The following is a 57,671-nucleotide window of genomic DNA, read 5'->3' on the forward strand; positions in this document are numbered from 1 at the left end:
CGTACATATAGGCCAAGTCACGGCGCACCGCGGGCGCAGCGCAGCGCGGCGCGAACGCGGGCGCACCGCGGCGCACTGCGGGCGCGGCGCGGCCGCACCGCGGTCGCTCGACGGAGAGGCGCCTACTCGACAGTGACGGACTTGGCGAGGTTGCGCGGCTGGTCGACGTCGAGGCCCTTGGCGGTCGCCAGGCCCATCGCGAAGATGTGCAGCGGCACGACGGCGAGGAGCGGCTCGAAGAAGGGGCCCGCGAGCGGGATGCGCAGCACCTCGTCGGCCTTGGGCAGGACCGCGGCGTCGCCCTCTTCGGCGATCGCGATGACGCGGGCGCCGCGGGCGCGGATCTCCTCGATGCTCGAGATCACCTTCTTGTGCATCTCAGCCGACTTGCGGGGCGAGGGCACGATCACGAACACGGGCTGACCGGGCTCGATGAGGGCGATGGGTCCGTGCTTCAGCTCGCCGGCGGCGAAGCCCTCGGCGTGGATGTACGCGAGCTCCTTGAGCTTGAGCGCGCCTTCGAGGGCGATCGGATAGCCGACGTGGCGGCCGAGGAACAGCACCGAGCGGGTGTCGGCCATCCAGTGCGCGAACTGTTCGATGCGGGGCTGCTCCCGCTCGAGGATCTGGGAGATCTTGCCGGGGATGGCCTCGAGCTCGCGCACGTGGTCGGCGGCATCCGTCGCGGTGATCGACCCGCGGACGCGGCCGATGTGCAGACCCATCAGGTACAGCGCGGTGATCTGCGCCACGAACGCCTTGGTCGAGGCGACCGCGACCTCGGGGCCTGCGTGCGTGTAGACGATCGCATCGGACTCGCGCGGGATGGTGGCGCCCTGCGTGTTGCAGATCGACAGCGTCTTCGCGCCGCGCTCGCGGGCGTACTTCACGGCCATGAGCGTGTCCATGGTCTCGCCCGACTGGCTGATCGACACCACGAGGGTGTCGGGCCCGATCACCGGGTCGCGGTAGCGGAACTCGTGCGCGAGCTCGACATCGACCGGGATGCGGGTCCACTGCTCGATCGCGTACTTGCCGACCTGGCCGGCGTAGGCGGCGGTGCCGCAGGCGATCACGATGATGCGCGAGATGCCGGCGAACAGGTCGTCGAGGCCGTCCAGCTCCGGAATGACGACCTGGCCGTCGCGGACGCGGCCGCGCAGCGTGTTGGCCACGGCATCCGGCTCTTCCGAGACCTCCTTGGCCATGAACGACGACCAGCCGCCCTTCTCGGCGGCCGCGGCATCCCACGTCACCTCGAACGGTTCGACCTCCACCGCGTTGCCCGCGAAGTCGGTGACCTCGACGCCCGCGGGCGTGATCGCGACGATCTGGTCCTGGCCGATGGCGAGGGCGTTGCGGGTGTGCTCGACGAAGGCGGCGACGTCCGAGCCGAGGAAGTTCTCACCCTCGCCCAGCCCGATGACGAGGGGCGAGTTGCGGCGCGCGCCGACGACGAGCCCGGGCTGGTCCTGGTGCATCGCGAGCAGTGTGAAGGCGCCCTCGAGGCGCGCGACGACGGCGCGGAAGGCTTCGACGAGATCCCCGGTGCGGTCGTACTCGCGGCCGAGCAGCACGGCCGCGACCTCGGTGTCGGTCTCGCTGCGGAAGGTGAAACCGTCGGCGAGGAGCTCTTCCTTGAGCTCGGAGAAATTCTCGATGATGCCGTTGTGGATGACCGCGAGCTTGTCGTCGTCGGCGAGGTGCGGATGCGCGTTGCCGTCGGTGGGGCCGCCGTGGGTCGCCCACCGGGTGTGGCCGATGCCGGTGGTGCCGTCGGCGAGCGGTCGGGCGGCGAGATCGTCGCGCAGCACCTGCAGCTTGCCGGCACGCTTGCGCATGCCCAGACCTCCGTCGCCGTCGATCACGGCGATGCCGGCGGAGTCGTAGCCGCGGTATTCGAGCCGCGAGAGCCCCGAGATCAGCACGGCCTGGCTCTGCCGCGGTCCCACGTATCCGACGATTCCACACATGCCGTCCATGGTAGGCGGCGGGTTTTGCGCGGCTCCCTTACGAATACCGGATGCCGGGAGCCCGGCCGTTCGGAGAGCCGAGGTCGCAACGACACGCTTCGTCTCGCTGGCGCTCGCTCAGCGACCGGGAGCCCAGGTACCCGGGAGACACGCTTCGTCTCGCTGGCGCTCGCTCAGCGACCGGGACCCAGCTACCCGCGGAGACACGTTTCGCGATGGGAACCGGGGCTGCGGTGCCGTCAGCTGGGTCGGCCCCGGTCGCTGAGCGAGGGAGGAACGACCGAGACGAAGCGCCACTTCGGACCCGGTCGCTGAGCGAGGGAGGAACGACCGAGACGAAGCGCCACTTCGGACCCGGTCGCTGAGCGAGGCAGGAACGACCGAGACGAAGCGCCACTTCGGACCCGGTCGCTGAGCGAGGGAGGAACGACCGAGACGAAGCGCCACCCGAGCGGGCGCTACAGCTTGCGCAGCAGGACCGTCTCCACCTTGTGGTCGGCGGCCTTCTGCAGCACGAGGTTGGCTCGGTGGCGCGTCGGCAGCACGTTCTCCTCGAGGTTGGGGAGGTTGATCGTGTTCCAGTAGCCGAGCGCCCGCTCCACGGCCTCTTCGTCCGAGAGCTGCGCGAAGACGTTGAAAAACGAGTTCGGGTTGCTGAACGCGGCCCGGCGCAGGGCGAGGAAGCGGTCCACGTACCACTGGGCGATGTGCGCGGCATCCGCGTCGACGAAGATCGAGAAGTCGAAGAGGTCGCTGACCGCCACGTCGTTGGGGGTGGGCGGCGGCTGCAGCACGTTGAGGCCCTCGACGATGACGATGTCGGGGCGGCGCACCGTCACGACGGCGTCGGGCACGATGTCGTAGCGCATGTGCGAGTAGAAGGGCGCGCGCACCTCGGGTGCGCCGCTCTTCACCTCGGTGAGGAACGACACCAGCGCCCGGCGGTCGTACGACTCGGGAAAGCCCTTGCGATCCATGAGGCCGCGCCGCTCGAGCTCGGCGTTCGGGTAAAGGAAACCGTCGGTCGTGACCAGCTCGACGCGCGGCGTCCCGGGCCAGCGCGAGGTGAGTTCGCGGAGCAGGCGCGCGATGGTCGACTTGCCGACCGCGACCGACCCCGCCACTCCGACGATGAACGGCGTCGTCGAGTCCGCCTCGCCGAGGAACCCGGACTCCTCGGCACCGAGCCGCTTCGTGGACTCGGCGTACAGCGACAGCAGCCGCGACAGCGGCACGTACACCTGCGCGACCTCGGCCATGTCGAGCCGATCGCCGAGACCGCGGATCTGGACGATCTCGGTCTCGCTCAGGGGCTGCGTCAGCCCGGCGGCCAGACGCGCCCAGTCGGCGCGATCGATCTCGCGGTACAGCGAGAGGACTGGGGTGATCGCACCTGTCTCGTAGGTGGTCGCTTCGTCGGCGGACATCGCGCCCATCGTAGCCGCTACGGCGGAGATGACGGATGCCGCGGCCGCCGGCATCCGTCGCCCCGCCGTTCCTCGCCCTGCCGCTACTCTGAACGCGTGCGCCTCGGAGTCCTCGATATCGGCTCGAACACCGTCCATCTGCTCGTCGCCGACGTCAGCCCCGGTGGCCGGCCGCTCGCGACGACGAGCCAGCGCACCGTGCTGCGCCTGATGCGCTATCTCGCGCCCGACGGCTCGATCACGGAAGAAGGAGTGGCCGCGCTCGTCGCAGCGGTCACCGAGGCGCGCGCGGTCGCGGCGGCCGAGCACGTCGACGAGCTGCTCGCGACGGCGACCTCGGCCGTCCGCGAAGCGACGAACGGCCACGAGGTCATCGCGCTGATCGAGGCGGCGCTCGGCGAGCCGCTCCAGGTGCTGGGCGGCGAGACGGAGGCGCGGTACACGTTCCTCGCGGTGCGCCGCTGGTTCGGCTGGGCGGCCGGGCAGATCCTGCTGTTCGACATCGGCGGGGGCTCGCTCGAGATCGCGGCCGGGCCCGACGAGCTGCCCGAGGCCGCGGCATCCGTCCCCCTCGGTGCCGGCCGCATGACGATCCAGTTCCTCCCCGACGACCCGCCCGGCGAGGCGGCGGTCGAGAAGCTCCGTGAGCATGCGCGCGCGACGCTCGCACCCGTGGCCGCGTCGTTCGGCACCCTCGCCCGACCGGATCACGTCGTCGGCTCTTCGAAGGCGATCCGCTCGCTCGCGAAGCTGGTCGGCTATCCGGTGCCGGGCTGGTCGGGGATCGAACGGATGCTGCTGCCCCGCGCTTCGCTCAGCTCGTGGATTCCGCGCCTCGCGCGCATCCCCGCGTCGGCGCGACAGGAACTGCCCGGCATCACGCCCGACCGGACGTTCCAGATCGTCGCCGGCGCCGTCGTGCTGCACGAGGCGATGCGTGCGCTCGACGTGGACGAGCTCGAGGTCTCGCCGTGGGCGCTGCGCGAGGGCGTGCTGCTGCGCTATATCGAGTCGCTCAGCTGGAGCGCCCCGGCCGCCTGATCCACGCCCGCGACCGCCGGTCTATGCCGCGATGCGCTCGGTGAAAGCCGTGTGGATGCCGGAGATCGCGATCCCGGCCAGGTGCCATTCCCGCGCGCCTTCCACGCCCAGGGCGACCGTGCGAGGACCGTCGATGAGTTCGGGGTTGATCCGCCGGTGGTCGCCCATGCCGTCGATCGTGGCCATGACGGCGACCGCGAGATCGCGCTCGCTCACCCCGGCCCTCATGCGCAGCCCGAAGGCGGCGTTGAGTACACGGTAGAGCTCGGCCATCCGGTCCAGGTACCGGCCGACGATCTCGGACAGCAGAGCGCGGATCTCCTCGCCGCCCGGCACGGCGTCCCCGCTCGAGAGCGCCGCAGACATCGTGCGGTACACGCGCCAGGCGACGGTGTCCTCGACGGCGGCCATGTTGTGCGCGACTGCCGCACGCAGGACCTCGCGAAGGGCCGCCTCCTGCTGCTCGGGCGAGCCACCGGCGGCGGCGCTGCCGGTCAGGGCCTGCTCGATGAAGCCGAGCGTCTCGTCGTCGAAGCCGGTCTCGAACCCGGGATCGGCCTCGAACAGGGCACGCACCAGATCGGCGACGAACGCGGCGCGGTCGGGCCAGATGCGGAAGACCGTGGAGCGCGGCACGCCCGCGGCGCGGATCAGGTCTTCCAGTTCGATGTTCGCGTAGTCGAGCTGCAGCCCTTCGGCCTTGACCCGCTCGACGGCGACCTCGAGCATGAGGGCACGCGTCTGACCGGCGGGTCGGCGCGATCGAGGTCCTGGGTCCGGCATCCTCCGATTATCCCGCGGGATTCCGGCGATTGCCTCCGGGCGCCGAACCGGGGGCGAGATCCGGTGCCGGGTCCCCAGAACCCGGCACCGACCTGGTCCTCCGCACGACGGCATGGGGCCGTCGGCCGATCGCCGTGCTCGCCCCCCAGGTTCGAGCACCCTCGTCACTCTAGAGACTGGGAGTCTCAGGTCTCAACTCCGAGTCAGTCGCTGAGCACGATCTGGTCGACCATCAGATGCCCCCATTCGCCCGTCGCATCGTCGAGCAACTGGATCTGCGCCGTCCGGCCGGCGAACTCTCTCACATCCCACTCGACCGGGCGGAGCCCTGCCGAATCCTCACCTGTCGCGCTGCGAACAGGCTGACCGTCGACGAGCAGCTGCACGGACGTGGCCGGCTCCATGCCCAGCGGATGGTCGCCGCCGCCGACCAGAAGGTGAAGGAAGTTCCGGTCGATCGTGAAGGCCGGTGATGTGATCGTGCCGGTCGCCGAGTCTCCCCCACCCGCGAAGGTGTCGGCGGTCTGGGCTCCGACCTGACCGACCAGGCTCGCGGAGCTGGGACCGGCGGCGGCGAAGTTCCCCGTCGCCGTCCATCCCTCTCCCCACGAGGTGTCCTCGAAGTCGCCGATGATCTTCGCGGGCCGCTGCACGACACTGCCGAACTCCGTGATCGTCAGGTCGCGGAACGTCGCCGGACCACCCGTCGAGTACAGCGCGATGCCGTCGTCGCCCGGGGGCGCGAACACCTGACTCGAATGCACATAGCGGCCGTCGTCGAGGAACACCTCGATCGTGGTCCGGTCGACGAGTATCCGCAGGTGCACGCGGCCGTCGTCAGCCGAGAAGGGCGTGCGGCTCTCGGACTTCCAGGTGCCGGCCGGGTACCCGGTCTGGCCGCGGTTGAGGTACGCGTATGTCTCCGTCACACCGACGTCGGCGTGACGCGTCCCCTCGGCGGATCGTCGCAGCTGCAACCCGATGTTGGATGCGGTCTGCCAGGTCACGTCCGCCTCCACCTGGTAAGCGTCCCCCTCATATGCGAGGGGGACGAACCCGTCCACGTCGACGTCGCCGAGCTCGGTGCGCGTCGTGACGATGCCCGACAGCGCGGCGACCGGCTGGGAGACGAGGCTGAAGGTCGACCCGTAGCGCTTGAGCCGGATCTCGCGCGTGATGGAGTCGGTCCCGTTGAACCCGTCGGACTCCCACGTCGGCGTCGAGTGCGCGTAGTCCCAGTTGTTCATCCAGCCGACGGCGTACCGCCGATCGAGCGGCGCCGCCGGATCCTCCCACGTCACTGCGCCGTACCAGTCGAATCCGTGATCCAGCCACTGCGGGGCATCCTGGTCGAACGCGAAAGACGTGCCGTCGAACGAGCCGGTCCAGTACGCGAAGGTCGCCGGCTCGTTCGTCGCGTACCCGTTCGCGCTGACGCCGAACACCCAGGTGAGGGAGCCGTCGTCGGCCCGGATCCGGAACAGGTCCGGGCACTCGATGGTGCCGATGCCCGGGTTCACATACTCCCAGACGCGTGACCAGGTCTTCAGATCCGGCGAGGTGTAGAAGCTCACGCGATCGCGCTCGGCGATCAGCGCGACCCAGCGACCACGCTCGGCGTCCCAGACGACCTTCGGATCGCGGAAGTCCGCCCGCCCCCCGTTGGGGATGACGGGCGCCTCGCCGTACGGCCGGAAGTTCCGGCCGCCGTCCGTCGAATACCAGAGGAACTGCGCCTGCGGTCCGGACGCGTTCGCCTGCTGCGCAAGGGTCGGATGATCCATCTGCGTGACGAGCATCACCACCGCGCCCGCTCCGAAGCCGGCGGTGTTCGCGTGATCGACGACGGCCGACCCCGACCAGAGGTCGTAGTCGGCGTTGGTCTTCTTGGGCGCGGCAACGCCTTGATCGGCGAAGACGACGCCGTCGTACGAGGTCGCCAGCCGCCACTCCGTCCCGAAGTTCGCGGTCGGATCGGCGTCGTAGTCTCCGTTGTAGAGGTAGTAGTAGTGGAACTTGCCGTCGACGAAGACCGGCCGCTGCGGGTCGTTCTTCCAGTGGTCCGGAACCGTGAAATGGTACTGCGCACGGTACCCGTCGTCGGGGTCGGCGGCTCGGGCGGCACTCCCCTGTGCGCCGCCCATCAGCGACCCGGCCACACTGACACCCATCACGGCGAGTGCACCGGCGGCCAGCCGCACCCGCCTGCGTCCTGCATCTGACACCATCGTCATCCCTTCTCCGTGCGGGCTTCGTACCCGCAGCCGCGGGCTGGGCCGGCACCCGCCCGCGGGGTGCCGGCCCGACCGTGTCAGGCGCTCGCCACCGCCTCGGTGGCGCGCTGAACGAGCCGCCCTCCTCGCCACTCCACGAGCATCGGATCGGTGACGCCTCCGACGAACGCCCCGTCGTCACCCGCGTTGCGGAAGGCGAAGAGGAGCCACTGACCGTCCGAGCGACGACGCAGCAGACGGCCGACGTAGAGCCGCTCGTCCGTCAACGGGTACGCGGCGTCCACGTCGAACGGGCCGAGCAGACTCTCCGCCGGCACCGCCCAGGTGCCTCCTCCGCCGTCTCGCCGCGCCTCGGTGGCGTGTTCGGCGAGGCACGAGAAGATCAGCACCGGCCGCCCGTCGACGACCTCGGCCTGCAGAACCTCCAGCTGTCCGAACCCGAGCTCGCTCGGCACGGTCAGCGGCGCGCGCAGCTCCCACGTGCGCAGGTCGGGCGACCAGGCGTGGCCCACGACGCCGCGGCCGGCGACGGGCCCCTCGGGCGCGCGGGCGGTGAGCAGCATGTGCCACCCGTCACCGTCCGGATCTGCGAACACCCAGGGGTCACGGAAGGCCTCATCGTGCCAGGCGCCGCTCGCGAGCTTCTCGTACCAGGGCTCGCGTGCTTCGAGCACCGGTCCGTCCGCCTTGGTCCAGACGAGGAGGTCGGGCGAGGTGGCATACCCGATCCGCTGCACATTGCGGCCGTCGGCGGAGAGCGAGGCGCCCGTGTAGAACATGAACCACGTCCCGTCCGGATGCCGCACCACCGACCCCGTCCAGGTCGCGAGCTCGTCGAAGGCCGGCGCATCGCTGTGCACGAGCGCGTCGGCGACCTGCGTCCACTCGACGAGGTCGGTCGAGACCGCGTGGCCGATCGCTGCGCGGTGGTGGCGGGCATCCGGATCATGGAGCGCGCGCGAGGCGTAGAGGAAGAACAGGTGGTAGCGGTCGCCGTCGTCGGCGAACCAGAAGTCCCATACCCAGGAGCCGGGGAGGTCGAACAAGGGAGAAGCCTTTCGAGTGGGGCGCGACACGGCGCGCCGGTGAGGTGGTCGGCTGGACAGCCGAAAAGTAGCGATGCCGCCGCAGCAAGGGGCTGCGGTCCGCGTCATGCGATCCGCGCGAGCAGTTCCTCCCGCCGCGGCGGGTCGGCGCCCGGGCGCGACACGGTGATCGCGGCAGCTTCGGCAGCGCGGCGCAGGAGCGCCTCGAGTTCATCGGGACGGATGCCGCCACCCCGCGTCCGCGCGCCGAGGCCCGCCGCGCGAGCGAGAATGCCGTCGATGAGCGCGCCCATGAAGGTGTCGCCGGCACCGACCGTGTCGACGACATCGGTCGACACGGCGGGGACCGCGACCTCGGCGCCAGCAGTCACCGCGACCGCCCCGTCCGCACCGCGCGTCACCACGACCAGCGTCGGACCGCCGGCCACCCACTGCCGCGCGATCTCGATCGCGTCCCGAGAGGGGTCCACCCACCGGAGGTCCTCGTCGCTCGCCTTGACGACATCGGCGAGTCGGACGAGCTCATCCACGCGCGCGCGGACCGCCTCCGGGTCGGCGACGAGCGACGGGCGGATGTTGGGGTCGTACGTGATGATCCCGCGCCCGCGCACCGCGCGCACGAGTGCGGCGACCTGGCCGGCCCCGGGCTCGAGGAACGCGCCGACCGAGCCGAGGTGCACGAGGTCGGCAGAGGCGAACACGTCGCCCGCGAGGCGCTCGATGTCGTCGCCGAGGTCCCACTCGAGGTCGAACGTGTACGTCGCGGCTCCCCCCGCATCCAGCAGCGCGGTGGCGGTCGACGTCCGCGACGCGGCGACCGCGTCGACCGTGACTGCGGAGTGCTCGAGCCAGCGGCGCACGCGACGCCCTCTGTCGTCGTCGGCGAGCCGCGTGACGAGGATCGGCGCGCGGTCGAGGCGCCCGAGTGCCAGTGCGACGTTCGCGGGACTGCCGCCGGGCGCCTCATCGACCGCCCCGCCGGCGCGGTGCACGATGTCCACGAGCGACTCGCCGACCACGACGACGTGCGGCGCGGCATCCGTGCTCATCCCTTCACCCCGCTCGCTGCGATGCTGCTCACGAACGCCCGCTGGAAGATCAGGAACACGATCAGCACCGGAATCGTGATGAGCGACGTGTACGCCATCACCTCGCCCCACGCGGTGTTCAGCTGGAAGAAGTACTGCATGCCGACCATGACGGGTCGCAGCTCCTCCTTCTGCACCACCATGAGCGGCCACAGGTACTGGTTCCACGCCGGCAGGAAGGTGAGGATCGCGACCGTCGCGAACGCCGGCCCGGACAGCGGCACGAGGATGCGGCGGTAGATCGTGAACCAGCTGGCTCCGTCGATCCGCGCCGCTTCGTCGAGCGACTTCGGGATCGTCGAGAAGTACTGCGTGAACAGGAAGATCGAGAACGCGTTCGCGATGAACGGCACGATCTGCACCTCGTAGGTGTTCAGCCAGCCGAAGTCGTACTTGAGCACGCCGCCCTCGATCACAAGCGTCGGCAGCTGTGCGACCCAGTAGACCATCGGCACCGCGATCGTCTCGAACGGCACGATCAGCGTGGCGATCACGAGCGCGAGGACGACGATGCGCCCCTTCCACTGCAGTCGCGACAGCGCGAAGCCCGCCATCGAGTTCACGATGAGACCCAGTCCGACGGTGAGGACGGTGACGAACACGGAGTTGAAGAGGAACTGCGCGACCGGCACCCGATCGAAGACGCCGAAGTAGTTGTCGAGGCTGATGTCGCCGACCGGCAGGAACGCCATCGGCGAGTCGATGTCCTGCAGGATCTGGCTGTCGGGCTTGAGGCTCGACACGAACATGAAGACCAGGGGGAACAGGAAGATGATCCCGAAGATCGACATCGCGACGTAGAGGAAGATCTTCCCGCGGAGTCGGTGCTTCTTCTCGCTGCGGGCGGGCGGTACGGGCGGCGACGAGCGCCGCGACGCAGGCGCCGTGGTGAGCGTTCTGGTGGCGGACACGTTCAGTCCTTCTCTCGTGTGAGCCGGCGCTGGATGAGCGCGATGGCGAGCACCGCGACGAAGAAGATCAGCGAGATCGCCGCGGCATAGCCGATCTCCTGCTGCTCGTAGCCCTTGCGCACGGCGTGGAAGACGATCGTCGACGTCGAGTTGACGGGGCCGCCCTGGGTCATGACGTCCACCTGGACGAACAGCCCGAGCGCGGCGATCGTGATGGTCACGAGGACGAAGACCATCGTGGGTCGCAGGCCCGGCCAGGTGACGTTGGTGAACTGGCGCCACGGGCTGGCGCCGTCCATCTTCGCGGCCTCGTAGAGCTCCTCGGGGATCGTCTGCAGTCCCGACAGCCAGATGATCATGTGGAAGCCGACGGCCTGCCAGATGGACAGCACGATGATGGCGCCCAGGGCGGTGTTCGGGTCGTTGAGCCAGTCGACGCCCGACCACGCCCCGAAGGTCAGGGCATCGATCATCGAGTTGATCAGGCCGTCCTTCTGGTACATGAACTTCCACAGGATCGACACCACGACGATGGAGGTGACGACCGGGATGAAGAAGATCACGCGGAAGGCGGTGACCCCGCGCATGCGCCGGTTCACGAGCACCGCCAGCAGCAGGCCGAGACCCGCCTGCACCGGCACGACCACCAGCGCGAACACCGCGGTGTTGCCGACGGACTGCACGAACACCGGGTCGGCGGTGAACGCGCGGATGAAGTTGTCGAAGCCCACGAACCGCGGCGGGTTCGGCGAGATCAGCCGTGCGTTGGTGAACGACAGCGTGAAGGCGAGGATCACGGGGATGATGAGGAACAGGACGAGGAGGATGCCGGCGGGGGCGATCATGCCCAGTCCGGCCCAGGTCTCGCGTCCCTTGATGGAGCGGAAGCGACGGTAGGCGCGCCGAGGTTCTTCGGCGGCGACCGTCGGAGGAGTGACAGTCATGGCGGGTCTCTCTGAGGATGCGCCGGCGAGGGCTTCACGCCCTCGCCGGCGCGGGGATCACTGGAAGCCGTACCCGTCGTTCGACGCGATGTTCGCGTCGATCTCCGACACGGCGCGATCGAGCGTCTCCTGCACGTCCGCGCCGTTCATGATGTCCTTCGCGGCGGTCTCGAACGTCGTCGAGATCACGGCGTAGGCGGGCGTCTCGGGGCGCAGCACCGCGTACTCCTTCGAGAACTCGACGAACGGACGCAGCACACCGTCGTCGCCGAAGTACTCCGACGCCTGCGCGGCGGCATCCGTCGCCGGGATCACGACCTGCTTGTCGGCGAACTCGGTGATGTACTTGTCCTGGAAGCTGAATTCGAGGTACTCGCGAGCGCCGTCGGCGTCGTTGCACTCGGACGAGATCGCCCACTGCCACGAGCCGCCGCCGATCTTGGGACCGGTGCCGAGGTCCGGCGGGGGCAGGATCAGCAGGTCGTCGCCGACCGCGTCCAGAGCCGTGACGGCGTTCCAGACACCGGTGTAGCTCAGCGCCACCTCGTCGTCGACGAACTCCTGGTTGCCGAGGGTGCCGCTGTTGCCGGCGTACCCGTCGGCGAAGAGACCGGCGAACCACTCGCCCCAGGCGGTGGCCTCGGGGCCGTTGAGGACGCCGTCGGCCGAGAGCATCGTCGAACGGTCGATGAGGTCACCACCGAAGCTCTGCAGGAACGGCGAGTAGGCGTAGGGCCACCACTCGCCGGTGTCTTCGGCGCCGATGTCGATCGGCGTCTCGTAGCCGGCCGCCTTCAGCGTGGCCAGCGCATCGTCGAATTCATCCTTCGTCCACGGCTCGTCGACCGTCGGGATGCGGATGCCGTTGCCTTCGAGCACCGAGGCGCGGGCGAAGATGGCCAGCGCCGCATCCCAGTACCCGGCGGAGTAGATCTCGCCGTCCCACTTGCCCACCGCGGTGGGCAACAGCGAGTCGGTGAGCTCGGTGGGCAGCTCCAGCGGCTGCAGGTAGCCGGCCCACGCCCAGTTGGGCATGATCGGCCCGTCGAGGTCGAGAAGGCAGGGAAGATCTCCGGATGCCGCGGCAGCGACGATCGCGTCGTTGTAGGCGCCCTGCGGGAACGACTCGTGAACGACCTCGTACTCGTCCTGCGAGTCGTTGAAGTCGGAGATGATCTGCTCATAGACCTCGAGCTCGGCGGGATTGCCCGCCGAGTGGGTCCACATCGTCAGCTCCGTGCGGCCGTCGGCAGTCGTGGCGTCTCCTTGGCCGGCCTGCCCGCAGCCGGTCAGGGCGACGGCCATGACCAGACCTGCGGACACGAGGATCGGGGTCCTTGTGCGCATTGTTGTGGTTTCCTTTTCTTGGTGACTCACGCCCGCGTGGGTCACCGATCGGTGGCCGCCTCCGGCGGCCTCTCGGTGTGTGAAGCCCGTCGCCGGTTCGGTTTGGCGACTTGCGCCGGCGGCGGGCCTACGGAGTCTCGTCGGATGACGGGACACTCCATGAGGTGCGTGGCGTCCTCATCCCCCTCTGCGCGGACGCCGAGCGCGACCTCCATCGCCCAGCGCCCCATGGCGTAATGGGGCAGGGCGATGGTGGTGAGGGGGGGATCCTGTTCCGCGGCGATCAGCTGCTGGTCGTCGTAGCCGACGACCGAGAGATCACGCGGGATGTCGAGGCCGCGGCGGTGCGCGGCGATGTACACGCCGGCCGCCATGCGGTCGTTGAAGCAGAAGACGGCGGTGGGACGTCGCTCGTCCGGCAGGTCGAGCAGGATGTCAGCCGCGGCCCGACCGCCCAGTGCTGACGTCTCGCCCCGGACGTGGAGGGCGGGATCGACCGGGATGCCGGTCTCGGCGAGCACCTCGAGGTAGCCCTCATGACGCAGAGCCGAGGCGATCGGCGTCTCCTCGGTGTCGATGTAGGCGATGCGGCGGTGCCCGGCCGCGACGAGTTCACGAACCGCGGCCGCGCCTCCGGCGCGGTCGTCGGGCACGACGCTGCGGTAGCCGCCCGCCGCGGGCCGACAGTCGAGGAACACGGCCTGTGCGGGAAGTCCCTGCGGCACATCGACCACCCGGTGCCACATGCATGCGTAGATCAGGGCGTCGACCTGCTGCGCAGTGAGCGCATGGATCGCATCGCGCTCGATGGTCTCGTCGCCGCCGGTGTCCAGCAGGTAGACGAGGTACCCGTTCTCGCGGGCGGCATCCTGCGCGCCGGCGAGCATGCGGCCGGCGAAGGGCGTGGTCGCGATCTGGTCGGAGATCAGCCCCACCGTGCGCGTCTGCTGAGTCCGCAGTCCCCTGGCGACAGAGCTGGGGGCGTAGCCCACCGTGCGGGCAGCCTCGCGCACGCGCTGCCGGGTCTCGTCCGAGATGCGGGACTCCACATCGTTCATCACGAGCGAGACGGTGGTCACCGAGACGCCGGCGGCCGCCGCCACGTCTGAGATCCGGACCCTCGCCATGATGAAACACTCCGTTGTGATAAATCGATTTATCGGACGGGTCGATTATGAACCGACGGGTGACGCCGCGTCAAGCGGCGTGTCTTCGAAGGCGTTGTCCCCCGAACGGCCGACATGCGCGATCTGCCGCTCCGTGTCACTATGGATATGCAATGCAAATCGATTTGCATTGCTTCATCTCGAAGGAGCCTCCAGAAATGAACACTCCCCCGAAGCGCGTCAGGCGCCTCCTGACCGGCGCCGTCACCGCGGCCGCTGTCGCAGCGTCGGCACTGGTCGGCCTGCCCGCCGCTGCCGCGGTCGGCCCGGTCACCGCTGCCGCTGTGCCCGACCTCCAGGACGGCCCCGAACCCACCGTCCACACCCAGCAGGCGTACGCCCCCGAGGACGACTTCACCGCCAAGTGGACCCGGGCCGACGCGCGCCAGCTCAAGCGCCTATCGGACCCGACCGCCGGCTCGAAGCAGAACTCGATGCCCGCCGAGCTCACGATGCCTGCGGTCCCGCAGGACTTCCCCGACATGAGCAACGACGAGGTCTGGGTCTGGGACTCGTGGCCCCTGACCGATGAGGACGCCAACCAGTACAGCGTCAACGGCCAGGAGATCATCTTCTCGCTCGTGGCCGACCGCGACCTCGTCTTCGACGAGCGGCACGTGTTCGCGAAGATCGGCTACTTCTACCGCCCGGCCGGCGTCCCCGCCGACGAGCGGCCCGAGAACGGCGGCTGGACCTACGGCGGCCTCGTCTTCGACGAGGGCGTGACCGGCCAGATCTTCCCCGACCAGTCGTACAGCCACCAGACCCAGTGGTCGGGTTCGGCGCGCATCTCGAAGGGCGGCGAGATCAAGCTGTTCTTCACGGATGTCGCGTTCTACCGCAACGAGGACGGCAGCAACCGCAAGCCGTACGACCCGCGCATCGCGCTGAGTGTCGGCAAGGTGCACGCCAACAAGAACGGCGTCACCTTCACGGGCTTCGACAAGGTGACCGACCTGCTCCAGGCCGACGGCACCTACTACCAGACCGGTGCGCAGAACGAGTTCTTCAACTTCCGCGACCCGTTCACCTTCGAGGACCCGGCTCACCCCGGTGAGACCTTCATGGTCTTCGAGGGCAACTCCGCCATGCCGCGCGAGAGCGCGACCTGCGACGCCGAGGACCTCGGCTACCGCGAGGGCGACCCCTTCGCTGAGACGGTCGAGCAGGTGAACGCCTCGGGCGCGACGTACCAGATCGGCAACGTGGGCCTCGCGAAGGCGAAGAACAAGGAGCTCACCGAGTGGGAGTTCCTCCCGCCCATCCTGTCGGCGAACTGCGTCACCGATCAGACCGAGCGTCCGCAGATCTACATGAAGGACGGCAAGTACTACCTCTTCACCATCAGCCACCGCGGCACGTTCGCGAACGGCATCGACGGTCCTGAGGGCGTCTACGGCTTCGTCGGCGACGGCATCCGCAGCGACTACCAGCCGATGAACGCCGGCTCCGGCCTCGCGCTCGGCAACCCGACGAACCTGAACTTCGCGGGCGGCCAGCCGTTCGCCCCGGACTTCAACCAGCCGATCGGGCACTTCCAGGCCTACTCGCACTACGTGATGCCCGGTGGCCTGGTGCAGTCCTTCATCGACACGGTCGGCACGGAGGGGGACTTCCGCCGCGGCGGCACTCTCGCCCCGACCGTCAAGATCGACATCGACGGTGCCTCCTCGGCGGTCGACTACTCGTACGGGAACGGCGGGCTCGGCGGCTACGCCGACATCCCGGCGAACATCAACGTCAATCCCGGCGGCAACGAGAAGCCGCTCCGCTGACCGCGACGGCGAAATGACGGATGCCTCGGCACGGCCCCGTGCCGAGGCATCCGTCCCGCGCATTCCCCGACACACGATCTGCAACGGAAGGATCCGTCATGCCCCGAGACGACATCCCCCTCACGCCCCGCCGTCGACGCTCCCTCGTGATCAGCATCGCGGCGGCGCTCGCGGTGCTGGCCGTGGCGGTGGTCGCGGTGCTCGCCGCCGGCCTTCCGCGGGACGAGGACGCGCAGACGGCTCCCTCGCCGCCCGCACCGTCGCCCGGTGCGTCCGAACGACCGGCGGACTGGTCGCCGCATCGGCCGGGGATCCACATCACGCCCGGCGAGAACTGGATGAACGACCCCCAGAAGCCGTTCCTCCTCGACGGCGTGTGGCACTACTACTACCTCTACAACGCCGACTATCCCGACGGGAACGGCACAGCCTGGTACCACGCGACCTCGACCGACCTGGTGCACTGGCACGACGAAGGCGTGGCGATCGAGAAGTACGCCAACGGCCTGGGCGACATCTGGACCGGCACCGCCGTCGTCGATGAGAAGGGCACCGCGGGCTTCGGCGCCGGCGCGGTGATCGCCCTGGTCACACAGCAGGTCGACGGCGTGCAGCGGCAGTCGCTGTTCTTCTCGCGCGACGGCGGGTACCGCTTCGAGTCCTACGACGGCAATCCCGTGATGGACAATCCGGGCGTCGCGGACTGGCGGGACCCGCGGGTGATCTGGGACGAGTCGGCGGGGCACTGGTTGATGGCGCTGGCCGAGCATGACCGGATCGGCTTCTACACGTCGCCGAACCTGCGCGAGTGGACCTACACGTCCGACTTCGTCACCGCCGGGCTGGGCGTGCTCGAGTGCCCCGACCTCTTCCCGATGTCGGTCGAGGGGGATCCCGACGACGTGCGGTGGGTGCTCGTCGCGGGTGCCAACGGTGCGGCGGAGGACATGACGACCGGGACGGCCTACTGGGTCGGCACATGGGACGGCGAGCGCTTCGTCGCCGATGGCGCCGGCCACCAGTGGCTCGATCACGGACCCGACTACTACGCGGCCGTCACGTGGGACGACCCGCGACTCGGCGAGGAGGAGCGCCTCACGACGCGCTACGGCATCGGATGGATGAACAACTGGGCGTATGCGGGTCGGTTCCCGACCGAGGAGTGGCAGGGCGGCTCCGACTCGATCGTCCGCACGATCACGCTCGGCTCCGGGGGGGGGCGAGCCACGCTGCGCTCCCGCCCCGCGCCCGAGCTCGACGCCCTCGAGGGGGAGCCGCAGCCTATCGACGACGTGCGGCTGGCTGCCGAGAAGACCGTGGCGGTGGATGTGCCGGCTTCCGGCGCGTACCGGCTGCAGCTGAAGGCCTCGAGCGAGGTGGGCGAGCTGCGCGTCAAGGTCGAGACCGGTGACGGCAGCTTCGCAACGGTCGGGTACGACTTCGATCGCCGCGTCGCGTTCGTGACGCGGGACGCCGACGCGGTAGCCGGCAACATGCCCGACGCGTACCGGCAGGTGCGCACGGCACCCGTGGCGCCGACGGACGGGCGGATCGAACTCGACATCATCGTGGACGCCGCCTCCATCGAGGTGTTCGCCGGCGACGGGGACGCCGCGCTCACCATGGCGACGTTCGGGACCGCGGGCGGGCGCGGCCTGCGGATCGAGGGTGCGCGGGGCGAGGTCGTCGTGTCGGACGCGACTCTCACCCCGCTGCGGGTCGCGCCCGTCACGCGGACGCCTCGACGCGAGTAGCCGGGTCAGCGGGCGGCCGGCGCAGCGACCGACTCACGCTCGACGAGCCACCCGCGGACCAGGTGGATGCCGGCGCCCAGGGGTGGCGCCGTGCCGTCGATCCGGTCGAGCAGGCGGGTCATCCCCCACCGGCCCATCCCGTCGTGCGGCAGGGCGATCGTGGTCAGTCCGGGGTCGAGCGCGTCGGCCACCGGATGCAGATCGTCGATGCCCACGACGGAGAGTCCGGCCGGAACGGCGATGCCTCGCCGCGCCGCCGCCTGCATCACTCCCATCGCGATCTGGTCGTTGAAGCAGATGACGGCCGTCGGCGGCACAGGCTGATCGAGCAGCCGGCCGCCCGCCTCCCGTCCGCCCGCGGCATCCGAGGTGCAGAGCTCGAGTCGGCCCTCACCCAAGGCAATGCCCGCGTCCCCCAGAGCTGAGCGCACGCCGATCAGGCGTCCTCGGGCCGCGCGGGACTCGTCGGTCGTGCCGACGTACGCGATCTCGCGATGCCCCACGCTCATGAGCCGCTCACACGCGAGGGTGGCGATCTGCGCCTCGTCGGGCACCACCGCGTCGACCTCCCACCCGGGCTCCGGCGCGGCGTCGACGAGAACGACGGGGATGTCGTCGGGGACCGGCGGACGATCGACGCGCTGATGGTACATGCGCGCGATCAGCAGCCCGTCGACCCGCTGCGCGAGAAAGCGCGCGACGAGGTCTCGTTCCACCTCCGGGTCGCCGCCGCTCTCGGCCACCATGAGGAGCACGTCCCGCTCGAGGCCCGCACGCCGGGCTCCTTCGATGATGCGCCCGGCGAAGGGTGTGGCGGCCAGGTCGTCGCCGATCAGCCCGACCACGCCGGTACGCCGCCGGCGCAGACCGCTCGCGACCCGGTCGGGGACGTAGCCCAGCTCGCGTGCCACCGCCAGGATCCGTTCGCGGGTCTCGGCATTGACGGCCCGCGCGCCGCTCAGCGCGTGCGAGACGGTCGTCGGTGAAACGCCGGCCGCTGCGGCGACATCGCTGACCCGCGCGCGTCCGCTCCCGGGAGTCGCAGCTGTGGGCATGCATTCAGCCTATGGGTGCCGCTCGCCCGCGCAGCCGAGCGGAGAGTCACGCCCGATGGATGCCGCCGCCGATGTCAGCCGGAGAACGGCACCGCGCTGCCGAACAGGTGCAGCTCGGCGACGCCGAGGATCTGTCCGTTCGCGATGCGGATGTACCGGTAGGCGGTGTCACCCGCCACCGCCCAGCGCTGCCAGTCCAGCGTCTTGGCGGGCGCTGCGGGCGTCAGCCGCATCCAGGAGACCAGGTCGTTGGATCCCTCCAGCCGCATGTCGGCGATCCGCGACGTGCCGTAGCCGTCCTGCCGGACGAGCAGCTCGGCGCCGGTGAGCGTCACGCGGGTGCCGGCGCCGAAGTCCCAGATGTTGCCGTACGTGCCCGCGTTGAGGCGCGTGTCGGAGTGGGTCGTGGCGTCGCCGTCGAACATCCTCGCCGCGTACTGCGTCCACGCGGCGTCGACGACGCCGTCCGGACGCCGCACGGTGGCCGCGCGGAACGCGTCGTCGACCAGACCGGCGTCGGTCGACAGGAACAGCTTCGACGCGTCGGTCGTCGCCGCCACCGGGTCGGCCGGCCTGCCGTCGGGGGTTGTGAACGTGATCTGGAACGTCACGCCGCCGCCCGCCGCCGCACCGGCCGGAAGGGCCGCGGTGGCCAGCCATTCGCCGGGAGCGGGCGCGGTGACCTCGGCCGGCTCACCGAGCACGGTCACCGCGACATCCGTGTTGCCCGCGGGACCGGTCATCGCGATCTGCACGCGGTCGCCGGCGACCACCCGGCCGGCCACGCCGTCGGGCGAGGTCATCGTGACCGTGTCCATGGTGCCCGTCGCCTCGCTGCGCGCGCCGTCGATGCGGATGTCGGCGATGCTCCAGATGCCCGGGAATGCGGGATCCGAGGGAACCCCCGGCTCGTCGACCTGGAACTTCACGAACCGGAACCGCTGGTCGCGGACACCCTCCCGCACATCGATCCATTCGACGGCGGCATCCTGCCCGGCGTTGGGGTGTTCGGTCAGCAGCGTCCAGGTCGCACCGTCATCGGAGCCGTAGACGTTCGTCCCCTCGGCCCGGTTCGGGAAGGTGTCCCGAGCCTGGAAGCCGAACGCCTCCGCGGTGAGGCGGAACCCGGCGCCGAAGTCGAACACGACGGCGGGCACCCGCTGGTCGCCCCACGACGTCTGGTTGTCGCCGTCGGCCAGCGCCCGCAGCTGCGACGAGGTGAGCGCGGGCGCGTTCACGATGCCGGTGTAGTCGAGCGAGCCGTCCGGCAGCTGCGGGTTGAGCTGCTGCAGCCCCGCGATCGCGTCGCCGAGCCGATCGAGCAGATCGGCGAACTCGGCCGGACTCGCGGTCTTGCGCGCCCGCTGCGCCTGGTCCTGCAGCGACGCCACCTGCTGCCAGCTCGCCGTCGTGTACAGCTCGGCACCGCCGTCGATGCGATCGGCCCGCTTGCCGATCGCCGACGCGCGGTTCGGGGCGACGGTGATCGTGAGGGGAAGCGCCGTCACGGTGGTCCCATCGGATGCGGCGACGATCATGTCGGTCGTGCCCTTCTGCGACGGCGTCCAGCTGACGGTCTCCCCGGTCAGTTCTGCGCCCGCGGGCGCGTTCTGCAGCTCCAGCTGAACCCCGCCGCCGGTGTCGGTCGTCGGGAGGGCCCGCGTCCACGGCTCGCCGGCGACGGCCATGACGTCGACGGCGGGCGCATCGGCGAACACGGGCGGCGTCAGCACACCGTTCGCCTGAGCGAGGACGCCGGCGACGTCGACCGTGGCATCCGACCCGGTGGCCTTCAGGAAGACGATGTTGTCGCCGACGGCGGCCGGCGCCTTGTCGGCGTTCACGTCGAGCCAGACGAAGCGCCACTGGCCGCCGGTGTCGGGCACGACGATCTCCGAGAACTGCTGCTCGTCGGCCGTGCGCGCGACCTGGAGCCGGGCGACTCCCTCGCTGCGGACCTTGATGCCGACGAGGGCCGTCTTGCTCCGGTCGGACCACACCGCACGTCGTACGGCGAGCTGTGCGTCGTCGGCCGCCGCGTCGAGCCGGATGAAGCCGGTGCCGTCATCGTCTGTCTCACGCTGCGCTCCCCCGCCCAAGGGCGTGCCGAAGCTCGCCGTCGAGAGCTCGGGGCCGTCGGCGAGCGGCGCGGCCGCGCCGGGCACGTCGGCCAGCTCTTCGGGGAACGCCACCCAGTACTCGGCAGCGGTGTAGTCCGACCCGCGGTCGTTCCAGAAGTTCTGCACGCCCGTGCCGTAGTAGTACAGCGGCCCGTCCCGGTGCGCGTAGAGCTCGGCGACGTGGGGCGCCTCGGCCTCGACGTCGACTCCGGCGACGTAGCGGTACTGCAGATACGCCTCGCTCATCGGATCCTGCAGCCGGCCGCGGTACGCCTGCGAGATGGCACCGCCTTCGTTGGCCGGGATGTACGGCACCTCTTCGCCCATCATGAAGGCGTCGAAGGTGTCGGCACCGGCGAGGATGCGGTTGTCGAGGAACCGGTAGGGCGACACCGCGTCGGGCGCGGTGGAGACGGTGCCGGCGACCGGGTCGAGCGTCGTGCCCTGATTGTCGACGAGGCGCGCGAGGGCGACGAAGATGTCGACGTCGCCCTGGCCGTGAGCCTGGTCGCGCAGCATCTCCATGTGCTGCACGAAGGGGGCGCCGGTGGTGTTGCCGGGGGCGTCGGCCGGGATCTCGCGGAACAGCGAGGCGAGCGCGCCGTTGACGTTCCCGCCGTACAGGTCGTGCTCGCTCTGGTAGCCGGCGTTGACGGTGAACCACTCCACGCGCTCGGCGTAGAGGTCTGCGTCGTCGAGGAAGATGGCGGCGGCGACCATGCCGATGACGCCGTACAGATGCTGGTTCCACAGGCGGTTCTGCGAGTACAGGAACGTGTCGAGCACCGGACGCACGAGGTTGTCCTCGATGCGCTGCTGGTCCTCGTCGGTCCAGCGCAGGTCGTAGCCGTCGAGCGTCGTGTTCGCCGGTTGGGTGCCGCGCACGACCTCGGCCGCGATGAGCATGTAGTACAGCGGCACGCCGGTGTGGATGTGCGCGTCGGCGAAGTAGGCGTACTTCGCGGGGTCGAGGCTGCTCCAGGTGCGCAGGATGTGCAGGGCGTTCGCGCGGTACTGCTCGTCTCCCGTCACGACGTATTCGAGCGCCTGCGCCATCGCACCGAGGCTGTCGCGCAGCGCGCTGGAGCGCATGCCGGCATCCGCATACGCGTCGTTCTTCGGGATGTCGGTGCCGGGCTTCGCGTTCTCCGCCCAGAAGGTGCGAGCCGCGTACTTGGTCTGCGTCATGGCTTCGTAATAGCTGGCCCAGGGGTCCACGCCGTCGAGCACCTGCGTGCGCATGTTCTCGAGGTGGTCCGCGGTGAAGCCGATGCCGGGGTGGGCGAAGCCGGCATCACTGACCGTGCGGACGATCGCGGGGACGGATGCCGCGGCCGCCGGCTCTTCGGCGGCTGCGGGCTGCAGCGCGGTGAGCCCGCCGGCGATGGCCAGCGCCACCGCGGTGACGGCTCCGATCATGCGACGCGTCTGGCGTCTGTGGTCGATCTTCATCGATCTCTCCTTGTTGGATAACGTTTGCCAGTTAACGATGGCGTCGACGAGGGCCGACGTCAAGGGGCAATTCAGTCCCTGTCGGGCTCGAACCGCACGTCGACACGATCGACGTCGGCGGTCCAGCCGCGCCCGTCGAGGTCGTCGGCGCGTACGCCGAAGAACAGACCGGTGAACCGCAGTCGCGGCCCGTGGTCATCCGACAGCGTCCACGCGGGATACACGCCGGGAAGCGGCATCCACTCCCCCTCGCCGGGGTCGGCCCAGGCGACTCCCAGGTCCGGACCGTCGAGCTCCAGCCGCAGCCGCAGCGGGCCCGGGGGCACGGCGACCGGCGACGACCTCGTCGTGACCCCGCCCTCGCGGCGCACCACGCGCAGGTGCCGGCCGTTGTCGTCGTCGTGGGTGAGCTGGAGCCAGATCCAGCCCGACCGGTCGTACCAGGCGATCGGCCCCGCGGCCTCGCGCGGGCTGCGCGGCGCCGCGTCGAGCAGCACCTCGAACGAGGTGCGGTGCTCCTCGACGCGCGTCAGGATCATGGACTGGTCGAAGACGGATGCCGCGGAGTGCCCGCCTCGCAGCCGCAGCCATCCCAGCCGCGCGTGAAGATCCGCGACCTCGGCCGGCAGCGCCGCGCGGAGCGTCGACCACCGCCGGGTGTCGAGCGCGCCGGCGTCGAAGTCGTCGGTCCAGCCGCGGGGGCCGGGTGCGGCATCCGTCCCCTCCCCCTCGCCGGGAACCGCGACCTCGACGCTCGCGTGGTGGCCGCCGTCGGCGAGCCGCAGCCAGCCCTCGTCGTCGAACACGACCCGTTGCAGACACGTCTCGCGCCCCAGGGTGCTGTACCGCTCGCCCAGGTGCAGCGTGGGCCGGCTCGCCAGGTGCACCAGCCACCACTGCCCGTCGGGCGCCTGGACGAGCTCGCCGTGGCCCGCCTTCTGGAGCGGGTGCCCCGGTGCATCGCGCGTCGTCAGCACTGCAGCCTGGGGGTCACGCTCGTACGGCCCCAGCAGGCTGCGGGAGCGGGCCAGGGTGATCCCGTGGTTCCATCCGGTGCCTCCGGCGGCGATGAGAAGGTAGTACCAGCCACCGAGGCGGTAGAGGTTCGGGCCTTCGACGAGGCCCTCCTCGCGGTACATGCGAACGGCGTCGCCGCTGGCGCGGCGCTCGCCGGGCAGGTACTGCTCCACCACGAGCCCGGAGAAGGACGGATGCTCGGGGCGCTGGTCCCACTGCACGCCGACGATCCAGTGCGTGCCGTCGGGGTCGTGGAAGAACGAGAAGTCGAACCCCCGCGAGCCCAGATGCACCGGCTCGCTCCACGGCCCGGTGATGACGTCGGCGGTGATGAGGTAGTTGTCGATGTCCTTGTCGTCGCCGTCCATCGTGCGCACGATCGAGTAGGCGAGCCAGAACTTGCCGTTCGCGTGCGTCAGACTCGGCGCCCACACGCCGCCGGAGTCCGGGATGCCGCGCAGATCGAAGCCGTCGTCCAGGGCGTGACCGATCGTCGTCCAATTCACGAGGTCGCGAGAGTGGTGCAGTCGCACCGCTGGGTGGAACTCGAACGTGCTGGTGGCGATGTAGTAGTCGTCGCCGACGCGCAGGATCGACGGGTCGGGGTTGAACCCGCGGAGGATCGGGTTGTGGATCACGGGCACGGTTGCTCCAGGGTGGTCACGGCGCCGGGTGAGCGAAGGGCGCACCCGCGACGAATCGCTCGACCTCGGCGAGCGCGACCTCGCCCAGCCGGCGCAGCTCATTGCCCATCGAGCCCGCGAGGTGCGGAGTGAGGAACGCATTCGGCAGGTCGTACAGCGGATGTCCGGTGGGCAGCGGGTCGGGCTCGGTGACGTCGAGGATCGCCCGCAGCCGTCCGCGCTGGAGCTGCTCGACGAGGGCGTCTTGGTCCATCAGCCCGCCACGGGCGGTGTTGATCACGGTGGCGCCGTCGGGCAGAGCGGCGAGCACCTCGGCCGAGATCATGCCGAGGGTCGACGGCATCTCAGGCGCGTGGATCGACAGCACGTCGGCGCGAGCCGCGAGCGCGGCGAGGTCGTCCACGAGTTCGGCTCCGAGCGCCTCGGCGTCGGCCGCCGTCGCGTACGGGTCGTACACCAGCACGTGCACGTCGATGTCTCGCAGCTTCTGCACGACGAGCCGGCCGATGGTCGAGGCGCCGACGATGCCGACGGTCGTGCCGTACAGGCCGGTGTCGGGCAGCTCGGCCTCGCGGTCGATGAACCGCTGCTCGGAGGTGTACAGACGCGACGCCCAGAACGCGTCTTTCGCGGCGAGCGTGATCATCGCGAGGGTGAACTCCGCGACCGGGATCGCGTTGGCGGCCTTCGCGGTGGAGATGCGGATGCCGCGGGCCTGGGCCGGGCCGTCGAGCGCGCCGTTCCCGCCGCTCCAGTGCACGATTCCCCGCAGGGCGGGCAGCGCGTCCAGGTCGCCGGCGCCGATCGTGGCACCCCAGCCCGCGATCAGCAGCTCGACGCCGGACGGGTCGCGAATGCCGGCGACCGAGGTCACGGCATCCTGCTCCACGCGCACCAGCGCGCGCAGCCGTGCCTGGGCGTCCGCGTCGAACACGAACGGCACGAGCGCCGGATCCATCAGCAGCGCCGCCCTCATGCGCCCAGCTCCGAGATGCTCCACTGGTCGCGCCAGTCCAGGTGCACGCGGCCGTCGTCGATGCGCAGCGGGAGCCACACCGCCGGCGACTCCGCCAGCCGGGATGGGTCCCAGCGGTCGCCGACATAGACGTACCCGTCGCCGACGGGGGCGACGACGCTCACCTGCGACTCGAACGTGCGGGTGCCCACCGGTGCGATGGGGCGCCAGTCCTCCCACGGCCCCTCGAGAGCGGGGGCGCTGGTGTACATGTTGTCGTTCATGCTCCACCCCGTGAGGTCGGAGCCGAACATGTAATAGCGGCCGTCGTGGCGCACCAGGGTCGGCGACTCGTACCCGATCGCCGGATTCGCCTGCTGGCGAAGCGTCGCCACGACCGCGTCGACGCCGAGGTGGTCGTCGCGCAGGCGGTAGATGTGCAGGCCGTTGTCGCGGTCCTCCGACAGCAGGTAGCCGACGCCGTCCTCCTGGTACACGCCGATGTCGCGGCTCAGATTGCCGAGCGGACGCTCGCTGCGCACGTACGTGTACGGCCCCTCGGGGCGGTCGGCGATCGCATAGCCGACGCGCGCATAGGCATAGTCGCCGGGCTCGCCGTCGACCGGGCCGTCGACGTGCAGCAGCATCACCCACCGCTCGTCGGGTCGCTGCAGCACCTTGGGTCGCTCGACGACGCGGTCGGGTGCCAGGTCGCCCTCGGCCGCCGTCAGGGCGTCGCCCTCGTAGCGCCAGTGCGCGAGATCGCTCGACGAGTAGCAGGCGACGGCCGTGAACCGGTCGCCCGCCGTCTTGTCCTCGCCCCACGCGAGCCACCGGTCGCCGACGCGCTGCAGGCCGATGCCGTGCAGCTGCGCTGTCCGCCCACGGTCGTCGGTGAACACGCGTCCGGGCTGGATCGCGCCGCGCTCAGTCACGCTTCACCCGCAGCACGCGCGCGCCGATGCCGGCCGGCGTCGAGACCTCCAGCCCACCGGTGCCGGTCAGGAGCCCCCACGCGGCGGCCCCCGCCGGGAACAGCACCTCGACCTCGCCCACGACCCCGGGGATCGTGAACGCGGCGGGTGCGGCATCCCGATCCCATACGAACAGCAGGTCGCCGTCCGCCGTATGCAGTCCGAGGCATATGGCATCGTCGTCCCACGCCGGAAGCCCCAGCGGCCAGAACGGCAACGCCGTTCCGAGCGACTCGCGCAGCCCCTTGTGCAGCGCGACCGCCTCGGCGATCCGCGCCCGCTGGGCCGGCCGCAGGTCGTCGAGGAAGCCCGACAGGTAGAGCCGACCGCTCAGCCCGGTGACGAGCGTGAAGGTGGTCTCCTCGTCACTCATGTCGCTCGCGGGGTAGGCCCAGTTGCCACACTGCTCGGGAAGGATGGATGCCGGAGCCGACGCCGCGATCGGCGGGTACAGCCGGAAGTCCTGCTGGTCGCTGGTCGACTGCAGGTGGGTCACGGCCAGCAGTGCGTAGTCGGCGCGCATCGCGCCGGAGCTGCAGTTCTCGATCAGCAGCGACGGGTGGCGCTGCTGCACGCGCACCAGCCAGTCGCGGAACGCGCGGGTGTGCCCGAGCAGCCCGTCGCCCGCCGCCGTGGCGAGGTGCTCAGTACCCGCGCCGGGATTGATGTTGTAGTCGAGCTTGAGATAGCGGATTCCGAGCTCCTCGACGAGGTGGTCGACCGTCGCATCGAGATGGGCGCGAGCGGCCGGATGCCGGAAGTCGAGGTGGTAGCGGCGGTCCTCCTGCACGCGCTGCCCGAAGCGCTGGAAGAACGCGTCGTCGGGAAGCCGCGAGGCGGCGGGGCTGTCGATGCCGACCACCTCGGGCTCGAGCCACAGACCGGGCGCCATGCCGGCTTCGCGGATCGCATCGATCACGCGCCGCAGCCCGCCGTCGGGGAATCGGCTCGGCGCTTCGCGCCATTCGCCCACCGTCGACCACCAGTCGCCTATCGCCGGATCCGCGAACCACCCGGCGTCGATGCAGAACACCTCGACGCCCGCCTCGGCCGCACGGCGGACCAGCGGCAGCAGCTTCTCGGTGGTCGGCTGACCCATCAACGTGTTCATGAAGTCGTTGTAGACGATCGGCAGCCGGCCGGCCGCTGCATCGCGCAGCCAGCGGCGGTACCGGGTGAGCTCGGCGAGCGCGTTGCCCGGCGCTCGCGTGCGCGCCGCCGCCACCGCCAGCGCGACCGGCACGGCAGTGAACGCCTCGCCGGGCAGCAGCTCATGGGCGAACTGGTGTTCGAGGTCGGTCGGGCCCAGCAGCGACAGCACGCCGCCATCCTGCGCCTGGCAGAGGTCGGCGCGCCAGCCGGCGCTCGTCTCGATCTGCCATGCCAGCGTCTCGCCGTCCTCCCTCGAGAGGTAGCCGCACGGCACGTGCTCGCCGCTCGACCACGCCCCGTGGCTGGTGAGTCCGGCGTGACCGCGTGCGTCCTGCTCGTGAAGGGCGAGTGCGATGTCGGGCAGCAGCGTGCGCAGCGGCACCTCGCTCCACCTGTCCTCGGCGAGCCATTCACTCGCCGCCGAGCCCCACACCATCTCGTCCAGGTCGCTCGCCGCGCGCCCGAACCCGATCGTCGCCGACGAGATCGCGGTGACGACGACGGCCTCGCGCCCGGCGTTGCGGATCTCACTCTCGACGCGCACAGCCGCAGAGCCCGTGGGCGCGGTCACGGTGGTGCGCACCTCGATCCCGCTGAGCGCATCGCTCTGCACGACGACAGCGCGCACGGCGTCGGGCTCGGCGATGACCTGCGAGCCCTGCACGCGCAGGCGCTCGCCGACCGCCGACCGCCAGTACGCCTGGCTGGTGCGGGCCCGCTGCTCGACCGCGGTGAACACCTCGATCAGTCCGATCCCGGGCCGGCCGCTGTGCGTCGAGGACGGCACGACCAGCGCGGCCGGTGCGTCGTCCCGCCAGCGCAGCTCGAACGCTCCGACACGGGCGCGACTCGTGGCCGGCGCGGAGTCCGGGGAGGTGACCGGGGCCGGTACGGCAGGTGCGCTCTCGCGCGGGATCAGGGCGGCAGGATGATGGGCGGCTTCGGTCACGGAGTCCGTCTCGTCTCGTCATTCAGGGGAAGACGCAGCGCGTCGTTGCAGATATGGATGCCGGCACCGACGGCGGCGGGCAGGAAGAGGGCGATCGCGGCACCGATCAACGGCAGCGCCGTGGCCGCCAGGCCGACTCCCATGAGGAGCAGCCAGCTCAGCGCGATGTGCGGGCGCCGGGCGATCGCGCGCACTGCGGCCGTCACCGTCTCCACGGGGCCGTGGACACGCTGCTCCGTCCCCGCAGGCTGCGCCGCCGCGACCACGCACACCCCGATCAGCAGCACGACGGCCAGCGCCGCCGCGACCGCGGCCAGCAGCACGACTGCGTCGGCACTGCCGAAGAGCGCCAGGTCGTATTCGAGCACGACCGCGATCGCGCTCAGGCCGAGTGCAGCCCACCACAGGTCGCGGCATCCGTGAGCGAACGAGGTCCAGAACTCGCGTCCGGCACGCGCGTCGCCCCGCTCAGCGAGCACAGCCCGCGAGCCGCGCAGCAGCGCATAGGTGGCCGGTGCGAGCGGCAGCAGCGCCGCCGCTCCGAGCCACACCGCCAGGTGCGTGGCCTGCCAGCCGATCAGGGCGGTGAAGGCGAGCACGGGGACGAGGCATCCGATGAACGAAACCGAGACCACGAAGGCACGGAAGACGGTCAGTACCGTGCCCGCAAGAGCACCGTCGAGGGCGAGCAGCGCCCGCACGCGGGCCCTCGCGCCACCGCGCTGGGAGGTCGTGGGGGCGGCGCTCATCCCTTCACCGCCCCGACCGACATGCCCTTGATGAAGTAGCGCTGGAACGCGGCGAAGATCGCCACCGACGGGATGATCGCGAGGATGGCGCCGGTGTAGATCAGCTGCCACTGCGACGTGAGCAGGCCCACCATCCGGTTGATCGCGACGTTGATCGTGCCCGCCGACGACGAGTCGAGGAACACGAGGGGGATGAAGAAGTCGTTCCAGAGCCCCAGCGCCTGGATGATCACGAACGCCGAGGTCACCGGCAGCAGCATGGGGAACACGATCGACCAGAACGTGCGCAGGCGCCCGGCGCCGTCGATGGATGCCGCCTCCTCGACCTCGATGGGGATGCCCTTGAGGAAGCTGCAATAGAGAAGGATGCCGAAGCTCGCCGCCCCGCCGAGATGCACCAGGATCACACTCGTGAGGGTGCTGTACAGGCCCACCTCGTCGAATCCCTTCACCAGCGGGATCATTCGCACCTGGAACGGGATCATGAGGCCCGCGATGAAGAGGATGTAGACGAAGCGGGACGTGCGGCCCCCGACGCGCTCGATGCCGTACGCCGCCATCGGCACGATCGCGATGAGCAGCACGACGGTGGAGAGCGTGATGATGAGCGTGTTGACGAGCGCCTCGCCGTAATCGGTCTCCTGGAACAGCCGCACGTAGTTGTCGAGGGTGAACGTCGTCGGCAGCCCCATCGGATCCATGGTGATCTCGCCGTACGACCGGAACGAGTTCAGCAGCGCGTAGAGCACGGGGCTCGCGATGATCAGCACGAGCACCGCGAGGACGACCATCACGACGACTTGGCCGACGGTGAGCCTCTTCCGGCTCCGCGGGCGACGGCGGCGCGTGCGCTCGGGTGCGACGAGCAGTTGCGTCTCGGTGCTCATGCCTGGATCTCCCTCTTGCGCATGTAGGCGTTCGCGGCCACGGTGCTCACGATCACCACGAGGAACAGCACGATCGCCGCCGCGCTGCCGAAGCCGGCGCGGTACTCGCCGAAGCCGACCTTGTAGATGAAGAACGCCATGGTCTCGCTGACGAAACCTGGCCCGCCCGAGGTCAGCACCATGACCTGGTCGAAGATGGTCCACCCCGCGATCATCGCGAGCGTCATGTTGACGGTGACCGCGCCGGCGAGCATCGGCCACGTGACGTGGCGGAAAACCTGACGGCTGTTCGCACCGTCGATGCGGGCCGCCTCGACGAGGTCCTGCGGCACCGACTGGAGGTTGGCGAGGTAGATGAGGGTCGTGTTGCCGCCGAGGGCGAAGCAGGTGATGAAGAGGATCACCCACACCACGATCGAGCTGTCGCCCAGCCAGTCGCGCGCCCAGTCCGGCAATCCGATGTCACGCAGGAAGACGTTCACGGCGCCGAAGTTGTAGTTGAGCAGGTACTTCCAGATCGTGGCGAGGATGAACGCGCTCACCAGCGACGGAAGGTACACCGCGGTGCGGAACAGCCCCTGCCAGCGCCCGACGTGGTCGAGCATCAGGGCGACGCCGAGCGAGATGGCGTTGATGATGACGGCGGATCCGAGGCCGAGGATGAGCGTGTTCTTGACCGCGTTCCAGAACCGGCCGCTCGTCAGGATCTCGTCGTAGTTGGCGACGCCGACGTAGTCGTAGTCGGGGCTGATGCCATCCCAGTTGGTGAAGCTGAGCTGCAGCGACTGCAGCGACGGCACGATCACCATCAGCAGGTACACCACCAGCGCAGGGGCGATGAAGCCGAGCATCACCCATCGTGTGGAACGGAAGCGGCGCGTACGGCGCTGCTGGATCGGCGGGCCGGCCGGCACGAACGAGACGTCGTCGGCCGCACCCTCCGGCGCGCCGTCGAGCGGCCCCTCGCCGGTGAGTCGAACGGCGGCGCCGACCACCGCGGTCTGCCCCTGCAGGGCACTCTGATCAGTCATGGAGACCTCCTCGCCTCCGTTCCACGGTGCCCGGGCAGCCGCCCGGGCACCGTGTCACGTGTGGTCTCAGCCCGCTGCGACCGTCTTGTCGAACTCCGCCTGCACCTTGGCGATGGTGTCGTCGATCGACGACTGGCCGTCCTGCATCTCGATGCGCGCCTGGCGGAAGAAGGTGTTGAACGCGCTGAACGTCGACAGGTTCGACACGTTCTCGTACCACGTCAGGTTCGGGTTCTCGAGAAGCGCGAAGTAGTCCTTCGACCCCGGGATCGAGGTGTTGCGCTCGATCTCGTCCGCGGCGACGATGTTCGGCGCCAGCCAGCCCTGGGACTCCATCAGGTTGGCGGTGTCGACCTGGTAGAAGTACTCCAGGAACTCCGTCGCCGACGCGTACTCGGCGTCGTCCTCGGCCGCCTGAGCCGAGATCGCAAGACCGCCCGCGGTGTCGCCGTTGACGGCGTTCTTCAGCACGTTGATGGTGCCGTCCTCGGCCGGGATGATGAACAGGCCCGCGTTGAAGTCCGGGTCGACCTTGTGGATGTCGTTGAGGCGTCCGATGCCTGCCGAAGACGTCGCCATGACGGCCATGTCGTTCACGAGCAGCGTCGTGGTCTGCGCGTCCGCCGTGGACTGCCACCCCTCGAGCACGTAGTCGTTGGTGATGTCGAGCAGCTCCTGCAGCGGCTCGCGCAGGTCCTCGATGGTCGCGTCGCCGTTCTGCGCGGCGGTCCAGAACCCGCCCTCGTCGCCGTACTCCGCGAAGTACGGCGCGGCGAGCGGCTTCCACAGCTGGTCGCTCGGCCACACCTCGGCCGCGGCGGTGGCCAGCGGCGCATCGCCGTTCGCCTTGATGTCGTCGAGCAGGTCGAGGAAGTCGTCGTACGTCTCGGGCACCTCGAGGTCGTTGTCCTTGAAGTAGTCCTTGTTGTAGACGACGTTCAGGCCGATCTCGCCGTTGAGCGCGCTGTACGGCACGGTGTAGACGTTGCCGTCCTCCGCGGTGCCGTAGGCCTCCGGCTGGATCAGCTCGGTCACCGAATCGGGGATCGGTGCGAGCTTGCCGGCGTTGACGTAGGTGAGCGTGTCGCGCATGTCGACGACGGCGGGCCAGTTGCCCGTGGCATCCATCGTCTTCAGGGCGGTCGCGTAGTCGCTTCCGGCGGGAAGCGGGTCGAGCTGCACGGTCGTCGTGTCGCTCTGCTCGTTGAAGGCTTCGACCACGTTGTCGACCACCGAGTTCCAGGTCTCGTCGCCGGTGGCGTAGAGGAAGCGGATCGTGGTCTTCTCGGTCGCCGCGCCGCTCTCGTCGCCGTCGTCCGCGGGGCTGCTGCACCCCGTCAGCGCGAGTGCCGCGACAGCGATGCCCGCTGCGCCGGCGATCCAGGGCGAGCGGCGGCCCATACGGGCACGCATCCCTGCCCGCGTCATCGCGTCATGCATGTGATCTCCCTTGATTCGTGCCGGAACCATTCCGTCTCCGAGAGAGTACCTCAAAGTGGACAACGTTTGCCACTCTTATCCGCGAAGCGCTTTCCCTCGGCGACGACCACTGCGGGCGGACCTCATCTCGACGGCGGGGTGCCGCCTACGCGGGTACCAGCGGAGTGCCGTGGAGGATGGGGGTCGCGGTGAGGGCGATGGTCTCCGCCGCGTCCGCCCCGTCATCCAACGCGAGGGCGAGCGCGGCGCCGCCGAACTCCTCGAGAGGCACCTCGACGGTGCTGAAGCCGGGCAGCACGTCGCCGAGCATCGGCACGTGGTCGAACCCGGTCACCTCGATGTCGGCCGGCACCGGCACGCCCAGTTCCCGCAGGCGCGCGATCACGCCGACCGCCATCGCGTCGCTCATCGCCGCGATGACGTCGAGCTCCGCGAGCCGGTCCCGCAGCTGCTCGACCGCGCGGTATCCGCCGTCGCGAGAGAACTCGGTGTGCACGATGTCGCGCTCGTCCACTGCGATGCCGCGCGCGGCGAGCCCCTCGGCGAATCCGCCGACGCGCTCCAGCGCTGTCACCTCGATGTCGGGCCCCGAGACCATCGCGAAACGCCGGTTGCCGGCATCCGCCAGGCCTTCCGCGAGGAGCCGTGCGGCGTGACGGTTGTCGACGGTCACGGTCGGGAAGCCCAGGTCGTTGTCGCCGATGACCACGATCCGCGCGCCGTGGTCCTGCAGCACCATCAGCTGTTCCTTGACGGCCGCCTCACGCGCCGCGTCCGTCGTGCGGCTGGTCGCCATGACGACGGCGAGGTGTCGTTCGCCGCGCAGCTGTGCGAGCAGGTTGATCTCGCGCGCCGAGTCGTCGCGCGTCGTGCGCACGGCGACCGAGACGCCGCGCTCTTCGGCCGCGTGCATGATGCCGGCGATCATGGTCGCCGAGCCGAAGTCGTCGATGTCGCCGACTATGAACGCCACGGTGCGGGCGCGCCCGCCCTTGATGGCCTGCGCCGCCGGACTCACCGAATAGCCGAGCGCGCGCGCCGCCTCTTCGACGCGGCTGCGCAGCTCGGGGGATCCGCTCTGCTTGCCGCGCACGCCGCCGTTGAGGGCACGGGACGCCGCCGGCACCGACACTCCGGCCAGTCGCGCGACGTCGGCGAGGGTGGCAGGTTTGGCGCTCTTCGACATTCGTCTCCCCGGGCGTGCGCGTGCAGATAACGCTATCCAGTATCCCGGATGCCGGCGGCGGGGGCGTGCGGCACCGCCGCCGCCCCGCCGCAAACGCGCTGCTGCCTACAGGGCGAGTCGCTCGCGCACGACCTCGGCGAGCACATCCGCGTGACGTCGGGCGTCGTGTTCGGAACCCGCTTCCACCATCACGCGCACCATCTCCTCGGTGCCCGACGGGCGCAGGAGCACGCGCCCCGACAGGCCGAGCTCGGCGGAGGCGCGGGCGACGGCATCCTGGACCACCTCGTCAGAGCCGGCACGCGTGCGATCGACGCCGCGCACGTTCACGAGCACCTGCGGGTACACGGTCATGATCGAGGCGAGCTCGGCGAGCGTCTTGCCGGTGCGAGCCATCTCGGCGACCAGGTGCAGGCCGGTGAGCACGCCGTCGCCGGTCGTGGCGTACTGACTCATGATGACGTGGCCGGACTGCTCGCCGCCGAGCGAGAAGCCGCCTTCGTTCATGCGCTCGAGCACGTAGCGGTCGCCGACCGCGGTGGTCTCGACACGGATGCCGTGCTCCGACATGGCGCGATGCAGGCCCAGGTTGCTCATCACGGTGGCGACGAGCGTGTCGTTCGCGAGACGACCGCGGCTCTTCATCGACACCGCGAGGATCGCCATGATCTGATCGCCGTCGACGATCGTGCCGTTCGCATCGACCGCGAGGCAGCGGTCGGCGTCGCCGTCGTGCGCGATGCCGACGTCGGCGCCATGCTCGACGACGGCCTTCGCGAGCACGTCGAGGTGCGTCGAGCCGACGCCGTCGTTGATGTTGATCCCGTCGGGGTCGGCGCCGATGACGGTGACCCGGGCGCCCGCGTCCTTGAAGGTCTCGGGCGAGACGCCGGATGCCGCGCCGTGCGCGCAGTCGAGCACCACATGCAGCCCGTCCAGGCGATGCGGGAGCGACCCCAGCAGGTGCACGACGTAGCGGTCTTCGGCGTCGGCGAACCGGCGGATGCGGCCGACGGCAGCGCCGGTGGGCAGCAGCTTCGGGCCGTCCATGGCGCGCTCGATGCGCTGTTCGACGACGTCGGGCAGCTTGACGCCGCCGGTCGCGAAGATCTTGATGCCGTTGTCGGGGGCGGGGTTGTGGGATGCCGACACCATGACGCCGAAGTCGGCGTCGATGTCGGCGATCAGGAACGCCGCGGCGGGGGTGGGCAGCACGCCGGCGTCATAGACGTCGACGCCCGAGGACGCGAGCCCGGCCTCGACGGCGGCCGAGAGGAATTCGCCGGAGACGCGGGGGTCGCGCGCGACGACCGCGCTGAGGCGCTTGCCGGCGGCGCGTCGCGCCTCGGCAGTACGCCCCTGGCCCAGGACGACGGCGGTCGCCTGGGCCAGGGAGAGTGCGAGATCGGCGGTGAGGGGGCCGTTGGCCAGCCCCCTCACCCCGTCCGTGCCAAAGATCGGCATGCGGAGGTGAAGCCGATCAGCGCTTCGAGTACTGCGGAGCCTTGCGGGCCTTCTTGAGACCGGCCTTCTTGCGCTCGATGACGCGGGCGTCACGCGAGAGGAAGCCGGCCTTCTTGAGGGTCGGGCGGTTGTTCTCTTCGTCGATCTGGTTCAGCGCACGGGCGATGCCGAGACGCAGCGCGCCGGCCTGACCCGAGGGGCCACCACCCGAGATGCGCACGATGACGTCGTACGCGTCGGTGAGGTTGAGGACCGTGAACGGGTCGGTGATGAGCTGCTGGTGCAGCTTGTTCGGGAAGTAGTCCTCGAACGCACGGCCGTTGACGGTGATGGTGCCCGAGCCGGGGATGACGCGCACGCGGGCGATGGCCTGCTTGCGACGGCCGACGGCCGCACCCGACACCGAGAGCACGGGGCGCTCGGCGGCGACGACGGTCTCGTCGATCTGGGACTCGGTGGAGTAGCTCGTGGGGGTTTCTTCGATGTTCGCCATCAGTCTGTCCTTGTCTATCCGGCGCTTACTGGGCGACCTGGTCGAAAACGTACGCGGAGGGCTTCTGCGCGGCGTGCGGGTGCTCGGCACCGCGGTACACCTTGAGCTTCGACAGCTGGTCGCGGCCGAGCGAGTTCTTCGGGAGCATGCCGCGGACGGCCTTCTCGACGGCGCGGACGGGGTTCTTCTCGAGGAGCTCCGAGTAGGTGACCGACTTCAGGCCGCCCGGGTAACCCGAGTGGCGGTACGCCTTCTTCTGCTCGAGCTTCTGACCGGTCAGGGCGACCTTCTCGGCGTTGATGATGATGACGAAGTCGCCCATGTCGATGTGGGGGGCGAACGTCGGCTTGTGCTTGCCGCGGAGGATGGCGGCGGCGTGCGAGGCGAGACGGCCGAGGACGACGTCAGTCGCGTCGATGACCAGCCACTCGCGCTGGGCTTCGCCAGCCTTGGGGGTGTAAGTGCGCGTCACAGTAGTGCTGCTTTCTTGATTCGAACGGAGAGGTTCGTGAATCCCACTCCGGGGTGGTTCTGTCTCTCGATGAGGGACCGAACACGCCAGTGGAGGGCTCACGTTCGTCGGTGCCCGGTCAGCTGAGCAGGCACCAAAGATCAATAGTACGCCAGACGGATGCCGCAGCCAAACCGCGCTCTACGCGCCCGGCTCACCAGATGAGGAGCGCCACGCCGATCGCGTTGAATACGACATGAAAGAGGAGCGACGACACGAGTCGTCCGGTGACGACGAAGAGGATGCCGCAGCCGAGGCCCACGACCAGCGGCGCGAGCAGTTGACCCCAGGTGACGACGCCGCCCGCGAGGAAGACGTGCATCGCGACGAACGCCGAGGTCGACAGGGCGACGGCGACGGTCCCGGCGACGCCTCGCCCGAGCGTCGCGCAGACGTCGAGCAGGGCTGCTACGGCGACGCCCCGGAAGAAGAACTCCTCCACGACGGGGGTCACGAAGGCGGCTCCGAGAGCGATGACGACGACCGCTGTATAAGAGATGTATCCGAAGCCCGCGAGGAGTGACCCCGTGGTCGGCGCGACGACCTCGAGAAGCGCCCGCGCGGCCAGCCCCAGACCGATCCCGAGGACGACGTCCATCCAGGTGCCGGAGAAGACGACGCGGCGCAGGAACCCCGGGGTGGAGCAGACGGCGATGGCGATCGCCGTCGCCACGATCATCGGCGCCGACAGCACCACGAGATTCGCGAGCTGAGCGACCCAGGGCTCTGGCAGCACCGCGTTGCGCCAGAGCACTGCGGCGAGCCCGGTGCCGACCAAGCCTGCCAGCACCCACAGCAGTGCGACCCAGGGCCGCCGATAGAACGACGAAGACCCCGGGCTCTCACCCGGGGTCATCGTCAGAGGATTCGTCAGTGCTTCGCAGCGGCCCGGCGGCGAGCCGCGACCGCGGCGACGGCGATACCGCCGAGGCCGAGAGCGCCGACACCGACCCAGATCGCGGCGGCGGGCACGGTGCCACCCGTGGCGGGCAGCTCGCTCGAGCTGCCACCCGAGCCGGAGCCGGCGGCCGCGACGTCGAGCGTGACCGAGCCGATCGTGGACTCGCCGTCAGACACGCTCACGACGTAGGTGCCCGCGGTCTGCGCCGTGAAGGTGGCGGAGGCCGAGCCGTCGGTGACCGCCTTCTCGACCGATCCGCCGCCGCTCGCGAGCACGATGGACGCGAGGCTGGCGCCGGTGCTGGGGCTGACCGAGAAGAAGACGACCTCGAGGTCGCCGAGCTCGCTGAACGTGATGGTGACAGGCTGCCCGACGGCGGGAGTGGTGTCACTCACGGTGCCAGGCACGTCGGAGGGGTAATCGGCGGAGGCTGCCCCAGCGCCTCCGAGGACGAGCAGACCAGCGACTGCAATTGCGGCGAATGCCTTTTTGAACATGGCAGAAATCTCCCGAGTTTATGTGCGCGTCATCGGCTGAATGATGTCGGCAAACGTTCACCCGAGGCGCCGACCTGTGACACGCTACCCCATTCTGGGAGTTCGATGAGAAGCCCTGAGTTTCCAGAAAGTAACAAGTTGTCGCAGTTGTCCCCCGAACGGAGGACAAACCTCTAATGGGGTGTCCCCCATTCGGGGGACAATGCGATGCAGTACGCCACTTTGTCCCCCATTCGGCGGACAAATTGATGCGACGCGTCCTAATGTCCCCCATTCGGGGGACAAAGGGTGAAGCGAATTTTCCGCAATCCCCTACGCCATTGCGCTCGCGGCGAGCGCGAGAGCCACGTACGAGGCGTTGTAGACGACGTGCACCAGGACGGCGCCCCAGATCCGTCCCGTGAGAAGCACGAGCAGAGCGCAGACCACGCCGAGCAGCGAGAGAGCGACGATGCCGCTCGCATCGCCGTCGCCCGAGATGCCGTGCACCAGCACGAACAAGGCCGTCGAGGCGAGCGCGGCGGCCAGCCCGGCGGTGAGCTTGCCGAACGGGCGCCGCAGCACGGTGTAGAGCGCGATGAGCACGACGGCGCGGAAGAAGAACTCCTCGACGAGCGGCGCGATCACGACAGGCGCCACGACGTCGAGTGCGAGCGTCGAGAGCGCCGATGAGCCGTCGATCTCCAGCAGGGTCGGGAGCGTCGCCGCGCTCCCGTCGAGCCCTGCGATCCATCCCTGGGTCGTGCGCAGGAGGGCGCCGAGCACCAGCCCGTAAAGCAGATCGATCGCGCGCAGTCGCAGCAGGCCGATCGGTCGCGACCGGGTGAACGCCCAGATGATCGGGCCCAGCATCCCGATCCACAAGATGACCGTGGCGGATGCCGCAGCCCAGGGCGACTCCCATGCGGTGGCCACGAGCGACCCGAGAAGCACGGCGGCGCCGAGCGACACCAGGGCGACGGCGAGCAGCGCCTCGCGCCACCGCAGCACGGTGCGGCCACCCAGGCGCCAGTCGGTGCGAGCCTCGTGCGGGGCGCGCCGGGAGCGCCGCGGCGAGGGCTCTTCCACGACGGCGTCGCCGCCGGTCGCGTCCGCGGTTGCGGCGGCCGGCGGCTGGATCGCCCACACGTCGACCGTGGGGGTGGCGTCGCTAGGCTGGTCAGGCACGCGCCTACGCTACCCGCCCCGTGGAGGCATCCCTTGTTCGCGATCCTCGCGGTATGCACGGGCAACATCTGCCGTTCGCCCCTCGCCGAGCAGCTGCTGCGTGCGCGCCTCGCAGACCTCGAGCCCTACATCGCGAGCGCCGGCACGCGCGGTCTGCCCGCAGCCCAAATGACGGTCGAGGCGGCGCATATCGCGCGGGCGCTCGGCGTCCCCGACGCCGAGACGGATGCACACCGTTCGCGGTTCCTCACCGAGCAGCACCTCCACACGCCCGACCTGATCCTCGCGATGACCCGCGAGCACCGCCGGGCCATCGCCGAGCTGGCGCCCTCCCGCCTGCGATCGACGTTCACCATCCGTGAGTTCGCGCGACTGGCCGCAGCCGTGCCTGCCGACGAAGTGCGGGCGGCGGCGGATGGCGCCGCCGCACCGTCCGAGAAACTGCGGGCCGCGGCATCCGTCGTCGCCTCTTATCGCGGTCTCGTGCCGGCGCCGGAAGATCCCGCCGACGACGACGTGATCGACCCGTACAGACAGCCGTGGGAGACCTATCTGCTGTCGGCGCAGCAGCTCGAGCCGGCCGTCACGACGGTCGCGGCGACCGTGCGCGCTGCGCTCACGTAACCCGTTCCGGGCCTCGACCTGGCGCTGTGTAAGAATTCACGGACCACACCGGCACCCCCGCGAGAGGCGACATGGAGCTCACCGACTACATCCGGATCCTGCGCAAGAACTGGGTGATCATCGTGGTCGCCGCCCTGATAGGGGTGGGCGTAGGCGCGGCCTGGAGCATCACCAGGACCCCGAAATACGAGGCATCCAGCACGATCTTCGTCTCGACTCAGACGGGATCGACTATCGGCGAACTACAACAGGGCTCGAACTTCACCCAGTCCCGAGTTCAGACTTACGCGGCGCTCGTCAGTACTCCGCTGGTGATGAACCCCGTCATCGCGGAACTGGGACTCGGCACGACAGCCGGCTCGCTCGCTTCGAAGGTCTCGGCGTCCACCGCCGCGAGCACCACGCTGATCACGATCACGGTGACCGACACGGATCCCGTTGCAGCGGCGGACATCGCCAACTCTCTCGCGGCATCCTTGACTACGGCGGTCGAACAGATCGAAGCTGTGCAGGGACCGGACGGCAATGAGACCAGTCCGATCCGCCTCTCGCGCGTACGCGATGCTCTGCCCCCGCTCGAGCCATCCAGTCCGAATCTCCTGCTGAATCTCGCAATCGGAGGCCTCGCAGGATTCGCGTTGGGGATCGGCATCGTCGTTCTGCGAGTAGTCCTCGACACGCGGATCCGAGCGCCGCGCGATGTCGAGGAACTGACGGATCGCCCGATCATCGGCATGATCGCGTTCGACCCGAAGGCCAAAGAGCGGCCCTTGATCGTGCACGCCGACCCGCTGAGCCCGCGAGCGGAGTCGTTCCGAGCGATGCGAACCAACCTCCAGTTCCTCGATGTCGGCGAGAACTCATCGTTCGTGGTCACGTCCAGCGTACCGACCGAGGGGAAATCGACGACCACGATCAACTTGGCGATCGCACTCGCGGACGCTGGCAAGCGTGTCGCGCTGCTCGACACCGATTTGCGCAAGCCGAAGGTGGCCGAGTATCTAGGAATCGAGGGTGGCGCTGGCCTCACCGATGTACTGATCGGGCGCGCCAACATCGCTGACGTCATGCTGCCGTGGGGCAACCGTGGACTCTATGTTCTGCCCTCAGGCAAAATACCTCCCAACCCGAGCGAACTCCTGGGTTCAGACCGTATGCGTGCGCTGCTAGAGGCCTTCGAGCGTGACTTCGACGTGGTGCTCTGCGACGCACCCCCCTTGCTGCCTGTCACCGATGCCGCGATCTTGGCGAGAGCAACCAGCGGGGCGATCGTGATCGTCGCGGCCGGCCGAACCAATCGCCAGCAGTTGTCGGGAGCCCTGGATGCGCTCGACACCGTGGGGGCACACGTCGCAGGTCTCGCTCTCACAATGGTGCCGACGAGAGGGCCCGACTCATATGCATACGGCTACGGCTACGGCTACACGGAGTCCAGCCCCGCGCGATCAGGAATGTGGCGGAAGCGCAAACACGCAACACCCAGCCCCTCGTCTGACCCGGACGTGACGCCGGAGCGTGCTGCGACGCGCGAAGGGGCAACGGTCGTCGAGCCACAGCAGCCGTTGCGCCAAACCGCAGCCGCGCCGCCCGCCACCCAACCCGACGCCCCGCTCACCATCGACAGCATCATCCAACAAGCGGCAGGCTCACGGCGCTCCCAGAATCGCTCGGATTTGCCGACCTGATGGGAGCGGGGAGCTGGCATCCGCAGCGATGTCCCTCAATCCAGCGCCCGAATTGCCGTCAACCTCATGACGTTCGAGCGTCGTCGCGGGTGAGCGGGGCCTCTACCAAGTAGGAATCACGCACGCCGCTCCACGCGTGCGAATCGCTACTTGTCACACCCTGGGTGCGACTGGTGCCGCTACAGAGCGGTCTCGTCGGCGCGAAACAATCGAGTCGAAGCATCGCATCCGGGTCGACCGCATTCGTCCTCGCCTCGATACTGTTAGCCTCGGCGCAGCGAATGACGAAACGTGATACTCCCCCGCAACAATCGGATGGTAATTTACCTTCCGACCGAGTCAATGCGGCCGGAAAAAGGAATACTGTGACGTCGAACTGTCAGCTCGACGCGACATCGACGTCGCAGCGTGGGGAACTTATCGGTGCACCCTCGGTCATCAACGCGCCCGAGGGGGCCCCGCCATGGGTGAGCCCCTCGGCGCGCCCGTCCTGGCGTCGGGCATATGCGCGGCGGCTATGGTTCAGCGATCTGTTCATCTTGATTTGGGCCGTGTACGGCACGCAGATGCTGTGGTTCGGTTTTGGCAACGCGCAGGTGTCGATTCGCGAGGACTCACGGCTCAGCGAATTCTCGTACTGGCTGTTCTCGGCCGGGCTGGTGATCGCGTGGATGTGGGCACTCACACTCGTGGACTCGCGGGACCACCGCGTGATCGGATCCGGCAATGCGGAGTACGTGCGGGTCGCCCGGGCCAGTCTCGGCTTGTTCGGCGCCATCGCAATCCTCGCGTTCCTTCTACGCGTGGACGTCGCCCGCGGTTATCTCCTCATCGCGCTGCCCCTGGGGATCTCGATGCTCCTGTTCGAGCGCTGGCTCTGGCGGCAATGGCTCATCGCCTATCGCGCGCTCGGCGAGTACTCGGCGCGGGTGCTCCTTGTCGGCTCGGCGGACTCGGTTACACAGATCGCTCGCGAACTTCGCCGGGCTCCCAGCGCCGGTTATTTCGTCGTCGGCGCATGCGTTCCGTCAGCCGTGAGGGGCGACGTCGTCCCCGGCACCACGATTCCGATCGTGGGTGACGTCGGCAATGTCGACGTCGCCCTCCAGGTCACGGGTGCCGACACGGTCGCGATCACCAGCACCGACGATCTCCCGCCCGCGAAGGTGAAGGAGATTTCCTGGGGCCTCGAACCAGGGCGACAGCATCTCGTGCTCGCTCCGAACATCGTTGACATCGCCGGACCGCGCATCCACACACGACCGGTGTCGGGGCTTCCCCTCATTCACGTGGAAACGCCCCGGTTCTCCGTCGGTCAGCGGGTCCTCAAGCGATCCTTCGACGTGGCTGCGAGTCTCATGCTGATCATCGTGCTCGCCCCACTCTTGTTGGGTGTGGCCATCGCGGTCCGCTCCACGAGTCCTGGGCCCGTGTTCTTCTCGCATGAACGGATCGGCCTGCGCGGCACCCCATTCCGGATGCTGAAGTTCCGCTCGATGCGGCAGGGGGCGGACCGGGAACTCAGCGCCCTTCTCGCAGTACAGGGCAAGAGCGACCAGCCGCTGTTCAAGGTGGTAAACGACCCTCGCATCACGCCGGTGGGGCGGTTCATCCGGAAGTACTCCCTCGATGAGCTTCCCCAGCTCTTCAACGTCCTGGGCGGTTCGATGAGCGTCGTCGGACCGCGCCCCCAGATCGCGGCCGAGGTCAGCCTGTACTCCGATGCAGCGCGCCGGCGTCTGCTGGCGAAACCTGGAATGACGGGTTTGTGGCAGGTGAGCGGACGATCGGGGCTCGAGTGGAACGACGCCATCCGTCTCGACCTCTACTACGTCGAGAACTGGTCGTTCCTTGGCGACCTGACGATCTTGCTCAAGACCGTCAAAGCGGTGATGGCCCCTGGCGACACGGCCCACTAACGGTCAGCACTGCCTCGCCGTGGACTCCCCCCCCCCCCCGTTGGGGTGGGCGGCCGAGCGTCCAACTTCGACCGAACTTGCAATCGATGAATTAGGAGGTGCGGAATGGACATCTTGACTCTCGAGCGATTCACCCGCCGCTCGGAGAACGCCGCCCTCGAGGCCACCTCGAAGACTCACGGTCTCACAAACGTCTTCAACGCGAGTCTCGCGTTGTTCGGCGGCTCGACCTTCATGGCGTTCCGCGCGGAGAGCTTTCCGGGGGAGCGCCCGTTCCGCGCCTTTGTCGCCGAGTATGCCGACGGGCGCGAGGTGGCCCTCGTCGACATCACCGCCGCGGCCACGCCTGGCCGTGACATCGCCAAGACTGCCGACCCGAAGCTCGTCGAGCTCGGAGGCATGCTCTACGTCACCTACAACACGGGGAACGTCCATGTGGGCCAGAACGACATCTTCCTACAGCGCATCGCGCCCACTCCGGGTCCGCCGCAGCGCTGTGTCCTAGAAGGCAGAAGGCCGGTGGAGAAGAACTGGGGCTTCTTCTCACTGCCGGACGGGTCAGTGGGGGTGGTGTACTCCCTCGCCCCGGCGAAGGTTCTCGAGTTGATCGCCGGTACCCCCGGAGGCGAGGAAGACCTTGTTTTCGCGCCGCGGACAGAGGAGTCCGACCTTCCACACCGCTTTCCTCGGCTCCATATCGGATCTCAGCCGCTGATCGTCTCCGGAACGAGAGCCATCATCGCCGCCAACCAGCAACGACCGATCCCCGGGATCCCGCGCAAGATCTACTTCGGCCGCTTGGCGGAGTTCGACCTAGCCACGGGACGTCTGACACGACTTAGTCGCCGCGGACTGCTGCATTCGTGGCGGCACGCGTTACCGCAACGCACACGTCATAACCCAGGGCTCTTGTCCGCCACCTACTTCGCCGGCCTCGCTCGGACCGACGCCGGTCTCCTCCTGAGCTATGGAGTCAACGACACGGCGTTCGGAATCGCACGCGTGCCGGAGGACGTTGCCTGGAGGTAGTGACGTGACGACAGATGACGGCCTCGGACGCAAGTTCCTGGGCTCCGCGGGCTGGGTGCTGATCGAGCAGTGGTCGACGAAGGTCGTCTCCCTGCTCCTCTTCGCCGTTCTCGCGCGCCTTCTGCCGCCTTCTGATTTCGGCCTGGTTGCGTTGGCGACCTCGATCATCGCCATCCTCCAGGTGTTCGTGAACTCGGGATTCTCCAAAGCACTCATTCAGAAGCGCGTCCTCGAGCCCAAGGATGCGACCACCGCCTTCTGGACCTCCCTGGCGCTCGCCGCCATCGTGTACGGACTTCTCGTCGTTTCAGCTCCTCTGCTCGCGCAGTTGTTCGGGCAACCCGAACTGAGGCTGGTGCTCGTGGCACTCGGAGCGATCATTCCGCTCGCTGCGCTGTCCCGTGTCCCCGCGGCTCTTCTCGCAAGGGAGTTCGCGTTCCGCACCCTCTCAGTCCGCACCATGTTGTCGACGCTGATCGGAGCCGCGATCGCGCTGCCGCTCGCACTGGGTGGATTCGGGGTTTGGTCCCTGGTCGCACAGGCCGTGGCTGAGAGCGCGATGGCGGTGGTCGTGCTGTGGTCATCGACCTCGTGGCGACCGGCTTTCGCCTTCTCCATCGAGTCGCTGCGATCTCTGTGGAAGACGGGCATGAGCCTGCTCGGAATCGAACTCCTCGACGCCATCCAGGCGCAAGTGGACAAGCTCGTGGTCGGTGCGCTGTTCTCTGTCTCGGAGCTCGGCATCTACTCCCTCGCCCAGCGACTCGGCGTCATGCTCCAGGAACTGGTCAGCTCCGTGATCAGCCGCGTCTCGCTCACGACCTTCTCTCGGACGCAAGATGACCTGGAGCGGGTAAGCAGGATCTTCCGCCAGCTGACGTTCGCGACGGCAGCATTGAGCTTCCCGGTGTTCGCACTCGTGGCCGTCCTCGCTCCTCAGATCGTTCCGTTCCTCTTCGGACCAGGCTGGGATGCCGCCATCCCGCTCATCTGGATCATGGCCGGCGGCTGGGCGTTCGCGGCGGTGGCGATGTTCGACCGGTCGGCACTGGTGGGCACCAACCACGCAGATGTCGCGTTGTGGCTCGCCCTCCTGCAGAACGCAATCTCCATCGGACTGGTCTTCGCCTTCGCACCGCTTGGCGTCCTGGGTATCGCGTTCTCACGGTTTGCTCGGATAGTGACGTGGCCGATCAGACTGTACGCACTGCACCGTTACATTCGCCTGCCCGCCTGGCGTTACCTCTGGCAGGTCCTCAAGTGCGTGATCGCCGTCCTACCGGCTGTGGTTGCGATAGCTATCCTCCAAACGACTCCCTGGGCAGCGGTCGACGGCGCCTTCTGGCTCTTCGCCGTCCCGCTTGGCGTGCTCGGGATGTCGAGCAGCTTGGCCACCTGCTATCTGATAGCGGATCCGGAGAACCGTCGCGCGGTGCGCGTTCAGATCTTTCAAGTGTTCAAGAGACGAGGAGAAAGCAGTGCCTGAGATCGTGCATTGGAACCCTAAGCGGTGGGGCCGACTCGGCTCGGGGCCGGTGACACGCTGGATCCCTGCGCGAAAAGGATTCGACAACTTCGGCGACCTCTTGGGACCGATCATCGTACGACGCCTCCACTCGCGCCACGGGCTCGGCAAGCCCCGCGGGCGGACACCCCGCCTGCTTGCGGTCGGGTCGATCATGCGATTGGCTGCATCGGGGGACGTCGTGTGGGGCGCGGGAGTCAACGGCAAGACGGTAGACACTGCTGAGTTTCCTCTCGTCGACGTCCGTGCGGTGCGAGGACCTCGAACCGCCGCTGTACTGCGTTCGTTCGGCAACGATGTGCCGAACGTGTTCGGTGATCCCGCGCTGCTCCTGCCACACCTGTGGACTGATGAGGAGCTCGGCATTCGCCGCAAGACCGGCGGCACCGTGCTGATGCCGAATTACAACGATCTGAAGTCTTGGCCGGATGAAGCGATCGACCCGCGGGGAAATCCGATCGAACGGGTCCGCCTTCTCGCATCGGCCGAGCGGGTGATCGCCAGTTCACTGCATGCGATCGCGATCGCGGAGGCGTACGGCGTACCCGCCGTGCTCGTCGCCTCCTCCAAGGAGAAGCCGTTCAAATATCTCGACTATTACGAGGGCACGGGGCGAGAGGCGCCCTCGGCATCCGACAGCTGGCAGCACGCCTTGGATGCCCCACCTGCCCCACCGATCACCGACTGGGACCACGGCGCGTTGTTGGCCGCCTTCCCTACCGATCTCTGGCATGTCCGGTGACCGCTGCTGCTTCCGCCCGTCACAGGGTTGAACCCACGGTGTACGCCTGGATCACGGGCGAGCGAACGAACATCGGCGACTCTTTGCTGCGGCGGCCCTATGTGGCCGCCATCCGGCAGATCGGCGCGCTGGACCTGTGGATCAACCGCAGCACACCCGACTTTCTGAGCGGCCTCGGCGTGGAGCCCAGTGACCGACTGACACCCGGGTTCGCACGCTGGTACGGAGGGGTGATCCGTAGCGCGCTGCGACGCAAGACGTTCTTGGTTCTCAACGCCGGCGAGTTCCGGGCTCACCCGGCACGCGTTGGATTGCTGTGCGCACTCCTGGCCTTGTCGCTCATGGTCCGCATTCGTGGCGGCGCAACCGTCTGGGTCGGCGTATCCGTTCCTCCCTCAGGGAACCGGCTGCTCCGCATCCCGGTCCGCTGGGCGGGACAGCACCTGGAGTATGTGCGCTGGCGCGACGTCGAGTCGCCCCGATGGATCGTGGATCGCCCGGTCGCGCCCGACTGGGCGTTCGCGGAGGGAAGCCCCATCCAGTTGTGGCCCTCAGGCGGCCGCGAGCTCTGCGCCTTCGTCCTGCGTGGCGACAGAGACCTGCCGTCTGCCGAATGGATCGAGTGGGCCCGAACCCTCAGCGCGGATCACGGCCTCCGCCCTGTCGTGGTGGTGCAGGTTCGACAGGATGCCGACCGCGCCGCCCGACTTGCCGCCGCACTCGGCGGAGAGGTCATCGACTGGAGGGAGGACTCCTCACATGCCGAGCATGAGTCCCGCATCCGCGAGATCTACCGTCGAAGTCTGCTCGTGGTCGGAGACCGGCTGCACGGCCTGATCATCGGAGCGACGGAAGGTTCCGTGCCACTCGGATGGGTCGAGTCCTCCGGGGGGAAGATCCGGCGCCATTTCGATGCCGTCGGGCTTGACTTCGCCGGCGTATTCGAGGGGGCGGACGCGACAGACCTACCGCGGCTCGAGCCCGAGCGCACGACTGCGTTCTCCAGGGAGGTACGGGACGCCGTGGCACGTGCGCGTGCCGAACTCGCTGTCGTCCGGGCGGAGCTTGCACAGCTGAGGGGCGAGCCTCGGGCCGTGGCAGCGGTCTCAGAGGACTCGATCAGCCCGTTGTCCGGGCCCGCGCCTGTCTGAACGCCGCCGAGTAGAGCTTCCCCACACGCTCCCAGTCGCGATCGGTCAGAGCAGGCCGAGCAGCGCGGCCGCCCCCGCGGACGATCGCGAGGGCAGCGGAGATGTCGTCGGCATCGATCACACCGGTGAAAGTGATGACCCAACCGGGACCGACTTCCTCCGCGAGCATGCGCGTCGACGGAGTATCGGGGACGAGCACCGGGCGATCCAGAGACAGGGCGACCAGCAGGATGCCGGAGTTGTGCAGATCGCGATAGGGAAGGCACACGAGCTCCGCCTGCGTGATCTCCCTGACGAATTCGTCGTCGGGCACGAAGTCCAGGCGCGATGAGATGCGAGGGTCCGCGTCGGCCGCGACGGTAATGGACTCTCGCAGCTCGGGGGTGGGTTTGCCGACGATCCTCAGGGTGCACTCGGTATCGGCAGCCGACTCGAATGCGGCGATCAGCTGCTCGACCCCCTTGTACGGCCGGATCAGACCGGCATACAGCAGCCTGCCCGGGGTCAACGGCTGCTTCTGATGCGAGGCAAACCGATCGCGATAGTGCCCGTGGGGTATGTACAAGCTTCCTTCCGGCGCCTCATCCGTCGAGTTGATGACGACGAACAGATCCGTGGCCGCGTCAAGGCGGCGAAGGGAACGTGCAACCGCACGGCGCGGCGCCTCGTGCGGGCGCGGATTGTGGAGTGTGCGCACAATGGCAGTGCGGCGTCGCGCGAGGGTTCGAACCCAGACATCGAACGCGAAGCACTTGACGGACTCGATCAACGGCCATCGATGACGGACGATCATCTCTGGCCAGTGGAAATGCACGACATCGTAATCACGTGCGAGCAGGTTCCCCACCGAGATGTAGGAGAACGCCACATCGTCATCGGCGAAGGCGACGACTTGATCTATGTAGCGAGTTGTCCCGTCTGGCGGGTTCACGACCTCGAGCACTCGCAGGGCCGACGGGTTCGAGGTCATGTTCCTCCTCGTATGGGCGGTCTTTCACTTCGGCGCCTCCCGCGTCCGCCGCGTTTCGCTGCGCGGATAGCAGGTACCCGATCGCGAAGAAGAGGATCACCAGGTACTGCTCGCGCAGCAGACCCCACCCCGTCGACGCGATCAGGACGATACCCGGAACAGACGCCAACAACGCGACCGCATACGAACGGGCAGGATTTCGTCGACCGAGTCGACGAAGACTCACCACCACCGCCCCGATCAGCGGCGCGGCAATCAATATGGCGGAGACCAGCCCCAGTTCGGCGAGGGCAAGGACGAACGCTGAGTGGACGGGAAGCCCGCCTGCGGCGAGGGGATCGTACTGCCCCACGACTCCCAGATAGTTGTTGGGCCCTACGCCCAGCCACAGCGATTGGGAGATCTGGTGCCACGCAGTCTCCATCAGTATCGGACGCGAGCCCCCGTCCGGGTCGTACTCGTTCCGGAGGATGAGCACGTCGAGAATCGGGAGGGCGACAACGATTCCGACGACGGGAACCAACAAGCGCTTGGCGAGGCTGATTCCCGGCCCCAGCAGCAGCCACAGGACAACCAGAACGACGACGGCAGCCATGTTCGCTCGACTGAAGCTCAGACCGGTCAACAAGGCACTGACGGCGATCGTGACGACCGCCCAACGCCGCGCCACTCTGTCCGTCGAGCGGGTTATCGGCAGCAGGATCATGATCAGGACGAACATGATCTTCCCGAGATTGCCCGAATGCCCCGCGATCCCGCTTGCTCGCGTGATGTCGACATCCCCTGCATCGACGCTGCCGACGGCGCGCAGGCCGAGGAGTTGCATCCCGACGGCCACACCATGCCATCCGACAATCACGCCGATCGTGACAGCGATGAGCCTTTCGCGCGGCTTCCCATCCCGCAGCGAGGAGGCTGCGACGGCACCGCCCACGCCCCACGCCAACACCGCGCTCCCCCACTGGATGAATCCGCTCACCACGTGAGGCGACGTGAGTCCGCGACCCAGCATGAGCACGAGCACCGAGACGAGGAACAACAAGAACCAGGGCGAGATGCTCCGCAAAGTCAATCGGGGCATGGAGAGCAGTCCGCCCAGCAACGCCAAGTGATAGGTGACGAGCGTCACGCCCGCCGTCGCGGTGGCAGTCAGCGCACCCGAGTGTCCCACGGTCACCAGGTCAACCGTGGCGAGCGAGCATCCCGCGAGCATCGCCAGCGTCGTCGCGACAGCGCCCCCCTTGAAGTGCCAGACGATGAGGAAGGCGATCACAGCGGCTGCTACGACGGCGATGGACATCATGGCCGCACCCGCTCCCGCTCGCTCATCCGCCCGCCGGGGTGACGACTTCGCGTGTCATGAGCCGTTCAAGGCCACGGCGAGGCACGATGCCGGCAAGTCCGAGGACGCTGGGGCCGATGGCGGGCACGCGGCGGCGCTGCGCAATCCTGCGCAGAACTGCGGATACCCCGCGCCCCGACCGCGCCGTGAGCGCGTATCGCAGCGTCTGTCCGACGACGAAATCGACGTACACGGCGTCGTCGTCGAGGCTCTCGTCCGCCCAGGCGAGTGATGCCTGCCAGTCCGTGCCCGCAGAAATCGAATTCGATGAGCCTGTCTGGATGTGCGCCACGACAGACGGGCACTGCACGAACTCGACGTCGCCCTCTCTGCCCAGCCGGATCAGCCAGTCCCAGTCCTGATGCCGCTTCAGATCCTCGCGCCAGGGGACGCTGAGGGCCAGATCCCGATCGCACAGCAAGGTCGACGTGTACATCGCGGCCCTCCCGATGGAAGGCCGGCGCCGACGGAAGAGGTACTCGCCGATCGACTCGGAAGGGCTGATGAGTGCGGTGGGCCCTGGCTCCGATCCTGAGGAGGCGCCCGGAGCGACATGGACGTGGCGACCTGCGACCACAGTGCGCTCGGGCCTAGTCGCGGCGCTGATCGCGTCGAGCTGATCTCGCAGCTTCGTATCGGTCCACTCATCGTCGTCGTCGAGGAACGCGACGTAGCGACCGCTGCTGGCGTCCACGCCGCGATTGCGGGCGTGACCGCCACCACGCCGACCACCGGTCCAGACGAGCACATCAGCGTCGACGGCCGCAGCGTTTGCTGCGTCGGGGCCATCGTTCACGACCACGACTTCTACCTCGACGCCGACGTCTGATCGTTGGTCTCGCGCGCTGCGCACGGCGCGCGCGAGCTCGGGCCTACCGGTCGTAGGAATCACAACCGAGACTCTCACGGGCGCGGTGGGCTGTGCGAACATCCGGTCTCCGTCGTAGCTCTGTCTCGAATCCTGTGCCTGGCACCGAGCGTGCGATTCGCCCTCGTGGGCGGCGGACCGGACCGGCTCGTGCCACTCAGGCTCGCCATCGGTCCTCCCAGCACAGTAGCGTCTTGCAGCCGCACCGTGGACAAGAACGTCGGCGCGTGACGATGGCGCCTGTGCTCCAACGCCCATGATACGAACGACTAGAGCCCGTCATCTTCTGGTCACGGCCCTCTGATAGGAATGACAAGTTCCCTCTCGCCCCACGAAACGGAGAACCATGCGCCTGTCTGTCATCGGCTGCGGATACCTGGGGGCCGTGCATGCGGCGGCGATGGCCTCGATCGGTCACGACGTCGTCGGAATCGACGTCGACCAGAGGAAGGTCGAGGCCCTCTCGCGAGGCGAGGCGCCGTTCTTCGAGCCTGACCTGCAGGAGCTCCTGACGGCCGGAGTCGAGTCGGGACGACTGAAGTTCACGACCGACATGGCCGAGGCGGCCGGCGCGAAGGTGCATTTCATCGGCGTCGGCACGCCGCAGCAGAAGGACGGCTACGCCGCCGACCTCACGTACGTGAACGCCGCAGTCGATGGGTTGCTGCCGTTCCTCTCTCCCGGTGACGTCGTCGCGGGCAAGTCGACGGTGCCGGTCGGGACTTCGGCCGACCTTGCGCCGCGCATCGAGGCGACCGGCGCCACCCTGGTCTGGAACCCCGAGTTCCTGCGCGAGGGCTGGGCCGTCAAAGACACCATCGACCCGGATCGCCTCGTCGTGGGCGTGGACGCCGGCGACGAGGGCGAGCGGGCCGCGGACGTCCTGCGAGAGGTCTACCATCCGGCCGTCGCCAAGGAGACGCCGTTCATCGTCACCGACCGCGCCACCGCCGAGCTCGTCAAGGTCGCCGCCAACGCGTTCCTCGCCACGAAGATCTCGTTCATCAACGCGATGGCCGAGATCGCCGAGGTCACCGGCGCCGACGTCACCCAGCTCGCCGACGCCATCGGACACGACGTGCGCATCGGCCGCCGCTTCCTCGGCGCCGGCATCGGCTTCGGCGGCGGATGCCTCCCCAAAGACATCCGGGCATTCTCCGCCCGCGCCGAAGAGCTCGGCCGCGGCGAATCCGTCGCCTTCCTCCGCGAAGTCGACGCGATCAACCTCCGCCGCCGCGATCGTGCGGTCGATCTCATCATCAACGCGTTCGGCGGCTCCGTGTTCAAGAAGAACGTCACCCTGCTCGGCGCCGCCTTCAAGCCCTACAGCGACGACATCCGCGACTCCCCCGCACTCGACGTCGCCATCCGCCTGCACGGCCTCGGCGCCTGGGTCACCATCACCGACCCCGCCGCCATCGAGAACGCACAGCGCCTGCACCCCCAGCTGAACTACGTCGCTGACCGCGACGAAGCCCTTCGCGAGGCCGACGCCATCGTGCTCGTCACCGAATGGGACGAGTACCGCCGCGATCTCACCCCTGAACACGCCTCCACCCTCACCTCGGGCCGCGTCGTCATCGACGGACGCAACGGATGGGATGCCGCAGCCTGGCGCGCCGCCGGATGGACCTACTACGGCATGGGCCGCCCATAACGCCTCGGCTTGGCGGCGACCGCCGCGCAAGAAGCTGGACCTCGGCGGCGGTCGTCGCCGAGACCGCCTGACGAGAGGCCTATTCTCGCCGCGCGGACTGCGGTATCGTCGCACTGTTCTCGACGGTGTGACAGCTCCCGACAGGTTCACCCGAGCCTGGCTGCCGGCGTCGCGGAATCCGTGACTTGTGCGGAGACGGCCGTACGGCCTCCGCGAGTCGCTGGGGGACGGAGTACGACGTGAAGCGTGCACTCATCACCGGTATCACCGGGCAGGACGGCTCTTACCTCGCCGAGCTGCTGCTCGGAAAGGGCTACGAAGTCCACGGCCTCATACGCCGTGCGTCGACGTTCAACACGCATCGCATCGACCATCTCTACGTCGATCCACACGACCCGAGCGCAAGGCTGTTCCTTCACTATGGGGACCTCAGCGACGGGGCGGGCCTGGTGACCCTGCTCATGAAGATCCACCCGAACGAGGTATACAACCTCGCCGCCCAGTCACATGTGCGCGTGTCGTTCGATGAGCCCGTTCATACCGCCGACACGACGGGCATCGGCACGATCCGTCTGCTCGAAGCGGTGCGTCTGTCGGGCATCGACACGAAGTTCTACCAGGCCTCGACTTCGGAGCTCTACGGAGCCACGCCCCCGCCACAGAACGAACGCTCGCCTTTTTATCCGCGCTCACCCTACGCGGCAGCCAAGCTCTACAGCTTCTGGATCACCAAGAACTACCGCGAGGCGTATGACATGTTCGCGGTGAACGGCATCCTCTTCAATCACGAGTCCCCGCGCCGCGGCGAGACCTTCGTCACGCGCAAGATCACCCGCGCGGTCGCCCGGATCAAGGCGGGCGAGCAGGAGGACCTCTACCTCGGCAATCTGGACTCCACCCGAGACTGGGGGTATGCGGCGGAGTACGTCGAAGGGATGTGGCGGATGCTGCAGGTCGACGAGCCTGAGGACTTCGTGCTCGCCACCGGCATCGGCTACACGATCCGGGACTTCCTGGCGGCGGCATTCGGGCACGTCGGCCTGGACTGGCAGGAATTCGTCAAGTTCGACGAGCGCTACCTGCGTCCGACCGAAGTGGACGCACTCATCGGCGACCCCTCGAAGGCCCACGAGAAGCTCGGCTGGAAGACGTCTCTCGACGGGATGGCAGTCGCCGAGCTGATGGTCGACGCCGACGTGGAGGCACTGGACAAGCGTCCGGAGTGGATCGACTCCGTCAACCTGGTCTCGTGGACATCCGAACCATCACTGGTCGGCAAGTGACGACCGCGACCGACCCTCGGCAGTATGTCCCGGCACAGCTCGACCGGGACGCCACCTTCTACGTGGCCGGCCATCGCGGGCTCGTGGGCTCGGCCATCGTCCGAAAGCTGAAGGCCGAGGGCTTCACCGAGGTGGTCGGCAAGACGTCCACGGAACTCGACCTGAAGAATCGTGACGCGGTCTTCGCCTACATGTCAGACATCAGGCCGCGATACCTCGTGCTCGCCGCCGCGAAGGTCGGCGGCATCCTGGCGAACAGCACCTACCCGGTCGACTTCCTCAGCGACAACCTCCGCATCCAGTCGAACGTGCTCGACGCGGCACTGGCGAACGACGTCGAACGGGTCGCCTTCCTCGGGTCGTCGTGCATCTACCCGAAGTTCGCCGAGCAGCCGATCCGCGAGGACGCGTTGCTCACCGGTCACCTGGAGCCGACCAACGACGCGTACGCGATCGCGAAGATCGCCGGCATCCTGAACATCCAGGCTGTGCGTCGCCAGTACGGGCTGCCGTGGATCTCTGCGATGCCGACGAACCTGTACGGGCCGAACGACAACTTCTCCCCGAACGGCTCGCACGTGCTGCCCGCGCTGATCCGCCGCTATGACGAGGCCGCGAAGTCCGGTGCGGCTTCGGTGACGAACTGGGGCACCGGAACGCCGCGTCGCGAGTTCCTGCATGCGGATGACATGGCGGATGCTGTGCTGCACCTCCTCGAGCACTACGACGGGCCTGAGCAGGTCAACGTCGGCACCGGCTCGGACCTCACCATCCGCGAGATCGCCGACACGATCGCCGGCGTGGTCGGGTTCGAAGGCGAGACGAAGTGGGACACCACCAAGCCCGACGGAACCCCGCAGAAGCTGCTCGACGTCTCGAAACTCGCACACGCCGGCTGGACATCCAGGATCAGCCTCGCAGAAGGCCTGGACCGCACCGTCGCCTGGTACCGCGACCACATCGACAGCATTCGCGGATAGCCGGGCGGCCCACGGCCACGCCGTCCTCTTCCGGTCCCCGTCGACACGGGGCGACTGTACGGCGTCACGCGGTGAAGGGCCGGGCGAGCTGAATCGTCTGCTGAGGATCGATGATCCTCAACACAGCCGTCTGCGTCATCGTCCGATTCACGAACGGAGCCGCGTAGACGAACCAGGCTTCGTAGCTGGCGCGATTGGGCGGCGAGGCCCACGCCTGCTCGAGCTCGCGCGTGAGCACGCCCTGCACCCGCCCGCCGATGGAGAACTCGCGGGCAAACTGCGCATCCATCGACGCAGAGATGATGAGCCTACGGGGGCCATCGCTCACAGTCTCGCGAACGATGACGGGATCGGGAACGAACAGGCCTCGCACGATCGTCTCCGAATGGCAGGAGTCGACGATGATGGTGGCCGTCAGATCGCGGCGCGCGGCGCGCCAGAACGGCACCCACCAGTCGTCGATGAGAGGCAGGTCGGCGAGAGCGAACAATTCGTCCAGGCGGTCGGGTTCGTCGGCATCCCAGGTCTGCACCTGGAATCCGTGCCCCACGAGGACGATCACGAGTGCGGAACAGGTGCAGGGCAGATCGGGACGCACATGCCTCTCGAGCTCGGCGGTGACATTCGCCAGGGTCGCGTCTTCCGTTCCCTCGAGGCGCGAGATGACGGCATCCGGTGCCTCGTCCACGATCATCCGGGTGTAGGTGTCGAGGTCCTCGTGGACGCCCGCCAGCGTCGCGAATCTGTAGTCGCTGTCGAGGAACGGCTCGGATGCGGCGACGAAAGTGGCGAGCTGGTCCGACCACCGCACCGGCGCCGGTTCGGCGACGCCGATCAGCACCGCGTGCACCTCGCTCATCGCTCGTCGTCGCCGGTCTGTTCCGGCTCTTCGGTCTGGGTCGTCGCTGCAGGATCGGGAACGAGCTGATCGACGGTGAGCGCCGAAAGTCCGAGCACGATGAGCAGCACGCCGATGACGAAGGCGGCGATGGTGCCGCGCACCTTGCTCAAAGCCGCGGCGAGCTTCTCGACATCGGCGATGCTCATTCCCAGCCCACCGCCGGCGCCCCGAGAGCCGCCTTCGGCGAGAGCGACGCGAGCCCGCTGTCGGCCTCTCGCCTCGAGCAGCGCCATCCAGACCCCCGCCAGGATCGCGATGACGCCCACCGCCAAAGCAATCGTGCTGGCTGCGGCGACGACCCTGTCGGTGATGTCGGTCGCCTCGTCGGCGAGACCTCCCATCGGCAGGATCCACAGGAGCATCCAGGCCGCGAGTCCGGCGAACAGGTACGCGAGCCCGCGGAAGACGGCACCCGTGCGCCGGGCGAAGTCGGCGTCGTACTCGCCCACGGCGACTTCGGCGGGCCCCGCGACGCCTCCCGCGCCGTTTCCGGGAGGTGCCGGGGACGGCGCGATGATCGTGATCCTCATCGCCGGGGACATGACCGCATCCGCTCCCTCGCCGGCGGTCGCGTACACATCGTTGGCGGGTTGGGTCGCGAAGGTGACGTTGGCGACCCATTCGGTCGCTGTCGCTGCGCGCTGCGCATTCACGAAGGTCGCTTCGATCGGTGCGCTGCCCGCTTTCAGGGTGGGTGCCGTGATCGCGACCGTCGAGGTGACGGTGAACCGCACCGCCACGCCCGGCGCCACTGCCGTCAACGGAAGGGGTGCCGTCACCGCCGGCTTCGGCGGAACGACGGCCGACAGCGTCAGCGTCGGCTTGACGGGCGTCGGCGCGGGAGCCGGAGCCGGGGCCGGCGCGGGAGCCGGTGCAGGGGCGGAGTCGGATGCCGCTGCAGGCGCGACATCGGGCGGAGATGCCGCGGACGCCGTCGCCCCGTCATCCTCGCTGATCACCGCGGTCGGCGCGGATGCCACCTCGGCAGGCTTCGACGCCGCCGGAGCCGTCGACGGGGAATTCTCCGCGTCCCCTGCGCTCCCACTCATGGGCGCGTCGTCGGCAGCCTCTGCTGGTCGCGCATCTCCACCTTCGGGTTCCGCGTCCGCCAGCGCCGATTCTGACGCCGCCGTCGTCGGCACGTCGTCGTGCTTGTTGTCCATGATCTCGCCCCCGGTCGAAGTCGGCGCGACGAACCGTCGCACCGTGCGATGGACCCCAACGATTGCGGTACCCCTTGGCAATCGATGCCCGGATGGTAGCGCGCCCGATTCCGGTGCACAAGGGCATCGTCTGGCACGTGCCCTGGCCGTGCGGGCCCCGCTGCGCAGCTGCGCCGCCTCCACGCCGAAGAGGCTGCTCTCCGCGCGCGCAAGCTGCGTGTCCTGGCCGACGCGTTCGCCCTGACCGGCGTCACGAGCGCCGGCGCCGAGCTCGACGGCATCGCACCCGTCGACCCGACCACCGCACGGCGCCTCGCCGGCGACGCGCCGAGCTGGGACCGTGTGATGACCGATCCGGTGACCGGCATGGTCCTCGCGGTGGACCGCTACCACCCTTCCGCCGCGCAGCAGCGGTACCTCAAGGCCCGGGATCCGCACTGCCGCTTCCCCGGATGCCGAAGGCCGGCGCGACTGTGCGATGACGACCACACGCACGACCACGCCCGAGGCGGTCCGACCGACATCCGCAACCTCGCCTGCCTCTGCAAGCGACATCACACGCTGAAACATGCGACCGACTGGACGGTGCGCCAGCTCGCCGGGGGCACCCTCGAGTGGACCAGTCCCGCCGGCCGACCGTACCTCGATCACGCTCAGCGGCGCGTCGTCTTCGTGCCGGGCGACGAGGCCGTCGCACCATTCTGAAGCCAGAGCCAGAGCCGGAGCCAGAGCCGGAGTCAGAGCTAGAGCCAGAGCCCCCTGCCCGCACGATCGCGCTGGTGCTCGGTCTCTTCTCGGGCACCAGCCTGTGGTCCGTGATCGGCGGGTCGCCGCTGTCGCTGATCGGACTGATCCTGCTGAGCACCCGCGACGCCCGCAGCTGCTTCGGGAGCTGACCCGCGCGTCTGGTCGCTACCGCGTCGCGCGTCGTGTCGCCAGCTGCACGATGGCCAGGCCGAGGGCCGCGCCGACCACGTTCGCGACGATGTCACGCAGACTCGGCGTGCGTTCGGCGAGGAACAGCGCCTGCCCCGACTCGATCACCAGGGTCGTGGCGAGCGCCAAGGGCACCACGAGGCCCCGCTGGAGAGGCAGCGCGAGGGCCAGCAGAACTCCCAACGGCACGAACAGCAGGACGTTTGCGGTCGTCTCGATCACGTCGTAGGTCAGCCAGGGCATGGCCTTCGAGATCGTACGCAGCAAACCAGACGCACCCTGGTCGACGGGTACGGGCCAGAACGCGATCAGGGTCAGCATCACGGCATAGACGACGAGCAGACGGATGCCGCGCCTCTGGCTACGTCTGACATGCACCGCTGCGACGGCCGCGGTCGTCGGAGCGGCCGGTGCGAGCGTGGGCGCATCGGTCATCAGCCCGCCACCAACCAGAGCGCTCCCACGGCCACGAGAAACACCGCCGCCAGGCAGATGACCCACATCGGTGCGCCACCGTACTCCCGCAGCAGCCACGGCTCGTGTCCGACGTCGTACCGCCGCCGTCGTTTCGACCGTGCCATCGCGCCCCCCTATCCCGGCCCCACCATACGCTCGGCACGTTGCGGGCGGTCGACGGGGACGTTTCGCAACGGGTCTCACGCTGAGGATCGCCGGGAGCCGCATCGTATGGTGGATCGGTGACCGACTCGCCTCTGCCCCGATCTGCGCGCATCGGCGGCACCGTCTTCGCCGTCGTCCTCGG

At 68.7% G+C, this 57,671-nt stretch carries 49 protein-coding genes and 1 pseudogene (1 of these 50 running past the window's edge); 15 read left to right on the plus strand and 35 right to left on the minus strand.

Translation table 11 applies throughout. The features are described 5' to 3' along the window. Positions 1-122: 122 nt before the first annotated feature. Positions 123-1,973 (minus strand): glutamine--fructose-6-phosphate transaminase (isomerizing), encoded by a 1,851-nt coding sequence (glmS, locus tag ACI3KY_RS02280; protein WP_404928589.1) that lies wholly within the window; start codon positions 1,971-1,973, stop codon positions 123-125. Positions 1,974-2,431: 458 nt separating this feature from the next. After that, positions 2,432-3,400 carry a type I pantothenate kinase gene (gene coaA, locus ACI3KY_RS02285; protein WP_404928590.1) on the minus strand — a complete coding sequence of 323 codons (969 nt, stop codon included), beginning with the start codon at positions 3,398-3,400 and terminating at the stop codon, positions 2,432-2,434. 96 nt (positions 3,401-3,496) lie between these two features. Between coaA and ACI3KY_RS02290 the strand changes: the two genes are divergently transcribed. Continuing rightward, the gene (locus ACI3KY_RS02290; protein ID WP_404928591.1) at positions 3,497-4,441 is read left to right on the plus strand and encodes a Ppx/GppA phosphatase family protein; all 945 of its coding nucleotides are present in this window, start codon (positions 3,497-3,499) and stop codon (positions 4,439-4,441) included. 21 nt (positions 4,442-4,462) lie between these two features. Here the strand turns inward: ACI3KY_RS02290 and ACI3KY_RS02295 are convergent, their stop codons facing one another. The 8 genes from ACI3KY_RS02295 to ACI3KY_RS02330 all read right to left on the minus strand — a co-directional run bounded on the left by ACI3KY_RS02295 (position 4,463) and on the right by ACI3KY_RS02330 (position 13,921). After that, positions 4,463-5,224, minus strand: coding sequence for a hypothetical protein (locus tag ACI3KY_RS02295; RefSeq protein ID WP_404928592.1), 762 nt, complete (start codon positions 5,222-5,224; stop codon positions 4,463-4,465). A 203-nt stretch (positions 5,225-5,427) separates the two neighbouring features. Then, positions 5,428-7,458, minus strand: a complete 2,031-nt coding sequence (locus tag ACI3KY_RS02300) for a glycoside hydrolase family 32 protein (protein WP_404928593.1) — start codon at positions 7,456-7,458, stop codon at positions 5,428-5,430. Between the two features lie 77 nt (positions 7,459-7,535). After that, positions 7,536-8,504: a glycosyl hydrolase family 32 gene (locus ACI3KY_RS02305; RefSeq protein WP_404928594.1), complete on the minus strand. Its 969-nt coding sequence runs from the start codon at positions 8,502-8,504 to the stop codon at positions 7,536-7,538. A 104-nt stretch (positions 8,505-8,608) separates the two neighbouring features. Then, positions 8,609-9,553: a PfkB family carbohydrate kinase gene (locus tag ACI3KY_RS02310; RefSeq protein WP_404928595.1), complete on the minus strand. Its 945-nt coding sequence runs from the start codon at positions 9,551-9,553 to the stop codon at positions 8,609-8,611. Next, positions 9,550-10,503, minus strand: a complete 954-nt coding sequence (locus ACI3KY_RS02315; RefSeq protein WP_404928596.1) for a carbohydrate ABC transporter permease — start codon at positions 10,501-10,503, stop codon at positions 9,550-9,552. The genes ACI3KY_RS02310 and ACI3KY_RS02315 overlap by 4 nt, the downstream gene beginning before the upstream one ends. 2 nt (positions 10,504-10,505) lie before the next feature. After that, positions 10,506-11,447 (minus strand): carbohydrate ABC transporter permease, encoded by a 942-nt coding sequence (locus ACI3KY_RS02320; protein ID WP_404928597.1) that lies wholly within the window; start codon positions 11,445-11,447, stop codon positions 10,506-10,508. Between the two features lie 57 nt (positions 11,448-11,504). Then, complete coding sequence (locus ACI3KY_RS02325) at positions 11,505-12,794, minus strand: extracellular solute-binding protein (protein ID WP_404928598.1); 1,290 nt, start codon at positions 12,792-12,794, stop codon at positions 11,505-11,507. 41 nt (positions 12,795-12,835) lie between these two features. After that, the gene (locus ACI3KY_RS02330) at positions 12,836-13,921 is read right to left on the minus strand and encodes a LacI family DNA-binding transcriptional regulator (RefSeq protein ID WP_404928599.1); all 1,086 of its coding nucleotides are present in this window, start codon (positions 13,919-13,921) and stop codon (positions 12,836-12,838) included. A gap of 197 nt (positions 13,922-14,118) precedes the next feature. Here ACI3KY_RS02330 and ACI3KY_RS02335 point away from each other — a divergent pair, with 197 nt between their 5' ends. Then, entirely contained in the window at positions 14,119-15,735 is a 1,617-nt protein-coding gene (locus ACI3KY_RS02335; protein ID WP_404928600.1) for a glycoside hydrolase family 68 protein, read from the plus strand. Between the two features lie 98 nt (positions 15,736-15,833). Beyond that, positions 15,834-17,489 carry a glycoside hydrolase family 32 protein gene (locus ACI3KY_RS02340; protein ID WP_404928601.1) on the plus strand — a complete coding sequence of 552 codons (1,656 nt, stop codon included), beginning with the start codon at positions 15,834-15,836 and terminating at the stop codon, positions 17,487-17,489. A 5-nt stretch (positions 17,490-17,494) separates the two neighbouring features. Here ACI3KY_RS02340 and ACI3KY_RS02345 read toward each other — a convergent pair whose 3' ends face one another. From ACI3KY_RS02345 to ACI3KY_RS02425, 17 genes are all read right to left on the minus strand, one after another. After that, positions 17,495-18,544: a LacI family DNA-binding transcriptional regulator gene (locus ACI3KY_RS02345; RefSeq protein ID WP_404928602.1), complete on the minus strand. Its 1,050-nt coding sequence runs from the start codon at positions 18,542-18,544 to the stop codon at positions 17,495-17,497. 74 nt (positions 18,545-18,618) lie between these two features. Beyond that, positions 18,619-22,116 (minus strand): alginate lyase family protein, encoded by a 3,498-nt coding sequence (locus ACI3KY_RS02350; RefSeq protein ID WP_404928603.1) that lies wholly within the window; start codon positions 22,114-22,116, stop codon positions 18,619-18,621. A gap of 71 nt (positions 22,117-22,187) precedes the next feature. Beyond that, positions 22,188-23,777: a glycoside hydrolase family 43 protein gene (locus tag ACI3KY_RS02355; protein ID WP_404928604.1), complete on the minus strand. Its 1,590-nt coding sequence runs from the start codon at positions 23,775-23,777 to the stop codon at positions 22,188-22,190. Between the two features lie 16 nt (positions 23,778-23,793). After that, positions 23,794-24,753 (minus strand): hydroxyacid dehydrogenase, encoded by a 960-nt coding sequence (locus ACI3KY_RS02360; protein WP_404928605.1) that lies wholly within the window; start codon positions 24,751-24,753, stop codon positions 23,794-23,796. Next, complete coding sequence (locus tag ACI3KY_RS02365; RefSeq protein ID WP_404928606.1) at positions 24,750-25,667, minus strand: family 43 glycosylhydrolase; 918 nt, start codon at positions 25,665-25,667, stop codon at positions 24,750-24,752. The genes ACI3KY_RS02360 and ACI3KY_RS02365 overlap by 4 nt, the downstream gene beginning before the upstream one ends. Beyond that, a complete protein-coding gene (locus ACI3KY_RS02370) occupies positions 25,660-27,807 on the minus strand; it encodes a glycoside hydrolase family 36 protein (RefSeq protein ID WP_404928607.1) in 2,148 nt (715 codons plus the stop codon). Before ACI3KY_RS02370 ends, ACI3KY_RS02365 begins: the two co-directional genes overlap by 8 nt. Beyond that, positions 27,804-28,556: a hypothetical protein gene (locus ACI3KY_RS02375; protein WP_404928608.1), complete on the minus strand. Its 753-nt coding sequence runs from the start codon at positions 28,554-28,556 to the stop codon at positions 27,804-27,806. The genes ACI3KY_RS02370 and ACI3KY_RS02375 overlap by 4 nt, the downstream gene beginning before the upstream one ends. Continuing rightward, complete coding sequence (locus ACI3KY_RS02380; protein ID WP_404928609.1) at positions 28,553-29,443, minus strand: carbohydrate ABC transporter permease; 891 nt, start codon at positions 29,441-29,443, stop codon at positions 28,553-28,555. The genes ACI3KY_RS02375 and ACI3KY_RS02380 overlap by 4 nt, the downstream gene beginning before the upstream one ends. Beyond that, complete coding sequence (locus ACI3KY_RS02385; RefSeq protein WP_404928611.1) at positions 29,440-30,474, minus strand: carbohydrate ABC transporter permease; 1,035 nt, start codon at positions 30,472-30,474, stop codon at positions 29,440-29,442. Before ACI3KY_RS02385 ends, ACI3KY_RS02380 begins: the two co-directional genes overlap by 4 nt. A gap of 66 nt (positions 30,475-30,540) precedes the next feature. Continuing rightward, complete coding sequence (locus ACI3KY_RS02390) at positions 30,541-31,914, minus strand: ABC transporter substrate-binding protein (protein ID WP_404928612.1); 1,374 nt, start codon at positions 31,912-31,914, stop codon at positions 30,541-30,543. A gap of 145 nt (positions 31,915-32,059) precedes the next feature. Further along, positions 32,060-33,100 (minus strand): LacI family DNA-binding transcriptional regulator, encoded by a 1,041-nt coding sequence (locus tag ACI3KY_RS02395; protein ID WP_404928613.1) that lies wholly within the window; start codon positions 33,098-33,100, stop codon positions 32,060-32,062. 105 nt (positions 33,101-33,205) lie between these two features. Further along, positions 33,206-34,564, minus strand: a complete 1,359-nt coding sequence (gene glmM / locus ACI3KY_RS02400; RefSeq protein ID WP_404928614.1) for a phosphoglucosamine mutase — start codon at positions 34,562-34,564, stop codon at positions 33,206-33,208. A 16-nt stretch (positions 34,565-34,580) separates the two neighbouring features. Then, positions 34,581-35,057 (minus strand): 30S ribosomal protein S9, encoded by a 477-nt coding sequence (gene rpsI / locus ACI3KY_RS02405; protein ID WP_404928615.1) that lies wholly within the window; start codon positions 35,055-35,057, stop codon positions 34,581-34,583. Positions 35,058-35,082: 25 nt separating this feature from the next. Next, the gene (gene rplM, locus ACI3KY_RS02410) at positions 35,083-35,529 is read right to left on the minus strand and encodes a 50S ribosomal protein L13 (protein ID WP_404928616.1); all 447 of its coding nucleotides are present in this window, start codon (positions 35,527-35,529) and stop codon (positions 35,083-35,085) included. A gap of 193 nt (positions 35,530-35,722) precedes the next feature. Continuing rightward, complete coding sequence (locus ACI3KY_RS02415; RefSeq protein WP_404928617.1) at positions 35,723-36,424, minus strand: type II CAAX prenyl endopeptidase Rce1 family protein; 702 nt, start codon at positions 36,422-36,424, stop codon at positions 35,723-35,725. Between the two features lie 14 nt (positions 36,425-36,438). Beyond that, on the minus strand, positions 36,439-36,864 hold the full coding sequence (locus ACI3KY_RS02420) for an LPXTG cell wall anchor domain-containing protein (RefSeq protein WP_404928618.1): 426 nt from the start codon (positions 36,862-36,864) through the stop codon (positions 36,439-36,441). 414 nt (positions 36,865-37,278) lie between these two features. Continuing rightward, entirely contained in the window at positions 37,279-38,133 is an 855-nt protein-coding gene (locus tag ACI3KY_RS02425) for a CPBP family intramembrane glutamic endopeptidase (protein WP_404928619.1), read from the minus strand. A 33-nt stretch (positions 38,134-38,166) separates the two neighbouring features. Here ACI3KY_RS02425 and ACI3KY_RS02430 point away from each other — a divergent pair, with 33 nt between their 5' ends. From ACI3KY_RS02430 to ACI3KY_RS02460, 7 genes are all read left to right on the plus strand, one after another. Continuing rightward, positions 38,167-38,757 (plus strand): low molecular weight phosphatase family protein, encoded by a 591-nt coding sequence (locus ACI3KY_RS02430; protein WP_404928620.1) that lies wholly within the window; start codon positions 38,167-38,169, stop codon positions 38,755-38,757. A 71-nt stretch (positions 38,758-38,828) separates the two neighbouring features. Next, a complete protein-coding gene (locus ACI3KY_RS02435; protein WP_404928621.1) occupies positions 38,829-40,442 on the plus strand; it encodes a polysaccharide biosynthesis tyrosine autokinase in 1,614 nt (537 codons plus the stop codon). 281 nt (positions 40,443-40,723) lie between these two features. Then, positions 40,724-42,361: a sugar transferase gene (locus ACI3KY_RS02440; RefSeq protein ID WP_404928622.1), complete on the plus strand. Its 1,638-nt coding sequence runs from the start codon at positions 40,724-40,726 to the stop codon at positions 42,359-42,361. A 105-nt stretch (positions 42,362-42,466) separates the two neighbouring features. Next, the gene (locus tag ACI3KY_RS02445) at positions 42,467-43,390 is read left to right on the plus strand and encodes a hypothetical protein (RefSeq protein WP_404928623.1); all 924 of its coding nucleotides are present in this window, start codon (positions 42,467-42,469) and stop codon (positions 43,388-43,390) included. Between the two features lie 4 nt (positions 43,391-43,394). After that, positions 43,395-44,876 (plus strand): lipopolysaccharide biosynthesis protein, encoded by a 1,482-nt coding sequence (locus ACI3KY_RS02450; RefSeq protein WP_404928624.1) that lies wholly within the window; start codon positions 43,395-43,397, stop codon positions 44,874-44,876. Then, on the plus strand, positions 44,869-45,657 hold the full coding sequence (locus ACI3KY_RS02455) for a polysaccharide pyruvyl transferase family protein (RefSeq protein WP_404928625.1): 789 nt from the start codon (positions 44,869-44,871) through the stop codon (positions 45,655-45,657). Before ACI3KY_RS02450 ends, ACI3KY_RS02455 begins: the two co-directional genes overlap by 8 nt. 38 nt (positions 45,658-45,695) lie before the next feature. Continuing rightward, a complete protein-coding gene (locus tag ACI3KY_RS02460) occupies positions 45,696-46,808 on the plus strand; it encodes a hypothetical protein (RefSeq protein ID WP_404928626.1) in 1,113 nt (370 codons plus the stop codon). On the opposite strand, the gene ACI3KY_RS02465 is transcribed toward ACI3KY_RS02460, so the two are convergent. The 4 genes and pseudogenes from ACI3KY_RS02465 to ACI3KY_RS02480 form a co-directional block, all read right to left on the minus strand. Further along, positions 46,777-47,778 (minus strand): glycosyltransferase, encoded by a 1,002-nt coding sequence (locus tag ACI3KY_RS02465; protein ID WP_404928627.1) that lies wholly within the window; start codon positions 47,776-47,778, stop codon positions 46,777-46,779. The two genes, ACI3KY_RS02460 and ACI3KY_RS02465, sit on opposite strands and share 32 nt — an antisense overlap. Beyond that, positions 47,681-49,081, minus strand: coding sequence for an O-antigen ligase family protein (locus tag ACI3KY_RS02470; protein WP_404928628.1), 1,401 nt, complete (start codon positions 49,079-49,081; stop codon positions 47,681-47,683). Before ACI3KY_RS02470 ends, ACI3KY_RS02465 begins: the two co-directional genes overlap by 98 nt. Before the next feature lie 22 nt (positions 49,082-49,103). Next, positions 49,104-49,556, minus strand: coding sequence for a hypothetical protein (locus ACI3KY_RS02475; RefSeq protein ID WP_404928678.1), 453 nt, complete (start codon positions 49,554-49,556; stop codon positions 49,104-49,106). Positions 49,557-49,778: 222 nt separating this feature from the next. Then, positions 49,779-50,246: pseudogene (locus tag ACI3KY_RS02480) on the minus strand (glycosyltransferase); the annotation flags it as partial. Positions 50,247-50,334: 88 nt separating this feature from the next. Here ACI3KY_RS02480 and ACI3KY_RS02485 point away from each other — a divergent pair. The 3 genes from ACI3KY_RS02485 (at position 50,335) to ACI3KY_RS02495 (ending at position 53,908) form a co-directional block, all read left to right on the plus strand. Beyond that, a complete protein-coding gene (locus ACI3KY_RS02485; RefSeq protein WP_404928630.1) occupies positions 50,335-51,645 on the plus strand; it encodes a UDP-glucose dehydrogenase family protein in 1,311 nt (436 codons plus the stop codon). A 239-nt stretch (positions 51,646-51,884) separates the two neighbouring features. After that, positions 51,885-52,928, plus strand: coding sequence for a GDP-mannose 4,6-dehydratase (gene gmd / locus ACI3KY_RS02490; protein WP_404928631.1), 1,044 nt, complete (start codon positions 51,885-51,887; stop codon positions 52,926-52,928). After that, positions 52,925-53,908 (plus strand): GDP-L-fucose synthase family protein, encoded by a 984-nt coding sequence (locus tag ACI3KY_RS02495; RefSeq protein WP_404928632.1) that lies wholly within the window; start codon positions 52,925-52,927, stop codon positions 53,906-53,908. The genes gmd and ACI3KY_RS02495 overlap by 4 nt, the downstream gene beginning before the upstream one ends. Before the next feature lie 64 nt (positions 53,909-53,972). On the opposite strand, the gene ACI3KY_RS02500 is transcribed toward ACI3KY_RS02495, so the two are convergent. Beyond that, positions 53,973-54,767 carry a hypothetical protein gene (locus ACI3KY_RS02500; RefSeq protein ID WP_404928633.1) on the minus strand — a complete coding sequence of 265 codons (795 nt, stop codon included), beginning with the start codon at positions 54,765-54,767 and terminating at the stop codon, positions 53,973-53,975. Beyond that, the gene (locus tag ACI3KY_RS02505) at positions 54,764-55,789 is read right to left on the minus strand and encodes a hypothetical protein (RefSeq protein ID WP_404928634.1); all 1,026 of its coding nucleotides are present in this window, start codon (positions 55,787-55,789) and stop codon (positions 54,764-54,766) included. The genes ACI3KY_RS02500 and ACI3KY_RS02505 overlap by 4 nt, the downstream gene beginning before the upstream one ends. Before the next feature lie 528 nt (positions 55,790-56,317). Here ACI3KY_RS02505 and ACI3KY_RS02510 point away from each other — a divergent pair. Beyond that, entirely contained in the window at positions 56,318-56,677 is a 360-nt protein-coding gene (locus tag ACI3KY_RS02510; protein WP_404928635.1) for an HNH endonuclease signature motif containing protein, read from the plus strand. A 207-nt stretch (positions 56,678-56,884) separates the two neighbouring features. Here ACI3KY_RS02510 and ACI3KY_RS02515 read toward each other — a convergent pair whose 3' ends face one another. Beyond that, positions 56,885-57,343 (minus strand): VanZ family protein, encoded by a 459-nt coding sequence (locus tag ACI3KY_RS02515; RefSeq protein WP_404928636.1) that lies wholly within the window; start codon positions 57,341-57,343, stop codon positions 56,885-56,887. Then, complete coding sequence (locus ACI3KY_RS02520) at positions 57,343-57,489, minus strand: hypothetical protein (protein ID WP_404928637.1); 147 nt, start codon at positions 57,487-57,489, stop codon at positions 57,343-57,345. The genes ACI3KY_RS02515 and ACI3KY_RS02520 overlap by 1 nt, the downstream gene beginning before the upstream one ends. Positions 57,490-57,606: 117 nt before the next feature. On the opposite strand from ACI3KY_RS02520, the gene ACI3KY_RS02525 reads away from it, so the two are divergent. After that, on the plus strand, positions 57,607-57,671 hold the start of the coding sequence (locus tag ACI3KY_RS02525; RefSeq protein ID WP_404928638.1) for a DUF4012 domain-containing protein. 1,726 nt of this gene lie beyond the right edge of the window; only the first 65 of its 1,791 coding nucleotides appear in the window; it begins with the start codon at positions 57,607-57,609; its stop codon lies beyond the right edge, outside the window.

The sequence above is a fragment of the Microbacterium sp. ZW T2_14 genome, assembly GCF_044987405.1.
In the GTDB taxonomy this organism is placed as follows: domain Bacteria; phylum Actinomycetota; class Actinomycetes; order Actinomycetales; family Microbacteriaceae; genus Microbacterium.

What these genes read in the sequence shown, in the direction of transcription:
- ACI3KY_RS02310 (WP_404928595.1), bottom strand. Translation starts at nt 9,553, where the DNA reads ATGAGCACGGATGCCGCGCCGCACGTCGTCGTGGTCGGCGAGTCGCTC.
- ACI3KY_RS02465 (WP_404928627.1), bottom strand. Translation starts at nt 47,778, where the DNA reads ATGACCTCGAACCCGTCGGCCCTGCGAGTGCTCGAGGTCGTGAACCCG.
- ACI3KY_RS02500 (WP_404928633.1), bottom strand. Translation starts at nt 54,767, where the DNA reads ATGAGCGAGGTGCACGCGGTGCTGATCGGCGTCGCCGAACCGGCGCCG.
- glmM (WP_404928614.1), bottom strand. Translation starts at nt 34,564, where the DNA reads ATGCCGATCTTTGGCACGGACGGGGTGAGGGGGCTGGCCAACGGCCCC.
- ACI3KY_RS02360 (WP_404928605.1), bottom strand. Translation starts at nt 24,753, where the DNA reads ATGAGGGCGGCGCTGCTGATGGATCCGGCGCTCGTGCCGTTCGTGTTC.
- ACI3KY_RS02510 (WP_404928635.1), top strand. Translation starts at nt 56,318, where the DNA reads ATGACCGATCCGGTGACCGGCATGGTCCTCGCGGTGGACCGCTACCAC.
- ACI3KY_RS02415 (WP_404928617.1), bottom strand. Translation starts at nt 36,424, where the DNA reads ATGACCCCGGGTGAGAGCCCGGGGTCTTCGTCGTTCTATCGGCGGCCC.
- ACI3KY_RS02445 (WP_404928623.1), top strand. Translation starts at nt 42,467, where the DNA reads ATGGACATCTTGACTCTCGAGCGATTCACCCGCCGCTCGGAGAACGCC.
- ACI3KY_RS02440 (WP_404928622.1), top strand. Translation starts at nt 40,724, where the DNA reads ATGACGAAACGTGATACTCCCCCGCAACAATCGGATGGTAATTTACCT.
- ACI3KY_RS02485 (WP_404928630.1), top strand. Translation starts at nt 50,335, where the DNA reads ATGCGCCTGTCTGTCATCGGCTGCGGATACCTGGGGGCCGTGCATGCG.
- ACI3KY_RS02385 (WP_404928611.1), bottom strand. Translation starts at nt 30,474, where the DNA reads ATGACTGATCAGAGTGCCCTGCAGGGGCAGACCGCGGTGGTCGGCGCC.
- coaA (WP_404928590.1), bottom strand. Translation starts at nt 3,400, where the DNA reads ATGTCCGCCGACGAAGCGACCACCTACGAGACAGGTGCGATCACCCCA.
- ACI3KY_RS02300 (WP_404928593.1), bottom strand. Translation starts at nt 7,458, where the DNA reads ATGACGATGGTGTCAGATGCAGGACGCAGGCGGGTGCGGCTGGCCGCC.
- ACI3KY_RS02340 (WP_404928601.1), top strand. Translation starts at nt 15,834, where the DNA reads ATGCCCCGAGACGACATCCCCCTCACGCCCCGCCGTCGACGCTCCCTC.
- ACI3KY_RS02470 (WP_404928628.1), bottom strand. Translation starts at nt 49,081, where the DNA reads ATGATGTCCATCGCCGTCGTAGCAGCCGCTGTGATCGCCTTCCTCATC.
- ACI3KY_RS02380 (WP_404928609.1), bottom strand. Translation starts at nt 29,443, where the DNA reads ATGAGCACCGAGACGCAACTGCTCGTCGCACCCGAGCGCACGCGCCGC.
- ACI3KY_RS02435 (WP_404928621.1), top strand. Translation starts at nt 38,829, where the DNA reads ATGGAGCTCACCGACTACATCCGGATCCTGCGCAAGAACTGGGTGATC.
- ACI3KY_RS02515 (WP_404928636.1), bottom strand. Translation starts at nt 57,343, where the DNA reads ATGACCGATGCGCCCACGCTCGCACCGGCCGCTCCGACGACCGCGGCC.
- ACI3KY_RS02295 (WP_404928592.1), bottom strand. Translation starts at nt 5,224, where the DNA reads ATGCCGGACCCAGGACCTCGATCGCGCCGACCCGCCGGTCAGACGCGT.
- ACI3KY_RS02325 (WP_404928598.1), bottom strand. Translation starts at nt 12,794, where the DNA reads ATGCGCACAAGGACCCCGATCCTCGTGTCCGCAGGTCTGGTCATGGCC.
- ACI3KY_RS02345 (WP_404928602.1), bottom strand. Translation starts at nt 18,544, where the DNA reads ATGCCCACAGCTGCGACTCCCGGGAGCGGACGCGCGCGGGTCAGCGAT.
- ACI3KY_RS02520 (WP_404928637.1), bottom strand. Translation starts at nt 57,489, where the DNA reads ATGGCACGGTCGAAACGACGGCGGCGGTACGACGTCGGACACGAGCCG.
- ACI3KY_RS02395 (WP_404928613.1), bottom strand. Translation starts at nt 33,100, where the DNA reads ATGTCGAAGAGCGCCAAACCTGCCACCCTCGCCGACGTCGCGCGACTG.
- ACI3KY_RS02475 (WP_404928678.1), bottom strand. Translation starts at nt 49,556, where the DNA reads ATGTACACGTCGACCTTGCTGTGCGATCGGGATCTGGCCCTCAGCGTC.
- ACI3KY_RS02350 (WP_404928603.1), bottom strand. Translation starts at nt 22,116, where the DNA reads ATGAAGATCGACCACAGACGCCAGACGCGTCGCATGATCGGAGCCGTC.
- ACI3KY_RS02390 (WP_404928612.1), bottom strand. Translation starts at nt 31,914, where the DNA reads ATGCATGACGCGATGACGCGGGCAGGGATGCGTGCCCGTATGGGCCGC.
- ACI3KY_RS02330 (WP_404928599.1), bottom strand. Translation starts at nt 13,921, where the DNA reads ATGGCGAGGGTCCGGATCTCAGACGTGGCGGCGGCCGCCGGCGTCTCG.
- rpsI (WP_404928615.1), bottom strand. Translation starts at nt 35,057, where the DNA reads ATGGCGAACATCGAAGAAACCCCCACGAGCTACTCCACCGAGTCCCAG.
- ACI3KY_RS02320 (WP_404928597.1), bottom strand. Translation starts at nt 11,447, where the DNA reads ATGACTGTCACTCCTCCGACGGTCGCCGCCGAAGAACCTCGGCGCGCC.
- ACI3KY_RS02335 (WP_404928600.1), top strand. Translation starts at nt 14,119, where the DNA reads ATGAACACTCCCCCGAAGCGCGTCAGGCGCCTCCTGACCGGCGCCGTC.
- ACI3KY_RS02375 (WP_404928608.1), bottom strand. Translation starts at nt 28,556, where the DNA reads ATGAGCGCCGCCCCCACGACCTCCCAGCGCGGTGGCGCGAGGGCCCGC.
- glmS (WP_404928589.1), bottom strand. Translation starts at nt 1,973, where the DNA reads ATGTGTGGAATCGTCGGATACGTGGGACCGCGGCAGAGCCAGGCCGTG.